This is a genomic window from Arthrobacter antibioticus, from assembly GCF_030063205.1.
Taxonomy (GTDB): domain Bacteria; phylum Actinomycetota; class Actinomycetes; order Actinomycetales; family Micrococcaceae; genus Specibacter.
In genome coordinates, this window is record NZ_JASISQ010000007.1 from 115,343 (window position 1) to 170,961 (window position 55,619).

Annotated in this window: 44 protein-coding genes and 2 pseudogenes (1 of these 46 cut by a window edge); 23 read left to right on the forward strand and 23 right to left on the reverse strand. The window is 56.6% G+C overall.

Annotated elements, in window-relative coordinates; translation table 11 throughout:
* The 7 genes in view from QMG40_RS14280 to QMG40_RS14310 are tightly spaced (at most 49 nt apart) and all read right to left on the reverse strand, a layout consistent with a single transcriptional unit that may run on beyond the window.
* Window positions 1–716: the start of a M81 family metallopeptidase gene (locus tag QMG40_RS14280; RefSeq protein ID WP_283531771.1), read on the reverse strand. It extends 859 nt beyond the left edge of the window; only the first 716 of its 1,575 coding nucleotides appear in the window; it begins with the start codon at window positions 714–716; its stop codon lies beyond the left edge, outside the window.
* Window positions 713–2,152 carry a sulfatase family protein gene (locus tag QMG40_RS14285; RefSeq protein WP_283531772.1) on the reverse strand — a complete coding sequence of 480 codons (1,440 nt, stop codon included), beginning with the start codon at window positions 2,150–2,152 and terminating at the stop codon, window positions 713–715. The genes QMG40_RS14280 and QMG40_RS14285 overlap by 4 nt, the downstream gene beginning before the upstream one ends.
* Before the next feature lie 17 nt (window positions 2,153–2,169).
* Entirely contained in the window at window positions 2,170–3,042 is an 873-nt protein-coding gene (locus QMG40_RS14290; RefSeq protein ID WP_283531773.1) for an ROK family protein, read from the reverse strand.
* Entirely contained in the window at window positions 3,039–4,382 is a 1,344-nt protein-coding gene (locus tag QMG40_RS14295; RefSeq protein ID WP_283531774.1) for an alpha-L-fucosidase, read from the reverse strand. Before QMG40_RS14295 ends, QMG40_RS14290 begins: the two co-directional genes overlap by 4 nt.
* A gap of 33 nt (window positions 4,383–4,415) precedes the next feature.
* The gene (locus tag QMG40_RS14300; protein ID WP_283531775.1) at window positions 4,416–5,321 is read right to left on the reverse strand and encodes a carbohydrate ABC transporter permease; all 906 of its coding nucleotides are present in this window, start codon (window positions 5,319–5,321) and stop codon (window positions 4,416–4,418) included.
* A complete protein-coding gene (locus tag QMG40_RS14305) occupies window positions 5,314–6,246 on the reverse strand; it encodes a carbohydrate ABC transporter permease (RefSeq protein ID WP_283531776.1) in 933 nt (310 codons plus the stop codon). Before QMG40_RS14305 ends, QMG40_RS14300 begins: the two co-directional genes overlap by 8 nt.
* Window positions 6,247–6,295: 49 nt before the next feature.
* Window positions 6,296–7,585, reverse strand: a complete 1,290-nt coding sequence (locus tag QMG40_RS14310; RefSeq protein WP_283531777.1) for an ABC transporter substrate-binding protein — start codon at window positions 7,583–7,585, stop codon at window positions 6,296–6,298.
* Window positions 7,586–7,780: 195 nt separating this feature from the next.
* Between QMG40_RS14310 and QMG40_RS17415 the strand changes: the two are divergent.
* Together QMG40_RS17415 and QMG40_RS14315 are read left to right on the forward strand one after the other, a co-directional pair.
* Window positions 7,781–7,897 (forward strand): annotated as a pseudogene (locus QMG40_RS17415) (winged helix-turn-helix transcriptional regulator); the annotation flags it as partial.
* Between the two features lie 126 nt (window positions 7,898–8,023).
* Entirely contained in the window at window positions 8,024–8,926 is a 903-nt protein-coding gene (locus QMG40_RS14315; protein ID WP_283531850.1) for an ROK family protein, read from the forward strand.
* A 341-nt stretch (window positions 8,927–9,267) separates the two neighbouring features.
* On the opposite strand, the gene QMG40_RS14320 is transcribed toward QMG40_RS14315, so the two are convergent.
* Entirely contained in the window at window positions 9,268–10,347 is a 1,080-nt protein-coding gene (locus QMG40_RS14320) for an IS110 family RNA-guided transposase (RefSeq protein ID WP_283531778.1), read from the reverse strand.
* A 465-nt stretch (window positions 10,348–10,812) separates the two neighbouring features.
* On the opposite strand from QMG40_RS14320, the pseudogene QMG40_RS14325 reads away from it, so the two are divergent.
* The 3 genes and pseudogenes from QMG40_RS14325 to QMG40_RS14335 all read left to right on the forward strand — a co-directional run bounded on the left by QMG40_RS14325 (window position 10,813) and on the right by QMG40_RS14335 (window position 15,356).
* A pseudogene (locus tag QMG40_RS14325) lies at window positions 10,813–12,013 on the forward strand (IS110 family RNA-guided transposase).
* Window positions 12,014–13,000: 987 nt separating this feature from the next.
* Window positions 13,001–14,227: an IS256 family transposase gene (locus tag QMG40_RS14330; RefSeq protein ID WP_283531851.1), complete on the forward strand. Its 1,227-nt coding sequence runs from the start codon at window positions 13,001–13,003 to the stop codon at window positions 14,225–14,227.
* 421 nt (window positions 14,228–14,648) lie between these two features.
* On the forward strand, window positions 14,649–15,356 hold the full coding sequence (locus QMG40_RS14335) for a hypothetical protein (RefSeq protein ID WP_283531779.1): 708 nt from the start codon (window positions 14,649–14,651) through the stop codon (window positions 15,354–15,356).
* A 435-nt stretch (window positions 15,357–15,791) separates the two neighbouring features.
* Here the strand turns inward: QMG40_RS14335 and QMG40_RS17420 are convergent, their stop codons facing one another.
* From QMG40_RS17420 to QMG40_RS14345, 3 genes are all read right to left on the reverse strand, one after another.
* Window positions 15,792–15,905 (reverse strand): alcohol dehydrogenase catalytic domain-containing protein, encoded by a 114-nt coding sequence (locus tag QMG40_RS17420; protein ID WP_459253018.1) that lies wholly within the window; start codon window positions 15,903–15,905, stop codon window positions 15,792–15,794.
* Window positions 15,906–16,168: 263 nt separating this feature from the next.
* Entirely contained in the window at window positions 16,169–16,366 is a 198-nt protein-coding gene (locus tag QMG40_RS14340) for a hypothetical protein (RefSeq protein WP_283531780.1), read from the reverse strand.
* A gap of 484 nt (window positions 16,367–16,850) precedes the next feature.
* Window positions 16,851–17,642: a hypothetical protein gene (locus tag QMG40_RS14345; protein ID WP_283531781.1), complete on the reverse strand. Its 792-nt coding sequence runs from the start codon at window positions 17,640–17,642 to the stop codon at window positions 16,851–16,853.
* Between the two features lie 346 nt (window positions 17,643–17,988).
* On the opposite strand from QMG40_RS14345, the gene QMG40_RS14350 reads away from it, so the two are divergent.
* Entirely contained in the window at window positions 17,989–18,585 is a 597-nt protein-coding gene (locus tag QMG40_RS14350; RefSeq protein ID WP_283531782.1) for a GNAT family N-acetyltransferase, read from the forward strand.
* Window positions 18,586–18,913: 328 nt separating this feature from the next.
* Here the strand turns inward: QMG40_RS14350 and QMG40_RS14355 are convergent, their stop codons facing one another.
* Window positions 18,914–20,731: a hypothetical protein gene (locus tag QMG40_RS14355; protein ID WP_283531783.1), complete on the reverse strand. Its 1,818-nt coding sequence runs from the start codon at window positions 20,729–20,731 to the stop codon at window positions 18,914–18,916.
* A 172-nt stretch (window positions 20,732–20,903) separates the two neighbouring features.
* Window positions 20,904–21,089, reverse strand: a complete 186-nt coding sequence (locus QMG40_RS14360) for a hypothetical protein (protein ID WP_283531784.1) — start codon at window positions 21,087–21,089, stop codon at window positions 20,904–20,906.
* Here QMG40_RS14360 and QMG40_RS14365 point away from each other — a divergent pair.
* A complete protein-coding gene (locus tag QMG40_RS14365; RefSeq protein ID WP_283531785.1) occupies window positions 21,088–21,636 on the forward strand; it encodes a GIY-YIG nuclease family protein in 549 nt (182 codons plus the stop codon). The two genes, QMG40_RS14360 and QMG40_RS14365, sit on opposite strands and share 2 nt — an antisense overlap.
* 44 nt (window positions 21,637–21,680) lie before the next feature.
* On the opposite strand, the gene QMG40_RS14370 is transcribed toward QMG40_RS14365, so the two are convergent.
* Window positions 21,681–22,442 (reverse strand): hypothetical protein, encoded by a 762-nt coding sequence (locus tag QMG40_RS14370; RefSeq protein ID WP_283531786.1) that lies wholly within the window; start codon window positions 22,440–22,442, stop codon window positions 21,681–21,683.
* Between the two features lie 220 nt (window positions 22,443–22,662).
* On the opposite strand from QMG40_RS14370, the gene QMG40_RS17425 reads away from it, so the two are divergent.
* Entirely contained in the window at window positions 22,663–22,806 is a 144-nt protein-coding gene (locus QMG40_RS17425; RefSeq protein ID WP_459253019.1) for a recombinase family protein, read from the forward strand.
* A 243-nt stretch (window positions 22,807–23,049) separates the two neighbouring features.
* Here QMG40_RS17425 and QMG40_RS14380 read toward each other — a convergent pair whose 3' ends face one another.
* Window positions 23,050–23,985, reverse strand: a complete 936-nt coding sequence (locus QMG40_RS14380; RefSeq protein ID WP_283531787.1) for a DUF4365 domain-containing protein — start codon at window positions 23,983–23,985, stop codon at window positions 23,050–23,052.
* A 488-nt stretch (window positions 23,986–24,473) separates the two neighbouring features.
* Here QMG40_RS14380 and QMG40_RS14385 point away from each other — a divergent pair, with 488 nt between their 5' ends.
* From QMG40_RS14385 to QMG40_RS14410, 6 genes are all read left to right on the forward strand, one after another.
* Complete coding sequence (locus tag QMG40_RS14385; protein ID WP_283531788.1) at window positions 24,474–26,111, forward strand: ATP-dependent nuclease; 1,638 nt, start codon at window positions 24,474–24,476, stop codon at window positions 26,109–26,111.
* Window positions 26,095–27,297, forward strand: coding sequence for a UvrD-helicase domain-containing protein (locus QMG40_RS14390; RefSeq protein ID WP_283531789.1), 1,203 nt, complete (start codon window positions 26,095–26,097; stop codon window positions 27,295–27,297). Before QMG40_RS14385 ends, QMG40_RS14390 begins: the two co-directional genes overlap by 17 nt.
* A gap of 102 nt (window positions 27,298–27,399) precedes the next feature.
* Window positions 27,400–27,903, forward strand: a complete 504-nt coding sequence (locus QMG40_RS14395; protein ID WP_283531790.1) for an SRPBCC family protein — start codon at window positions 27,400–27,402, stop codon at window positions 27,901–27,903.
* A gap of 196 nt (window positions 27,904–28,099) precedes the next feature.
* Entirely contained in the window at window positions 28,100–28,576 is a 477-nt protein-coding gene (locus QMG40_RS14400) for a hypothetical protein (RefSeq protein ID WP_283531791.1), read from the forward strand.
* Window positions 28,576–29,544, forward strand: a complete 969-nt coding sequence (locus tag QMG40_RS14405) for a hypothetical protein (RefSeq protein WP_283531792.1) — start codon at window positions 28,576–28,578, stop codon at window positions 29,542–29,544. The genes QMG40_RS14400 and QMG40_RS14405 overlap by 1 nt, the downstream gene beginning before the upstream one ends.
* Before the next feature lie 20 nt (window positions 29,545–29,564).
* Window positions 29,565–30,698, forward strand: coding sequence for a DUF4192 domain-containing protein (locus tag QMG40_RS14410; protein WP_283531794.1), 1,134 nt, complete (start codon window positions 29,565–29,567; stop codon window positions 30,696–30,698).
* A 25-nt stretch (window positions 30,699–30,723) separates the two neighbouring features.
* Here QMG40_RS14410 and QMG40_RS14415 read toward each other — a convergent pair whose 3' ends face one another.
* Both QMG40_RS14415 and QMG40_RS14420 read right to left on the reverse strand, forming a co-directional pair.
* Window positions 30,724–35,010, reverse strand: coding sequence for an NACHT domain-containing protein (locus QMG40_RS14415; protein WP_283531795.1), 4,287 nt, complete (start codon window positions 35,008–35,010; stop codon window positions 30,724–30,726).
* A gap of 768 nt (window positions 35,011–35,778) precedes the next feature.
* Window positions 35,779–36,705 carry an endonuclease NucS domain-containing protein gene (locus tag QMG40_RS14420; RefSeq protein ID WP_283531796.1) on the reverse strand — a complete coding sequence of 309 codons (927 nt, stop codon included), beginning with the start codon at window positions 36,703–36,705 and terminating at the stop codon, window positions 35,779–35,781.
* Window positions 36,706–37,093: 388 nt separating this feature from the next.
* On the opposite strand from QMG40_RS14420, the gene QMG40_RS14425 reads away from it, so the two are divergent.
* Both QMG40_RS14425 and QMG40_RS14430 read left to right on the forward strand, forming a co-directional pair.
* Complete coding sequence (locus QMG40_RS14425; protein ID WP_283531797.1) at window positions 37,094–37,309, forward strand: helix-turn-helix domain-containing protein; 216 nt, start codon at window positions 37,094–37,096, stop codon at window positions 37,307–37,309.
* A 24-nt stretch (window positions 37,310–37,333) separates the two neighbouring features.
* Window positions 37,334–38,548 (forward strand): tyrosine-type recombinase/integrase, encoded by a 1,215-nt coding sequence (locus tag QMG40_RS14430; protein ID WP_283531798.1) that lies wholly within the window; start codon window positions 37,334–37,336, stop codon window positions 38,546–38,548.
* A gap of 709 nt (window positions 38,549–39,257) precedes the next feature.
* On the opposite strand, the gene QMG40_RS14435 is transcribed toward QMG40_RS14430, so the two are convergent.
* The 3 genes from QMG40_RS14435 to QMG40_RS14445 form a co-directional block, all read right to left on the reverse strand.
* Complete coding sequence (locus QMG40_RS14435; RefSeq protein ID WP_283531799.1) at window positions 39,258–39,635, reverse strand: hypothetical protein; 378 nt, start codon at window positions 39,633–39,635, stop codon at window positions 39,258–39,260.
* Window positions 39,636–39,761: 126 nt separating this feature from the next.
* Window positions 39,762–40,415 (reverse strand): HNH endonuclease, encoded by a 654-nt coding sequence (locus QMG40_RS14440; protein ID WP_283531800.1) that lies wholly within the window; start codon window positions 40,413–40,415, stop codon window positions 39,762–39,764.
* On the reverse strand, window positions 40,412–41,890 hold the full coding sequence (locus QMG40_RS14445; protein WP_283531801.1) for an AAA family ATPase: 1,479 nt from the start codon (window positions 41,888–41,890) through the stop codon (window positions 40,412–40,414). Before QMG40_RS14445 ends, QMG40_RS14440 begins: the two co-directional genes overlap by 4 nt.
* 575 nt (window positions 41,891–42,465) lie before the next feature.
* Here QMG40_RS14445 and QMG40_RS14450 point away from each other — a divergent pair.
* Window positions 42,466–42,654 (forward strand): hypothetical protein, encoded by a 189-nt coding sequence (locus tag QMG40_RS14450; RefSeq protein ID WP_283531802.1) that lies wholly within the window; start codon window positions 42,466–42,468, stop codon window positions 42,652–42,654.
* Window positions 42,655–42,720: 66 nt separating this feature from the next.
* Here the strand turns inward: QMG40_RS14450 and QMG40_RS14455 are convergent, their stop codons facing one another.
* The gene (locus QMG40_RS14455; RefSeq protein WP_283531803.1) at window positions 42,721–45,015 is read right to left on the reverse strand and encodes a DUF262 domain-containing protein; all 2,295 of its coding nucleotides are present in this window, start codon (window positions 45,013–45,015) and stop codon (window positions 42,721–42,723) included.
* A 16-nt stretch (window positions 45,016–45,031) separates the two neighbouring features.
* Window positions 45,032–46,750, reverse strand: a complete 1,719-nt coding sequence (locus QMG40_RS14460; protein WP_283531804.1) for a DUF262 domain-containing protein — start codon at window positions 46,748–46,750, stop codon at window positions 45,032–45,034.
* A 430-nt stretch (window positions 46,751–47,180) separates the two neighbouring features.
* On the opposite strand from QMG40_RS14460, the gene QMG40_RS14465 reads away from it, so the two are divergent.
* The 4 genes from QMG40_RS14465 to QMG40_RS14480 all read left to right on the forward strand — a co-directional run bounded on the left by QMG40_RS14465 (window position 47,181) and on the right by QMG40_RS14480 (window position 50,666).
* Window positions 47,181–48,074, forward strand: a complete 894-nt coding sequence (locus QMG40_RS14465; protein ID WP_283531805.1) for an oxygenase MpaB family protein — start codon at window positions 47,181–47,183, stop codon at window positions 48,072–48,074.
* Window positions 48,061–48,540: an ImmA/IrrE family metallo-endopeptidase gene (locus tag QMG40_RS14470; protein WP_283531806.1), complete on the forward strand. Its 480-nt coding sequence runs from the start codon at window positions 48,061–48,063 to the stop codon at window positions 48,538–48,540. Before QMG40_RS14465 ends, QMG40_RS14470 begins: the two co-directional genes overlap by 14 nt.
* Entirely contained in the window at window positions 48,540–49,517 is a 978-nt protein-coding gene (locus tag QMG40_RS14475) for a hypothetical protein (protein ID WP_283531807.1), read from the forward strand. Before QMG40_RS14470 ends, QMG40_RS14475 begins: the two co-directional genes overlap by 1 nt.
* Before the next feature lie 75 nt (window positions 49,518–49,592).
* Window positions 49,593–50,666, forward strand: a complete 1,074-nt coding sequence (locus tag QMG40_RS14480) for a DUF4192 domain-containing protein (protein WP_283531808.1) — start codon at window positions 49,593–49,595, stop codon at window positions 50,664–50,666.
* 215 nt (window positions 50,667–50,881) lie between these two features.
* On the opposite strand, the gene QMG40_RS14485 is transcribed toward QMG40_RS14480, so the two are convergent.
* A complete protein-coding gene (locus tag QMG40_RS14485) occupies window positions 50,882–51,421 on the reverse strand; it encodes a Helicase associated domain protein (RefSeq protein ID WP_283531809.1) in 540 nt (179 codons plus the stop codon).
* Between the two features lie 464 nt (window positions 51,422–51,885).
* On the opposite strand from QMG40_RS14485, the gene QMG40_RS14490 reads away from it, so the two are divergent.
* Together QMG40_RS14490 and QMG40_RS14495 are read left to right on the forward strand one after the other, a co-directional pair.
* Window positions 51,886–52,206 (forward strand): hypothetical protein, encoded by a 321-nt coding sequence (locus QMG40_RS14490; protein WP_283531810.1) that lies wholly within the window; start codon window positions 51,886–51,888, stop codon window positions 52,204–52,206.
* A 421-nt stretch (window positions 52,207–52,627) separates the two neighbouring features.
* Window positions 52,628–55,619, forward strand: a 2,992-nt coding sequence (locus QMG40_RS14495; RefSeq protein ID WP_283531811.1) for an ATP-dependent helicase, incomplete at its 3' end; no start/stop codon positions are given.

Here is a 55,619-nt window from a genome sequence, read left to right on the forward strand (position 1 = left end):
GCAGGCTCCAGTCGCGTGCTGGACTTTTCACCGGGCAAGAGTACCGGCACGGGCACCCATGCCTTAAGCGGGCGGCGCTTTTGCACATCCGAGCCGTTGGATGCCCGCAGCCGACCCAGAAGGTTGTGGACAGCGCGCTCCTTCGTGTTCATTTCATCCTCGTGCGGCGCCATCCGGTAGCACGTGATGAGATCAACGCATTCGAGCAGTTTCCAGGAGACGTTTCCGTGGAGGTCCATCGAGGTTGAAATAAGCACGGCGTCACCTAGGGCAGCGCGCACGTGGTGTGCCAAATCTCCTTCGGCGTCCTGTCGCCCGATCACGCTCATGGCCCCGTGAATGTCAAAGAACAAGGCATCAAGGGGCCCTGCACTTTTGATGCGCTCCACAATTTCGTCCCGGAAAGCCACGTAGAGATCGGGGTCCACGGCACCGCCGGGCAGCGAGCGTGCATGCATCAACGGCACCCACTCGGCGGCCTCCTTGAGCTCGCTCCCGTCGTTCAAGAAGGGGTAATAGCCGGTCAGCTCTGCACCGCGCCGAACGGTGAACGCTTCGGCGCCGCTGATATGGGGTGAGAACGTGCTGGATTCAATCGATATCCCGGCAATTCCAATTCTGGGGCGGACCAATCCACCGTCCTGCACCGGTGACAGCGGCGGGCACCACACCTCAGACTGGTCTGGAAGGTCTAATAGTTTGTGCTGTGCTGTCATCGTGTGCCTCGCTTGAATCCGGTGGAGTGCTCAAAAGTTTCAATCATGTTCAATGCCTTGGAGGTATTCTCGGCCCAAAGATTCGTGGTCTCAGCGGGATCCTGCGCCAGGTCATAGAACTGCCCGGGGCCGTGCCCCGTGTCATCCGGGACACCCACAGGTTCCGAGAAGCCCCCGGATCCTGTGCCAAATATTGCCTTGCCTAAACCACTGCGCAAAACCAACGTCCCATCAAAAGCCTGGTGCCCCAGAACCCGAGCGGATACTGCATTCTTGTCCCTGGACTCCAGCAGCGGGGCAAAGGAAACGCCGTCATTGAGTGTGCCTGGCTCTTTGAATTCCCCCGGCCCCTCATGGGCGCCGGAGACCAGATCGGCCAAAGTAGCACGAATGTCCATGAGACTTACCAGCTCATCACGAATCTGATCCTGGGCAATGCCTGGGCCAGCCACAATCAACGGCACCCGATGACCAGCTTCCCAAGCATCAGCTTTTTGGCCTCGCCACGGCCCGTTGGGACGGTGCACCACCACGTCGCCGTCTTCCGGGAACATGGTGGGGGCGCCATTATCTGAGGTAAAAACGAAGACAGTGTTTTGATAGTCATCGCCCAAGGCCTTCATCAGTTCGCCAACCATCCAATCAACCAAGATCACGCCGTCTCCGCGCAATCCGGCGTTGGAACGCCCCTGAATGAATGCCGGTGGAACACACGGACGGTGGGGCGCGGCGGTGGCAACATACGCGAAGAAGGGCTCGGCACGGCCACGCTGCTCCAGTATCCAGTCCGCAGCTTTCGCCACGACGGTGGTGTCAACGGCATCGTCCTGCCACCCCGGGCTTTGCAGACCCGGACGCTGGGAGGAGACGAGATCGATCTTCTCTTCCAGCGGCAGCCCAACGGCCCCGTCCTGCTCCAAAAAGCAGTACGGCGGCATGTCCAATGATCCGGATATTCCAAAGTACGTATCAAAACCAAGCGCCACCGGACCGCCGGTAAACGGGGTCGCATAGTCAATCTCCCGACCGTGGCCTTGCATCTGGGATGCGAACCCGGGAGCGAAAGCGTTGCGCTTGGTACCGTCGTGGGCCGTCCAGTCCAAGCCCATGTGCCATTTGCCAAACGCAGCAGTGGCGTAACCTGCGTCTTTGAAGTCCCGTGCCAGGGTGGGAGCGTCGGCATCAATGATGGCCGGGTCAAGACCACCAAGGACTCCACTTTTCAAGGGGCTGCGCCACGGGTACGACCCGGTCATCAAACTGTACCGACTGGGCGTACACACAGCCGAGGACGCGTGCGAATCAGTGAAACGCACCCCATCGCGGGCCAGTCTGTCCAGGTTGGGGGTGTGTATCTGTTCCGCACCATAGCAGGACAGATCACCCCAGCCAAGATCGTCAGCTAGGACCACCACTACATTTGGTTGAGCTACCAAGGAGCTACCCTACTTTCCTATTTTAATAAACCCTGTGATATCGCCGGTGCCGGGGCAGTGGCAAGGTTGTCCGCCACATAGGCGGCGGCTCCAATAAATCCAGCATCTGGCCCCAGTTCCGCCGCACGGATCAGCGGCGCCGACGGACGTCCGTGTTCGGCAAGAAGTTCGGTCAATCTGGCTTGAGTTGGTTGTGTTAGTGCGTCACCGGCGGCACTGACACCTCCGCCCAGAATGAACAGGCCCGGGTCAAACAGCATCGCCACCTGGCTCAGTCCAAATCCCAACCAGTGGGCAATATCGGCAAAATCCTCAGCTGTCCGGGCCACGGTGGTCAGCGTGCTGCCGCTGGCGTAACGATCCAGGCAGCCACGGCTGCCACAACCGCAGGGCCGGCCATCAGGGTCAACCACCATGTGGCCGATCTCCCCGGCAAAACCATGAGCCCCCACCACTAGCTGGCCATTGACCAGCAGCGCGCCCCCGATGCCGGTGCCCACAGTGACCATGGCAACATCTTGTGCTTCCCGGGCAGCACCAAAGCGGTGCTCCGCCCAGAGGGCGGCGTTGGCATCATTGATGACAAGGCATCTGATGTCCAGCCGGGATTCCAGCAGGTCCGCCAACATGGTGTTTTCCAATTCCAGATTGGCTGCATAGAGCACCGATCGGTGATCTGTGGAGACATATCCGGGAACGGCCACGCCCACCAAAAGCCCGCTGGGTTCGGGCATCAGTTCAAGGATTACCGCCACCACCGTGTCGGCAATGGCAGACTCACCCTGCGGGGTCGGCTTTTGCACACGCGCCATCACCCGTCCGTGGGAATCAACCAGACCGGCAGCAATCTTTGTGCCGCCGATGTCCACGCCAATCCAGAGCTTGCTCATGCCGGATCTACGGTGGTACCTTGATGCGGGATACGCAGTACGGCCACAGGCTGGCTCCTCAGCGCCTCCGGCACCACGAGGGTTTGCGCTGAAACTGTGTCGGTGCCCAGCCATGAACCGCCACCAACAAGGAGCGGCGCAGTTGGCAACTGCTCATTCGGGGTCAGCACACACAAATAGCTTGCGTCCGCCGAGACCGTGACGGCGTAGTGGCAAAGTTGCTCATCGCTAAGCGTCCCTGACCAGGGGCGTGTGTGGTAGATGGCATCACCATTGGTCTCCAGCCACGCACCAAGCCCCAACAACCTCTCGCGGTAAATGTCCGGGACCGTGCCGTCGGCTGCCAGGCCGATGTTCAGCAGGAAGTTGCCGTTGCGCGAAACCACCGAAACCAGGTGGGCAACGAGTTCAGCGATGCTAAGCACTTCTGCTTCCGTTTCCTGCTGGTTCACACCAAAGGACCGGCCCAGCCCGCGGCAGCTCTCCCAATGCTTGTCGGCCAAACCACCAATGTCACTGTATTCGCGCGTCAGGTAGCCGTGGGAGGGAACCCCCCAGCGGTCATTGACGATCCCGCCGGGCACCGACTTCAGGTACTCGCCAAAAAGTGCTGCCACACCGAAGTCGGCATCTGACTTCCCGGCGTCCGGCCATTCAATGTCATTCCACAAGATGTCCGGTGAAAAACGGTGGATCAGTTCAGTTGCCTGTGCGTGTGCGTAGCGAGCAAAATGTTCGTCGTTACGGCGCAGACGGAATACGTCGGCGTCCGAATCAATCGCAGGGAAATCGCTGACGTGCCAATCTAGGGCCCCGGAAAAATAGCTGCCGAATTTCAGCCCGGCAGCACGGGTGGAATCAGCAAATTCCTGCATGAGATCCCGTTTGGGTCCGCGTGCTGCACTGTTGAAAGGAGTAGTTTCAGTGGCCCACAGACAAAATCCATCGTGATGTTTGGCGGTCGGCACAACGTACTTGGCACCGGCCTGGCGGAACAACGCAAGGCAGTCATCGGCGTCGAACTTCTCAGCTTTCCACTCATCAGCCAGGTCTTCGTAGCTGCTTCCGGCGCCAAAGGTCTCCCGCTGGTAGGCCTGGGCGCTGCTGCCCTCAACACGCACGGTGTTGCCATACCACTCTGCGTACTTGTGGTCGCGGTAGGCATCCTCCACTGCGGTGGGGGCGTCACCAACCTCTGCCCAGGCTGGCACGGAGTACAGACCCCAGTGCACAAAGATTCCGAATTTGGCGTCGGCCAACCAGGTGGGAAAGTCCCAGTCCGGGTAGCTGGGGTTGTGTTCGCCAAAGTCCGGCCCAACACGATCCTCAAAATTAATCATTTGATACCTTTTGTGTGAGTAAAAAAGTGGAGATCAGCGTCCGGCCAGGCCGACAGTCGCGATTCCCTTGACCAGGTGTTTCTGCAGGGCAATCACGATGATCAGTGTGGGCAAAATGGCGATCACTGATGCAGCCATCACCAGGTTCCAGGAACTTCCGTGCTCACCGAAAAACGTTTGAAGACCCAGTGAAACGTTACCCAGTTCATTGACGTCGTTGACCACGATCAGGGGCCATAGGAAGCTGTTCCAGAAGGTGATAAATGTCCACACACCCAGCACAGCCAACGACGGCTTGGCCAGGGGCAGGATGATCCGGGTAAAGGTGCGCCATTGGCTGCAACCGTCCATGCGGGAGGCTTCCACCAACTCGTAGGGAATACCCACAAAGAACTGTCGCAGCAAGAAAACACCGAACGCTCCGAAGGCCCACGGCAGGATCAGTGCCTGCCAGGTGTTGATCCAGCCAAGCTTTTGCATCAGCAAGAACATGGGGATTACTAGGACTTCCTGGGGAATCATCATCGTGGCCAGGTAAAGCAACATGAACTTGTCTCGCCCACGCCACCGCAGAATGCCGAAGCTATACGCTGCCAAGGAGGAAACAGCCACCACAATCAAAGTGCCCGCCACTGAGACGATCAGTCCGTTGATGATGAACCGGAAGAAAGGGGTGTAGTTGAATACCTCAACAAAGTTCTGCCAGCGGAACTCCGAGCCAATAAGCGAGGGCGGCTGAGAAAAGATTTCGCCGTTGGGCTTGAACGCTGAGAAGAAGGTGAAAATGATGGGGAAGAGAAATAGCAGCGCCGCGACGGCTAGCAGGATCTCACTGCCGAACTTCATAGGGCGGAATCGCGCTCGGGATTTCCTTGAGCCGTCCTTTGCCGGTGTTTCAACGCGGCGCGACGATCTGATCTGGACCTGGTTATTAGTCATAGTGAACCCATTTCTTCTGTCCCAGCCACTGCAGCATTGTGACAACAAGGATTAAGACAAAGAGGATGATGGCAGGCGCTGCAGCGGCACCTAGTTCGCCATCTTGGAATGCTGTTTGGTAAACGTTCATCACCACGGTCACCGTGGACGTTCCTGGCCCACCAGCTGTCATGACGAACGGTTCTGAGAAGATCTGGAACGCTGAAATCATGGTTACCGTGGAGGCGAAGAAAATTGCCGGGGTCAATAGCGGAATCTTGATGCGCAGCAACTGTGTGAAACCGTGCGCACCGTCCAACATTGAAGCATCGATGATGTCTTGGGGAAGCTGATCAATCGCCGCCGAGAAAATGAGCATATTGTAGCCAAAACCCTGCCACACAATAACAATCACCACAGCTAACAAGGCGGTACTACTGTCACCCAAAAGGTTGGGCATGTGGATGCCAAACCAGGATTGAAGCGTTGAGTCAACCAGTCCGTTGGGCTGGTAGATCAGTTTCCAAATCACGGCAGTTGCCACTGTGGGTGTAACTACCGGCAGAAAAAAGAGGACTCTGTAGAGGCGGCTGAAACGGCTGCTGGAAACCCAGAACGCTGTAGCGAGTGTCAGAACAAGGTTAAGCGGAACCACCACAATGGTGAAAATGAAGGTGTTCACCAGAGCTGCTGTGAACTGGTTGCCCGGGGCAAAAAGATTGCGGTAGTTATCTAGTCCGGCAAAAGTGACTTCCCCGAAGGTGGGCCAGTGGAAGAAGCTGGTGGTGATTGCCAAAATGGTGGGGAAGAGGATGAAAACGGTCATCCCCACGGCGCTGGGGGTGAGAAACCCCAGCGCCGAACGGGAATCAGGATTCTTCCGCTTCTTCAGTACAACAGGATTGGTCACCCTTGGTGGCACGCTTTTAGTAGTTACTGCCGTCACGGTGGCACCTTTCTGCGGCTGTCAGGATGAGCGGAAATGTTTGCAAGGGTTACTTCGCTCCACTTTGCTGCACGTTTTTCAACGCCTCTTCCGGGGTACTCTTGCCGCCAAAGGCGAGCTGGAACTGCTGGGCCATCAGCTTGGTGACTTTGTCCCAGTTGTTGGTGCTGATGAACGGCACAGCCATGTCTGACGATGTCTTGGTAACCGCGGCAACCTGATCGGAGTAGCCCGGGTTCTGCGGGTCAACGTCAGCTTTCAAACCTTCAATGAAAGCGGGAACGGCGGCCGTGCGTGCCGGAAGGTTACCTGCCTTGGCTGAAGCTTGCTGCGACTGGGCATTGGTCAACACACCAATGGCCTTGGCTGCCTCTGTCTTGTTCTTGCACGTGGAGGAGATACCGAAACCGGAGTTGGCCGAGAACGTGCCGCCACCATCTTTACCCTGCGGCAGGGAAACCACACCCACCTTGAAACCTGCAGCATCAGTGACATTGCTCTTCATATTCCATGATCCATCAACCGCCATGGCCACGTTGCCTGCCACGAACTGCTGCTCCCCCCACGGCACATCGGAGGAACTTGCCGGGATGCTGCTGATCTTCTTCTCGGTAGCTAACGATGTGTACCAGGAGAAGGCTGATTCGAAAGCTGGGTCGTTCATCTGCAACTGACCATCGGCGGAGACAGGCTTTGCACCGTTGTACGCCAATAGCTGCGCAGACATGTGCAGATCGGAGAATGTCTGGCCAAACGCGGGCTTGTTGGTTGCCTTGGTGATCTTCTCGGCCGTAGCGACAAACTCGTCGGTGGTCCAACCATCTTTGGGCTCATCCACACCGGCAGCCTTGAAGACATCCTTGTTGTAGTACATGACCATGGTGGAGAGACCGTACGGCAGGGCAAACTGCTTGCCGTCGTTCTGCAATGCCTTTAACGCCCCGGATTGCCACTCACTTTCAGTGAAGCCAGCAGCTTTTGCCAGATCGCCATCGATGGGGGTCATGGCTTTAGCGAAGGCTGGCAGCCTCAAGCTTTGCATACTGACAATGCAAGGAGCCGTACCTGATGCCAGCTGCGACTGCATTTTTGTGAAGTAGTCAGAGAAGGGTGCAGTGGTGAGGTTTACCTTGATGTTCGGATACTCCTGTGTGACCTGCGCAGCCAAATTTTTCCAAGTCTGGTTTCCTTCGTCGCCCTGGGACCAGAAGGTCCAGTCGAGCGTGACGTCTCCGCCAGCGTTGCCACTATCGGACGGAGTGGAGGAGCCACAGGCGCTGGCACCAAGTGCGAGTGCGCCACCGAGTGCGATTGCTGTTAGCTTCGTTGCTAATTTCATGTCATTCCTTTGTCAGAACCGTAGGCTCGATGGTCTTGTGCGTATAATTAATTCGGCGCCGAATTAATGGCGTGATGTTATACTAATCACTAATCTAGGTGGTAGTCAATAGCTATTCCATGAGGGGGAGAAATCTCAACTGCACACATTCGTCCCCACATCACAGCCACCCGTGATGCCGTCAGCCGCGCCGAAATATTGGGCCTACTAGGTCAGACAGGCCAGCTTAGCCGCAGTGAAATAGCCAAACACCTGGGACTTGGACCGGCAACTGTCACAGCCCAAATCCGCAAGCTCGTGACTGATGGTTATGTCCGAGAATTGCCCGCAGATACACGGGCAGGAGCTGGGCGTCCACGCGTTCCGGTGGAGTTAGTACCCGATGCAGCGTTTGTGATCGGCATCAGCGTGCGGCCCACTAGCCTACTGGTCGTGACCATGCTCATCGACGGGACCATTGCGAACGCCACGACCGTGGAATTTGACCCTTCCGACGCAGTGGTAGCTCAGCTCTACGCAGTGGTGGGCGAACAGCGCGCCGCGTTGGAACATCCCCAGCGTGTGGTTGCCATCGGAATTTCCGTGTCAGGTGCGGTGGACCAGGCACTGTCCACTATTCGCATCTCCGCTACGCTGAACTGGCAGGACTTCAATCTAGGTGGGGAGCTGCAACAGCAAGTCAACATTCCCGTCTTTGTCTCCAACGACCTTTTTGCGCTGGCCACCCGTGAGGTTAGCTTCGGGTTGGGCCATGACAAGGACGACTTCCTTTTGTTGGGGCTTGGCTATGGTGTAGGCCTAGGGATAGTCAATCACCGAAAGGTTTTTGGCGGCTCGGGCGGCACTTCCACGGAATTCGGCCACATGTCTGTGGATCCACAAGGCCCATTGTGCGTTTGTGGGAACCGTGGCTGCCTGCAGGTTTATGCGGGTCTGGCTGAACTGCTGCGCAACTCTCCCCTCGGCGATGGAGAAAGAACCATCTCCTCACTCAAAGCTGGTCTGGCCACAGACACCGAGGATCTCCACGCCTTCATGGCCGATATCGGCCACCGGCTGGGCCGGTCTGTGGGCGGCGTAGTGAACCTTCTGGGCATCGGAACCATCATGGTGACTGGAGAAACCACAGAACTGTGGGATGCATTAACTGGCGGATTCCAGCGTGGATTAAAGGAGTCAGTGTTGAGTTTTCTTCACCCCTTGGATATCACTATCAAGGCGTGGACAGACGCCGAAGGCGCAGTAGGTGCAGCAGGTCTGGCGCTACACAACGCCATCAGCCTCAATGTCCCCTTGCAGACGCGCCCAGCGCCCACCCCACCAGAAATCGAGGCGCAATAGGAGGCGTCGGAGATAGCAGTAGACGAGTCCTATTACAGCGGTTAGGGTGTTGGCAAGAGCCAGAGCTCAGCGCCAAAGGACCTGGTACGCCAAACAATGTGGCGGCCGCCATCACGGGGGCTGCCGTCAATGGCTTCTGCGTTGGTTCCGGAGCGGCAGGAAGCCAACAAATCTAAAATATTTCCAACGATGCCCTACCTGCCGACGCCACCGCGGTTTCCCTCGACGCCCCCGTTACCTTTTTAGTAGCCCCTTAAAGAGTAAGAATTGGGGTTGTTGGCCTGTCGGTCCCGGTATGGTTCTTGCCCCCAGTCATTGATGATCCGAATCTTCTATATCTGTCAAGCCGCGATCGTGGTCCTGTTGTCCGGGGCGTGGAGAGCATTCAGCAGACGATAGAGACGTCGGGATAGATAGCGTTTGAGGATGCGCCGTATTTCTTTGGGTGTTTTGCCCTCAGCTTTCCGTCGTTCGGCGTACTCGCGGGTTTTTGGATCATGTATCGTTCTCACAATCGTGGCCATGTGCAAGGCACTATTGAGGCGTCTGTCGCCTCCTCTGTTCAGCCGATGCCGGACTGTATTGCCCGAGGAGGCTGGGATGGGGCAGACTCCGGTAAGAGCGGCAAATGCTGCTTCGGAACGCACCCGGCCCAGATGAGACCACGCGGTGTAAACCACGGCAGCTGTCACTGGCCCGACACCAGTTACCTCAAGTAGCGGTGCCGCTGGGCTAGCCTCGATCAGCTCCGTGGTGCGCCCTTGATTCTCCTTGAGCTCACCATCGAGTGCGGTAATGCGTTTTGCAAGTCTGATAGCTTCAGAACGTGCCGTGGCAAGAGCCAATTCCTCATCGCGTTGACGCCAAAGAGCTGACGCCGCGATCTGCGCATCAGTCAGAGGCCGCCTGGCATCAATCCCCAAATCCACGGTCCTCAACAGGGCTGTGAGTGCGTTGACTTTGGCGGTCCGCTCAAGGGTCATTTGTTCTCTAGCGACCACCAACACACGCAGAGCGGCACGGATTCCATCGTCCTGTCGTGGATTGCGTAGATTCGACTCTTCAAGTGGCAGCGCCGCCGCGGCAATAGCGGCAGCATCCAACGGGTCGGACTTCCCCGCACCACGCCGGACAGGCGCGTAGCTCCGAGGAGCTTCCACGACACGGTAGCCGGCTCTTGAAACCGTGCCAGCTAGCAAAGCACCGTAGCTGCCAACGCCTTCAATGACCCAGAGAGTGTCCGCATCACCTTCGGTTCGGCGTGCTGCCCAGAGAATCGCCCGCTTTCGACCTGGGGCTGTATTAGGGAAAGCCTCAATGCCAAGTTGCTCGCCATTAGCGGCAGTCACGGCATAGGTATGGGTTCGGGCGTGGGTGTCTACACCAATAATGAATGGATATAGATGCGCAACAGTGGGCATTGATACTCATTCCTTTCTCATCGACAGTTCGGGTACCTGCCGGCCATTGAGCAGCCGGCAGCCTACCGTGGGGTCGCTCACGAGGCATTCCTGTAATGGGCCACAAAGACGAGCTCTGGGCAATCTTCTTATCAAGCCTTCGAAGCGGACAAGGTAGGTACAGGTCATCCTTACGATGGCGGGACAATTCGGATCCAAGGCCTACCAAAGGCCGAGGGGGTGTTGAGTCACCGTCATGAAAGAACAACCAGTACCTACCCTGCCAGCTAGTCACAGACCAGCCACTTCAAATACTTACAGGGGGGGTGTTGTCACCGGGATTCGATAGGCGCCAGGGGATCGCTAATGGGGACCGGACCAGCACAAGGAATGAGCGTGTAGGTCAGCCGTAACGTGGATGCCGAGCCTTGCCGCCGTAGGACATGCCAACGCTAGTTTCACAGGACTATTTCTGAGAGGTTTGCGGTGATCAAAGGACACGAGGACGTCGATATTTTTATTGGTGTTGACGTTGGCAAGAGCAATCATCATGCGGTCGCTATCGACCGCAACGGCAAGAAAGCTCTCGACCGGGCCCTACCCCAAGACGAGGCTAAACTCCGTGCCATCATCCAGGCTGTGGCTGGCAAGGGCACTGTGTTGCTGGTCGTGGATCAGCCCTCGACCATTGGTGCGCTGCCGGTTGCTGTGGCCCAGGCCGAGGGCATCATGGTCGGCTATCTGCCCGGTCTGGCGATGCGCCGCATTGCCGATTTACACCCGGGAGAAGCCAAAACGGATGCTAGAGACGCTGCGATCATTGCCGAGGCTGCACGGTCCCTGCCGCACACGCTGCGTTCGGTCGTCCTCGCCGATGAACAAGCCGCTGAACTCTCCATGCTGTGCGGTTTTGATGACGATCTGGCTAAGCAGGCCACCGCGACCTCGAACCGGACCCGGGGTCTACTCACTCAAGTTCACCCAGCCCTAGAACGTGTCATCGGCACGCACCTGAATCACCCTGCCATGGCCGAGTTACTGATCAGATACCCATACCCGGACAAGCTTCGCAAGGCAGGGCAAATCCGCGTGGCAACACTGCTATCGAAGTACGCGCCACGGGCAGGGAAGGGGTGGGCTGCCGATGTGTTTGCCGCTCTGGGCGAGCAGACCGTCGTCGTCGCCGGAACCGGTGCCGCAGGCATTGTTCTGCCCCAACTCGCCGCAATGCTCAAACAACTGCGCACCGCCCGCGATGAGCTCCTGACCCAAGTTGAAGCGCTCGTGGAGGCCCACCCTCAACACCAGCGTCCAGTCCTCAATGCCGGCGGTCGGTGTCAGGACGGAAGCGCGCATCCTCACCGAGGTTGTTGGCAAGGAATTCAAGACTGCCGGCCACCTCGCCTCCTACGCCGGACTGGCCCCGGTAACGTGGCGATCGGGCACCTCGATCCGTGGATACCACCCGTCAAAGAAGGGCAACAAGTCCCTGAAGCGGGCGTTCTTCCTCTCCGCGTTCGCGGCACTGAAAGACCCACTCTCCCGGGCCTACTATGACAGGAAACGAGCCGAGGGCAAACGACACAACCAAGCCCTAATCGCCCTCGCCCGGCGCCGCTGCGACGTGCTCTTCGCGATGCTCCGCGACGGTGCCCTCTACGACGCCCCGACCACCAAAACTACATAACCACTCAAAGAAAGCAGCTGCCAGACACGCCCCTGCAGCCACTACTCCCTGCCCAAAAATAGTTCAACAATATCTTTGAAGAAAAACGGCTAGTCCCCTTGACGAAGAACATAGGGACACCCCCCTTGCATATCAGGGTCCGTCGGGGTTGCCAACATCCCGTTTTGGCCTGTTCCTGCATGGCGTTATTGCAACGATGCAAGATACTAAATAGTGGTCAATGGGCGTTCAAAGCATGAGTTTGGTATGACGTGGCGGGAGCCCGCCCTCCACGCCCCGTCCAAAAATGAAGTTGGATGCACCCTATTCTTCAAGCCGCGTGCATAGTCAACAACCTTCAAGGGCCACCAATCCCAAGGTCAAGAAGTCACTCAAACCGCGACAACCCCTTGCGCGCCACCGGCGCTGGGCCATAAACGTTGGTGCGGGAAAGCGGCAATCCAGTCGTCGGGGAACCTTGGAATTCGAACCGATATTGCTTCATGGGATAGACGGCTGAAATCAAACTATGCAGTCCACGTGAAAAACTATCGCCGCTGGTCAGAGGCATGTTCGACACCTGAGACTTATCAATAGTTTTCAACGCTTATCAACCCCGCTTTAGAGAATCAGGGTTATTAGTGCTTGTCAACACCCTATTTAGTCCTTTGTTCTAGGCTGACAATCGGAACAATAGAAGGTACTAAGTAGTCTCTAGTTATCGTTCATTCTGGAGGGTTTGTGGCGCGTCGGTCGGAACTTCCACACCGGCCTTTGGTCCACTACTGGCTAGCCAGTCAGCCACCGTTCCCCATAGTTGGTGCCGATATTTCCTCTCGGGTCTGCCGGCTTTAGAACTTAGGGGTTACGTCCCGTGGAGTGGTGTTGTTCCCGGCGTCTGAGTATCGGATTTCCGACGTGAAGAGCCATCGTGCGATGGTCAGTGAGAACCGATCAAAGTTACTCACATAAGGACACAAACACACGATGGCTCTAGACTAGTCTGCCCTGCTCGATCTTCTGGGACAACTCAAACTCACCGATGTCTCCGACCGGATCCGTACCGCGACCGAAACCTTGTATCAACAACTCATCGAGGCTGAGGCCACCGTGTTCATCGGCGCCGGCACCTTCGAACGCTCCGAGGCGCGCACTACCCAGCGCAACGGCTCCCGAACCAAGACGTTGACGACCACGGCTGGGGATTTGAACCTGAAGATTCCCAAGCTGCGGAACGGATCGTTCTTCCCTGCGTTGCTCGAACGGCGCCGTCGTGTTGACCAGGCCCTCTACGCCGTGGTGATGGAGGCCTATCTGCACGGGGTTTCCACCCGCAAGGTCGACGATCTGGTCAAGGCACTCGGGGCTGACACCGGGATTTCCAAGTCCGAGGTCTCCCGGATCTGCGAGGACCTGGACCATGAAGTCGGTGCTTTCCGTGACCGTGACCTCTCCACCATGGACTACCCGTACGTGTTCCTCGATGCGACTTACTGCAAGGCCAGGGTCGGGCACCGGGTTGTCTCCCAAGCCGTCGTGGTCGCTATCGGGGTGGCGGAGGACGGGCGCCGGGAAGTCCTTGGCTTCGATGTTGGCGACAGCAAGAACGAAGGGTTCTGGACCGCGTTCCTGCGTTCCATGAAAACCCGTGGACTCGACGGGGTGAAGCTGACGATCTCCGATGCCCGCATAGGCTTGAAGAAGGCCATTGCCACGGTCTTCCAGGGTGCTTCCTGGCAGCGGTGCCGGGTGCATTTCATGCGAAACGTGCTCTCGATCGTGCCCAAGGAATCTCCGGACATGGTCGGCTCAATCATCCGCACCACCTTCGCCCGACCCGACGCCGAACACGTGAACACACAGTTCGATGAAGTCACCAGAATGCTGCAAAAATCCCACCCCAAAGTCGCCGCAATGCTCGGCGACGCCCGAGAAGACGTGCTCGCGTTCACCGGCTTCCCGACCCGACACTGGCGCCAGATATGGTCTGCCAACCCCATGGAACGGGTCAACAAGGAAATCAAACGGCGCACCGATGTCGTCGGGGTCTTCCCCAACCCCGCAGCCCTGCTCCGGCTCGCCGGCGCCGTCCTCGTCGAGCAACACGATGAATGGGAAGCCGGGGACCGCCGCTACCTCTCCGAAGCCTCCATGACCGAACTCAAGACCATGAACACCACAACACCCACCCCAGTAGAAGAAGGAATTTTGTTCCCAGAACTCACTGCAGCATAGTCAAAGCACTGACCCGCACGGTGTTGAGGAAAACTCCACCACTCCACGGGACGCAACCCACTGCTGCTTCAAGACGTTGCAAAGGAACTTGGGTTACGTGGCCGGTCCCCGAAGCCAGCTGTTGAAAGTATGGTCGTTGCGACAGACCAAAGATGCAGCTGAAATGGCCTGAAAGTGCTGCTTACGTGGTAGGAACCTTAGCGCTGTCACACAGCGTCCGGCAAGGGAGTCTCTGCTCCTAGATAACGTTCGGTGCTGACTGCTTGTCTAGCCCGCAGGTATTGGTCTCACCAGAAACGGTCGAATCACCCGCCACCCGGGCGCCACTTACTTGGTGTCCAAGTTCCAAGCTCGCGGAAAGAATGCCGACAATCGAAGTGGAAATTGATTCAGTCATGGAGTCTTGGTCTATACTTGCCGGATGCGAAAAGACATGGGGAAACGACTGCGTGACGGGATCACCGCGCGACTGGAGTACGACTTCGCCTGCGACCGAGGGCACTCCTTCGGTGAATATCATCTTCATGGCGTAATCAACGAGATAATCTCCGCAATTATCGATCCTGGGCTTTTCAAATTACATGGTGGATATCCTCACCCTGCGATTAACAATGCTACCGGCCTGGATGAACCAAAACGCTCAGGGCGGCGCCGCGAGGTCGATTTCTACATTGAACATCGCGACACAAACGTGGCCCGCACATGTATCGAAGCGAAATGGGGTGGCTCGAGTTATTGCACATGGGACAGAGTCCTTCTGGACCTCTATCGGTTGGCCTTGGTGAAGGAACACTGCCCTGACTCTGAGTGCTTGTTCGTGCTAGCTGGCCCCACTGCAGAAGTAGACGCCGTACTGGAGAGCATGCCCAGTGTGTGGCAAGCTAACTATTCGCGCCAAATGCGTGCACTGCAGTCTCCAGGGAAAAAGAATGGAGTGGCCACCTCGCGCCATTTTCGACCTAGCGGGTGGACAGTTCCGGATCTGATTCGAGAATCATTACCTCGCGTGCCCGTTGAGATCCATACCAAGTTGGCACACCACACCAACGTAAAAGACTCCAAGTGGAAGACGGTTGTTTGGCGCATTGAAGGACCTCCATCAACCGGCGGCGAAACTTCACGAACATGACGAGAACTTGCCTCTGAGAAACGATCCCTCGCGATCAGCTCCACCATCTGATCCTCGGGCTTCGATGACCTCATGACCAAAAGTATGTAAATTGCAACTTGGAACTGACTGGCCAGCCGCTCACGTGACATCCTGGTCCCATTCTTCGCCGACCAAGCGATGGGAACAGGCCAGTAGTGCCGTTTCTCAAATGACACGCGGCGAAGTGGGTGGGAATTGCTGCGCAGTCTTGATGGTGGGCTACGCTGCAGCCCACCATCCAGACTGCGTCACAATACTATGACCGGCTGATCATCTTGCCACTATTGGAGTCTTCGAGCCCCTGGTTAATGTCCTCAAGTTTGTAGTCGCTAATCAGCTTCTCGAAGGGAAATCGTCCCTCTCGCCAGAGCTGGATCAGCCGAGGGATGAAGACCTGCGGTACGGAGCTGACCCTTAATGCCCCAGAACAGCAGGAAGCGGTGTGGCGTAGAGGCCATCACGGGCCAGTACGTCGGTATAGCAAATCCCTGTTGCGACCAGATTAACGCGAACTTCATTCGACCTCAAAGCTGGTCGTGATATTTTATCGCGGGTCTGATGACCTCAGAACTTAGGATTAGCAATTGCCGCATTTCACCGCTTTTCGCCTACTTGCAGCAAAGCCTAGAATACGGGGGCAGCATGAGGGAAATTGACAGGAGTCATCAAACCAATGTGCACCAAATTGAACGGTTTTCGGTGGGTAAACGGTGGGCAGTACCAAGCGCATGGAGTCCATACCTCCGGTACTACCGACACTATTAACTCGCGTTTCAAACGCGACCTGCCCGTTACTGCCGGGATCGCGCTAACGATTCGGTCAGAGGCCCTGACCACGCGCTATTGGATGAAGCGTTGATGATGGTGCCCATGATGGCCACGGGGTCTATGTACTGCCACAGCGGTGAACCGTAGACGATGCAGATGGCGACGATGGACAGGACTGTTGTTACAGCGGCTTGGGCTGCGTTACTCTCGTGCTTGCTCATGCCCTTCTGTGTGCGGCTGCCCGCGCCAATGCGCGGGGCAATGGGCGCGTACTACATCACAGCACGCATTGGGCTGCCTAGGCACAGAAAAGCCCAGAGGGTGCGTTTGGAGATCGCATCCTCTGAGCTGTCGCGTGGTGCGGCGGTTAGCCGCGGGGTTGGCGGGCTTGGTAGTAGTCAATCGCAGACATGGGAATACGCCAAGGACTCGTCCGGCCACCCGTCTTGTACGCGCCCTTCAGCGCTTGGGTGCGGCAGTGGATCACGATGGTACGGACCGGCTCCTGCAGCATCTCCACAACCTAGGCAGGTGTATAGGCTCGGATGGCAATGGCCGGGGCTGCCTTCGCCGTGGTCATAATACAAACTATCTCTGTCCATTCCTCGACTTTTAGCGGGGCGGCGCCGCACGGTTTCCTGTCACGCTTATTGGTGCCACAAGCCCTGCTGCCGTCCACTGCCTGTATGGCGACGTTTTCCGCACTCAGCCACCAAACAGCCCGAATAGGATAGCGGCGGAAACTCCGGCCAATGTGGCGCCCAGAATCCACCAGTTCATTTTTCTCTGATGCCTGGCCATCTCCTCAGTGGCGGCTGCTTGATCGATGAGTGCCGTGGCCATTTTTTGGGTTACTTCGAGGTGATCGGCAGCGACCTTCCTGTCAGCTTCTTCACGATTGGCCCGATCATGGTTCGCTTGGTTGATACTGTCAGAAATTGCGGCATAGTCAGGAGTAGGTATGACGGCTGGGCGGTAGATCGGCATCATCGAGGGTGCGCCTACTACGGGATTCGATGCCCTCTTGGTTTTGTCCTGGCTGGGGTTTGGCTTGGAACTCGCTGCAAAGGACTTTTGTGTTTTTGTGTTCCGCAGTATGGTCTCGCCGATTTTATTGTTGATCTGCTCGAACTGCTTGCTGAACGCCTTGCCAGCATTCTGAAAAGTTTCCTGTATGTGTCGACCAGCTTCCTCATATTGCGTTTGCTCTACTTCGGATAGTTCTATTTCTTTTCCGGCTTTCTTTGCATCAAGGATCTCTTGGTATCGGAGCAGACTCATTTTCCCATCCGCTATGCGCTGCTGGTCTTTGCGTTCGGCTTCTGCCTTGATGTCGTCAATATGAACGACGTTTCTGGATTTGGAATCGTCCAAGCCAATACCGTCATCGACATTGGGGCCGACGACTTCGTCTGCGTGGTGTTTGTCGTCATCAAATTCGTCATCGGGCGACGTCATCAATATCAGCTCTTTCATGATGGTGGGGTTGTTGCCCATGATACCGATGCCTAGTGACACTGTCTGTGGCACTTGTGGATACCCTCCATCCCCGATCTTGGCCATGATGTCTTGGCCGGGTAGGAGGTGATGTTGGTTGCTCGTCGCCCGGTCGCTCGTTAGCCTGCAAACCCCCGCTCGGATCCGGGTTCAATCAGGCTAACCCCCGTGCAACAGACAACGTGAATGTTGCTGCTGGGTTCCAGAGAACCCTCCGCCCTCCCCACCAATCCGTCCACCACATCGCAACCGACACAGGGCAGGTAGGTGACGGTGAATGAGTGCCGGTAAGACCGGCCCAGCCCCATCATTGTTCATTGTCGAACGCTCGAAGTAGTGTTTGGACATGGCCATACCAGTGAGCGATGCAGAATGCGATGCACACGAGCCCGCCTTGTTCGACAGAGACCCCCGCTACGACGCATGGCTCGAGCAGCTGGCATCCCTTCCATCTGCTGAGGTGTTCATCCGCAAAGCGCAACTGACGCCCCCAGACGGCCGCCGGCTGAAGGATTTACAGTTCCAATGTGAACCGATCACCGTCCAATCTGTACGGAACAACGTCGCACAGATTGCCGAGCGTCGCGTCTTACTCGCAGAGATCCGTGGAGTTCACATCGGCTTCTGTGTCTCAGCCACGGGACCTGATCAATCCGACCCATTGTTCATCCAGCAAGTTGGAGTGGTTCCAGCTGCGCAGGGCCGGGGTATCGGTCTGGCATTGCTCACCGCCGCAGCGAAGCAGGATCCCCTGCGAAACATCGCCCTCGCCACACAGGACTCAAACATCGCAGCACGAGCGCTGAACGAGAATTTCGCTGAGGCGATTGGTGCCAGCATCAAGCGCATCAGGCTCGGCCTATACCCAGATCGCGACCTAGGTATCACGCGAGGACTCGGCTACCGTCTCTGGTTCATCCAGCGGCCTCCCGTCGAGTCATAACACCAGCACCCCAACCCTTCAAGTCAACGCACAAAGTCTCCCAACCAGCTCACCGACCCACCCGTCCTGAGGCCCTATGGGAAGGCTGCCTGCGTGTGTTGTGGTAAGAGCTGTTGCGATTGCCGGTCGGCGGCGGGATAGGAGCCCTTAAAGCTCGACGTAGCGGCGTGAGTGATGGCGTTTGAGAAAATGTCCTGGCTAGCATCTTGTTAGGGCGCCGACTCACAATGACGGCAGTCCAGAGCCTGCTGGTTTGCATTTGTTGCTTTCAAATTGTCAGCACGCAGAAAACCGGTTTGAAGATGCCACGGCCAGACCACATACCGGATCATTGGCCCGCTCGTTGCCCGTCCGTGGCGGCGTAGGCCGTGTTGTGCAAATCCCAAATGGGCCAGTCCTGAAACTCGAGGCGTTGCGCTTCATCCAGGCGCTCTAGACAATATGCGACCTCTTCCTCGTCGCCAAGCAGAATGGCACAGGCCGTCTCCACAAAGTGTGGTTGGCCAATTTCGCGCCGGCTCGCTTGGCCTTTCAACGAGCGGATCGCGGGTCTATCCTCGTGCGTCAGTTGACCGTTCCGAGCAGCAATCTGCCAATGGTTGATCTGGTGAATCGGCAGATTACCCTCCTTCGTTATCAACCAGTCGTTGAGGCCGACGGCCGCGTCCAAGAACTCAGACTTTCGGATTGCAACGACATCAGCGGCACGAACTAGATTGAGCACGGTCGTGTTGGCACGGGCCGCAACATCGGGATACTCAAAGATGTTGTTGTACGCGCTGACCAAGTTATCCAGGTGCAAATTTAGTGTGAATGGCAGTCTTTCGCGTTCCACCACCTCGTAAGGAGTCACCCTGCTAAATTGGGGCACGCCCGCATCGTCTTCTCCACTCAGGACGAACTGCTGCCCGAGTTCTGGATGGAAAAGGTCAAGACACAGCCACTTGCCTTCGGCCTTGTCTTCCGTGACAAGCAATTGAAGGCTCCATGGGCCCATAGGTTGCAAGATTCGGCCTGGTTCATGATGTGCGTCACTGATCTCTTCGCCCCCAACCATGACGTCATGCAAGCCAAGGAGTTGCAATCCCCTCTTTCCCTCCAACGGCTCTAGCTCGACAAGACTTGAGTCAACTCCCAAGTGGGCGCACAAGGACATCAGCGTCTTCAGGTACTGAAAGTGTTCACGTAGGTCATTTTGGTCGTTGACTGAGGCAACATCAACCTTAATTTTGAGGCCGTCAATACTGAAAACTTGCTTGCTTATACACGTGAGGTAGAAGCCAATGTCGTTGAATCGCTCCCTCAGAGTCTTGCGCATCGTCAGTGATACAGAGCCGGTGGAAGTCTCCCCTGTGTCAGACCTTTGCATATTCAGACCTTCACTGAGTTCAAGCTCGACAGTGTGCTTGTCTACTCGTCGTCTTGTTGGGTTGCGAAATACAAAGTCTCCACTGGCAACAGCAAGCTCCGTCACCTCCCCAACATATTCAGACGGAGTGATGACCAGTTCCTCATCAACGGACAGAGTCATGCCTCCAGAGGTTTCGAAGACCAGGGTGAAATCGTAGTCATCGCGCGTCAGTTTTACCGGAGCGTCCAAATTCAAGCTCCCATCGGTAAACAGGGTAATGCGAGTCAAGTCCTTCAGTTGATTTAGATCAATCCGCATGGAGGGTTTTTCGTCGGCCGACTGCAACGCCAATTTGACTATCCCTTCGATTTTTGAAGGGTCCGAGGGAAACGGCCTTAGGTCTACGCCGATCGATTTCTGACCGCCCATTTTCTTGATCAGGTACTGAATCTTGAATGGGTTTAGCAGTGCGTAGGTTGGCATTCGCCCTCCGGTTTTAGGGTCAAGGAACACGACAAAATAGAGGACGCCATGATTCTTGAGGTAGCCAGCGAGATCCGTCTTCGTAATCCGAATTGTGCGCGGGGGCTTCTTGGCTCCTGTCAGGCTTCTTCCTTTGACTTGGACGCTTACACGACCCTGATAGTTCGCCTTGCTATGCGGTTGTGATGAATGAACATCGATGTGTCCGTCAGTTAGTAGTGTCTTGTCGTTTGAGTCAATGACCGGTTCCAAATGTGGGCACTTCGAGACCATTTGGCCTATTTTATAGACGGCTTGCAACTCAACATTCATAAGAACCATTGTCGTCCATGGGTGTCCGCAGCTTCGTTGTGTGACCCATGAAAGTAATCTGCCCTCACTCGTAGGTCTCTGATAGGTAATTCGGGAATTATCCTTCGAAGTGTTTATGCGCAGAGAACCCCGTGACTCAAAAGCCAGCCCTTTCCTTTGCTGGCATGGCTCGTCACGAAGCACCAGCCAACGATTCGTTCTCCAAACCGATCTGCAGCGCGTCCAACGTTTCCATCTGTCGGCTCTGACGCTGGGCGTCCGCCCTCCCCACCAATCCGCTCACCACATCGCAACCGATACAGTGCCTGTAGGTGTCGGTGAAAGCAGGCTGGGCAGGGGCCAATAGTATCGGTTCCATGGAATGGAACGAAGTACAACTTGCACTTTTGACTGCAACTCCGACGTCCCCTCTCGAGCTCTTCAACGTCGGGATGCCAGGTGTTTATGCATGGTGGGATCTGCAAGGGGCTCTCTCACCGTTCTGGCCAGAAGGCTTTCCCGAAGTGAACGTGGCCAAGCCGCTGTATGTCGGCATTGCAAAAAAGACTCTCGCATTGCGTGGCGGTGAAATGCACCTAAAGCGCACTAGCCACTGGTCTACTATTCGTCGTTCTCTTGCGGCATTGCTTGTCGACGACCTCGATATTTTGCCAGGTTTTGTTGTCGACCAGCGCCAACGGGCCAAGTTCGACCTTGCCCCAGAAACCGAGCATCGCGTCACAGATTGGATGGTGGGCAACTTACAGGTGACGTGGGTTCTCCATCCGACGCCAGCCGACGTCGAGAAGGACATCATCAAGAAGCTCACCCCGCCGCTCAACTATGACCATGCGACAAAAGGGCCTTATGCAAGGCCTCTTAAGGTTCATCGTGGTCGGTTGCTCCTACGCGCGGCCAGCAGCTAGTCGCTGGCGACAGGGTCGAGACTAGGTCTGTGAGTTGGGGCTTTTCATTTGGCAGCCGTTTCCTTCAGCCGGATTCCGAGGTCTTGGACTCTCTCTGCGTGAGTTTCGCCTAGCCCAACCAGCTCCACGTAGGCCTCGATCGCGATCAACAAATAAGCGCAGATTTGTTTGATGTCTCGGACAGCGTTCACGTTCTTCGGGCTGTCACGCAACACGACTTTCCCTGCGTCCGATATCGAGTAGTAGATCTCTGCGGTGTCCAGTGTCGGATGGCTCCTGGCAGTTTCCCAAAGCCAGCCTTGGCGGGTGGCGCCATAAAGGGAAGGGTCCGAGTTGAAGACGTGACCGATGTGCGCCAGTTGCGAATCCTCCGCGTACCGATCACTTTGTTCTTGTTCGCGAAAACTGAGCCAGGCCAATTGATCATCGTCGAGACTGAACCCGTCTTTGGCAGCTATTTGGTATCTCGCATCAGACGCCGCCCGCACCTTTAGAAGCAGTTCCATCAGGCGGTCACCACCGATACCCACCGCCCAGTTCAATCTAGTCGCGTGCTCCATGATTGATCGCCTGAGCGGCGCTGCTTCATGGGTATACCCGCTACGGCCGAGTATGTGCACTGCCTCCGACGTGCGAACAACCCTCTGCATCCAACCCCAAGCCACAGCGACCGTTTCCACGATATTGCTCTGGGTCCGATCGGCGTCCGCGACGCAGCGCCGGGGCGGGCTTGGCAGCTCGCGGGCAAAGTTGGACAGGTCCTCGAACATCCGATCCCAGATGTCATCGCTTTTGTTCTGCTGCATGCCTCATCTTCTCATCGCGGTAATTCTTTCCTAGGACACCAAGGCTGACAACAAACGGCCTCGTCCGCACACAGTGTCCCTATTCGCGAAGATGAGGGGTATGAGTTGCAGCGACAGAGTGACGGGTTTTGGAGCGCCAATTCCCCAAATCCAGCCCAGGAGAAGTATCTGCCCCACAAAAGACCGTTTTCGGGCCGCACAAAATCAAGGAGAAAATCAGATGCTTGTAGGCTACGCACGAGTATCAAAGTCAGAGGGCAGCCAGTCAACTGATTTGCAGAGGGACGCGCTTTTAGCCGCCGGATGCTCCCCCGAGCACACCTATGAGGATCGGGCATCGGGTTCGCGGGATGACCGCGGCTAAAGTTCGGTTGGCAGCTGCTTCGATGGGAAAGCCTGGGACGGTCGTGGGCGAACTTTGTGCTGAGCTTGGTGTAAGCCGTCAAACTTTGTACCGGCATGTCTCCGACAGGTGAGCTTCGGGCAGACGGGGAGAAGGTTCTAGCTGGGAAGTAGGCGGCCTACCGGGAAGGCCTGTCAGTAGTAGCCGCCCGTGGGCGACGGTCTCGCGCTGGCGGTTCTGCTACTGCAGAGAGTTTCTCGGCGGTTACTCCCCTCCTTCACCCGGCACGATGATCAAACCGTCGCCGCTGGCAAACTCATCAAGCAGGAGAAAGCCGCGGCCGAGGTCATTTAGCTCCATCTCCAGCCGCCAGAAATCAACCTCCCCAGCAACATTTGAATATGGCCGCAGTGGCGTTTCGTCGAACTTTGAATGCCACTCGGAGTATGACTGGCGCTCAACCCTACAGTCTTCATCGTAAAACACGCATTCGGCCTCCCACTCGTCATGATCAGCCTCATCGTAAGTCTCCTCATGCAACCCCACGTCGGCCCATGGGGCGAGCTTCGGCAAGACAGAGTCGTAGGACTCAAGTCCAGCTAACAACCCCCATTCACCCAGAAGCTGGCGATCCTCATTGGCGTCATCTACCGAGACTAGAGTGAGCGAGCCGCGCCCAGAAGTCTTATTGATCCACTCTTCGGCTTCGAGAAGGACGCGTCGGCCGCTGTCGAGGAGCCTCATCCAGGGCAGAGCAAGGCGAAGCTGCCGAACTCGCAAGTCGTAGGGGTTGCCGTCGGCTAGCTTCGAAAGCTCCACGCACGAATCAGCGCCTAGCTCTTTCGATTCAGGGATGAGAAGCTTCCGTCCACCTTTTCTAGTGGGAAGTATTTTTGCGGGTTCTACAGACTCCCAGTACGCCTTTCTGGTCTCAGCATTGTAGAAGACCACGATGACAGGTAGTGCATGGGCAAGCCAGTAGTCCAGGTTTCTCGCCTTGGGGTAAAACCACCAACCACCAGATGTCGCCTTGAAATAGCTTTTCCCCGATTTGATCTGGGCTGCAATGAGCTTCCCCGACAGTGCTCTACCGTCCACCACTTCAATTTGAACGTCGATTCCAAAATCTGAAGTGGGTTGTTCTCGCAATATCCACTTGAGATCTCCATGCACAATCAATGACACCCCGGCGATTCCCATTCGATCAGTGTGCGCAGATTCTTCTACATTCTGTACCATGCTCTGAGTCTACGAGAATGAGGAACTTGAAGGCACACTGGCCAAGCAGTTTCCCTTTTTGAGCTCGCCAAACCCTATTCAACGTTCCCAACTTGGTTCCCCAGCGGCGGCCAACGCCAACACCGAACCTTAGTCGGTGATTGTTAAGTGCCGCGATCAACCCATTGAGCGGTGGCTGGCACTCCCCTTGCCCCCGAAGACAGACACTCGCCACCTCACATCAGCTTAGAACGGCGCGCTGAATTGTCGGCTTGCAGACACAGGTGCGACACCAAGCGATCAAATCCGCCCCCTTTCGGATCGACGGCACATTGAGTCCTAGAAGTCGTCTCACCATCTAAAGTGACCATCCGTGCTTTACTGGGCTCACAGATGGGCCTTCCGGACTCAATTTCATACCTGGACCGTACGAAGAGGGCCCCACTTCAAAATGTGAATGGGAGAGACTCTTGATCGAAGAGATCCGAATCTTAGGGTATCGGAAGTACCGAGAACTTAGGATGCACCCCAACCCTGGGCTGAACGTTCTTGTCGGTGGCAATGAAAGCGGAAAATCAACCCTTCTCGAAGCAATTGGACTGGCGCTGACGCAGCGAGTAAACGGCCGGAGCGCTCAGGAAGAACTCAGTCCCCATTGGTTCAACGAGTCACTGGTCAATGAGTACTTCGCCCATCGTGCCGCTGGGATGCGGCCTGCGCCACCAGAAATATTCATTGAACTTTATCTGAAGGACGTCCCTGAGCTTCAAAAGCTAGCTGGTCCACACAATTTGATCTCCGAGAAGGACGGTGTCACTACGACCAGACCGGGTGTGCGGATCCATGTCCTGCCCAACCGGGAGTATGCCGCGGAGTTCGAAGCGTTTATGACAGCTCCAGACTTTTCCAAAACAAGACTACTGCCTGTCGAGTACTACAAAGTGGAGTGGCGTGATTTCGCTTGGAACATCCTGACTCATCGTCCGCGCGAGCTCACCTGCGCCCTCATAGATTCCCGAACAGTCCGGTCTACCTCGGGCATGGACTTCCACATGCGTCAAATTCTGAGTGACTATTTGGACTCCACCGAAAAAGCCCATGTATCTCTAGCATTCAGGGAAATGAAACGAGAGATGACGGCGGGACCCTTGGAACACGTCAATACCAAAATGGCTACGCTGGGAGGGGCACTCGATGATTCGCCGGTTAGGCTCGCGATGGACCAAACGTCACGAACGTCGTGGGAAACAACTATCGCGCCACACGTCGGAACCGTCCCATTCAGCATGTCAGGGCAAGGACAACAAGCGTCCGTAAAAATCGCTTTGGCGATGAAGCGAACGGGTGATGCCACTAATGTCGTGATGATCGAAGAGCCAGAAAACCATTTGTCCCATACCAGCCTTGCCAAACTTGTCGGGCGAATCAACGAGCTGTCGCAGGAGCATCAGCAAATTTTTATCACCACTCATAGTTCCTATGTGTTGAACCGGATGGGCCTGGATACCCTGATCCTGCTCTCCGACGGACGGCAAGCCAATTTCGGTCAGCTGTCTGCTGGCACCACTGCTTATTTCAAAAAACTGCCGGGATACGACACGCTTCGCATGGTCCTTGCCGAAAAGATCGTACTCGTAGAAGGCCCCTCTGACGAGATTGTCTTTGAACGATTTTATCGAGATCTCCACGAAGGGCGTTCGCCAATGCAGGACGGTATTGACGTGATCAGTATGCGGGGATTGGCGCTACAGAGATGCTTGGAACTCACCTCGGCCCTTGACAAACGCGTCGCTGCCACAAGAGATAATGACAACGAGGAAATCGGAGACTTACGTGACCCCATCGGTGAGTTCCTAGATGGGGGAAAGCGAGAAGTTTTCATCGGGGATAAGTCTTTGGGCGCAACCCTAGAACCCCAAATTGTTGCCCACAATAGTGAAGAATCGGTACGAAAAATATTGGGAATTCGCCGTGACGCAACGCTGAGCACGTGGATGGAGCGCGAAAAAACCGAAGGAGCAATGCGCATCGCCGAGGCTGATTCCACGCTCAATCCACCAAAGTACATGAAAGCCGCAGCGGAATTCTTCGATGTCAAACAGCAATAATCACTTGACTCTCGCTGTCGCAGGATCACGAAAAACTCAAGGAATCGTCGACAACTGCGAAGCGGCACCGCATGGAACGAAAATCCTGGTGTTGACTTTCACGACCGCCAATCAGGCACAGATCGTGAGCCGACTGCGGTCGGTAATGGGGGATACTTCTGAAGTGGAGGTCTTGGGCTGGTTTACCTTTCTCCTCAGACATTGGGCGCGCCCTTTCATTCCATACATGTTTTTAGGAAAGCATGTTGAGGGATTCAACTACGAAGGTAGGCCAACCCAATACGCTTCAGGCTACACACGATATTTTGATTCTTCAGGCGCCGCCTATGGCTGTGAACTTGCGAAACTGGCAACGGAAATAGAAGACGTTAGTGAAGGAGCTCTCATGCATCGGCTCGAATGCATGTATGACCGCATCTACGTTGATGAAGTACAAGATCTCAGCGGTCATGATTGGGAGATTATCGACAAGCTTTTGGACAGCAAGATTGAAATCCATATGGTCGGTGATATTCGCCAGGCAATAATTTCTACAAATCCTAGAACACCGAAGAACAAGCAATTCAGACGAGCCAATATTCTCCCCTGGTTCCAACAACGAGAAAGGGCGGGACGTCTCAAGATCACGCAAAACCACGAAACATGGCGTTGCCATCCCGATGTCGCGGCTTTTGCGGACAAGATCTTTGGCCCTGAGTGGGAATTTCCGGCCACGATCTCATTGAATACCACGACTAGCGATCATGATGGCATGTTCATTGTGGCACCCGCGGACGTTGATGCGTACGTGGCAAGGTTTAAGCCATTGTGCCTTCGAATATCCAGGGCCTCGGGCAAGGGATACGACCTCGACTTCATGAATTTTGGGGTCTCCAAGGGCTTGACGCGGGAGCGCATCTTAATCGTGCCAACCGGACCGATCAAGGCCTTCATGAAAACAGGCAAAACGCTTGAGGACGGACAGGCGGCACCGTTCTACGTTGCCGTGACCAGAGCCCAACAAAGTGTCGCAATCGTCTACAGCGGAAAAGACAGCCATCTGTTGCCACATTGGCGTCACCACAACTCGTTGATGCCAAAATTGGCTGTAACGCCTCGAATTGGACCACAAGAAGCACTTCCATTTGCAGATTTTGATTGGACGACCGGCACCCACCGCACTGAACCTGATATTTCGACTCGATGATTACCCTGGAGGATGTACCGCGGAACGTCTCACCCGTGACGTAGGCAAAACTACTACAGCAGCGCGGCCCGAATCCGCGAACCGGCGTGCAACAATATCCCCATGACAGCCCGACTATACGACCTCTCTTCCTCATGGACGTTCCCAAACAGTAAACAAGAAGTCTGGGACGTCATTGCCGATCCAAATATGGCTTGGCCGGATTGGTGGCCAGGCTGCACGTTAGCAAAACCGCTGGAAAGGTCACCCCACACTGGCGCGTCGGCCGCAGATACCCTTCTCGCAACGACCGCCACCCTGAACTTCAAGGCGTCACTCGGCTACACACTGTCCGTCTCTTACCACCCCACCCTCGTCGACCGCCCAAATGAAATCACTTTCGATGCCGGTGGCGACTTGGAAGGCGAAGGCCGTGTCATCCTCTCATCGATCAACAGCGGCCAAACGCAAATGGACATTGAATGGCGTGTGCGGCCAACAAGCCGCTGGATGGCAATCCTCAGCCCGATAGCAAGTCCGGCTTTCACCTACGCCCATGCTGCCCTGATGCGGCGCGGCGAGGATGGCCTCAAAGACTACTTAGCACGCCGGGACGCCAAGGAATAGTCAGCAATGTCGGAAATAGCTATGGTCACCCGCAGAGGACAGACTTAGCATGGATTACACGGCGAATCACCGCAACCGCTGAAGCAAGCCGATGGGGCCCAGCCATGAAAGTCCGCCAGCACCACCAAAAGAGCTACCTCACCACGGTTTGCAATCTGGCCGCAGAGCAGGCCGGCGGCAGGGCAACGGCCACGTCGTGAATGACCGGAAGATCCGCCACGAAGCCCGAGACGCCAACCGTCAGCTCGAACTGGGTGATCGACCTGACCTTCACAGCATCCAGGCCTGGCTCGAAGCAAAAACCGGCCGGCCCATCACCATCATGGAATTACCCGCCATGCGTGGGGATGACCTCTGCGGAATGTACGTTTCGTACAAGGATTTTGACGTCGTCGTGCATTCTCCTCCACGCTCAGCCTGGCAGCGGCAACAAATCATCCTGCACGAGTTTTCCCATATGATCCTGAACCATCAGCTCACCGCCACGTCCCTAGAACTTGCACGCCTCCCTGGGTTCCCAGAAACTCCGTTGAAAGTACTCGGCCGAACCAGTTTCGACGACGATGACGAAGCCACGGCAGAATACTTGGCCGACCTCCTGACCGCACGTATCCACGCCCGCGATCAGGATCCTCCCGATGACCAATCGGGCTTCAAAAAGGTCTTTGGATAATGGAATACGTGCCGGCCGCAATTTTGTGGCTGCTCACCTTCATCAGGATTCCCACGGCTACAGATACGGAACGGGCCTCCGTCCTGCGCGCCACATTCTTCGCCGCCCTCGCCTGCACCCTATTCATTCCCGCCGTCTACAACACAGTAGATCCCCTCCTCGGCGGGCACAACCACGTCGGTCTACTTCTGGTCCTGACAATCATTGTCGGCTTCTGGCAATTCCATACCGCCACGATCCTTGCCGTCTTTACCGATCAAGCACGACGGCGCCACCACCTCGTGCTTGGACGGCTGGGTTCCGCCGTGGCCAGCACCTGCGTCATCGTCGGCTTCTTCGCCAGTCGCGTGGAGGAGACCAACCAAAACTTACCCATCGCATACGGCGACCAGCCAGGCATGCAACTATTCCTCTGGGTAGGATCGGCATTCATCATCTGGGTCTGCGCCGACATCGCACTAAACTGCCTGAGATTCCTGCCCAAAATGCTGGGCAAATCTGTCAAGTCCGGAGTCATCTGCTTCGCGGCCGGATGTACTCTGATGGCCTTGGCACTGGGCAACCGACTCGCGCTGGGGCTCATCGAAGAATCGCCCACCCATACCAGCCCCTTCATTGGTGGACTCAACTGGTCCTTTACAGTTCTCGAAAGTTTGGCCGTGCTCTTGGTCAGTGTCGGCCTGATGCTGCCCCGCTTGCGCGAATCCACACGCAATCTGCAACGTAACCTCCGATCCCGCTGGCTCATGGTGCTCTTGACTCCGGTCTGGCGCCGAAGCAGTACCGAACGAAAATACCTCCTCCGAAACCGCTGGACGCCACTCCTTGACCCAGTCGCTGGCCACACCACGGCCCACCTTCACCGTCGTGTCATCGAGATCCGCGATTGTCAGCTGCGCGGCATGAGCCTGCTCCCCCGCGACCGCATCCTCGTCAACCAAGCCGAGCAACTCCTCCAAGGACATTAGATCTGCAGCAAAGCGCGGTCATGGAGTTTTCACCCCCGCGAACCATGAAGGTGTGTAACTGGCATCTGCCGGCGGCACCTGCACGCGGAGGCATCATGGAAAAGCTCAGCATCAAAACCCCGGACGACTTCATTGCCCTCATGGGCCACAGTCTGGGATTCTGGCCCACCGAAAGCCTGGTCTGCGTCATCCTGGATGACAAGCGGATCGGCGCCACGCTCAGGGTCAACCTTCCGGGCCCCCGCACAGACACCAAACATTTCATCGACCAGGTAGTGCATCATGTCGGCACAGACCATCAGGCCACCGGCGTCGTCTTCGGCATGTTCACCAACAAGGTCTGGTCCCCCAACGAATCGCGCCCACACGAGGGCGTAATGGAGGAACTGACGGGCCAGCTCAGCCAACGGGGAGTGATCGTCCGTGATGGCTGGCTAATTGGAGAAGCCACCTTCACCAACTACCTCCGCATGGGTACCGCCGACAGCACCAACTACCCACTGGACGGAGTGCTGTCCAGTGAGCTCAACGCAGAATTGGTCTTTCGCGGCTCCAGCATCGAGGCCTCCCCCGGGTTCCGCATCCCAGTGCTTGCTCGCCCGGCACTCAGCACCGAAATCATGCGGCATTGCTTCCGCATCGAAGCAATGAACCCACAAGCTGCCATCACCCGCGCGCGAATGCTCTGGAACACAATGCTCGACGGCGGCGGCGAACCTACCGACGACGAAGCCGCGGAACTCATCGCAAACCTCAAATTCATCAGCGTCCGAGATCGGCTCCTCGCCGACATCCCAGGCATCGACGACAGCATGCGCGACTTACTCTTGGGACAAACCAAACAGAGTCCACACTGGAACCGCGTCGACCGTGCCTCCGAACTGCTATTCCAGCTCTACATGCGCACAGACGGCACCGATGCCGCGCCCGTACTCACGAGTCTGGGCGTCATCCAATGGTGGGAAGGCCACGGCAGCAAAGCGCACGAGTGCTTTCAGCGTGCCCTCGAAGCAGACCCCGAATACCGACTCGCCCAACTCACCGACCACCTCGTCCGAGACGGCATCCTCTCCGACTGGGCCACCGACAAACAAACGGCCTACCAACCACCTCACGTCCGCGGACCAGAAATTGGTGGGCTGGGGATGGTGTAGAAAACTAACCGCCCAGCATGGAAAGTTATCCTGACTCTTCGGTGGTGTATTTGGCGATGAGATCAAGGTATGGACTAGGCAGCTGTTCTGGGTTCGGCGCCTCGTTCCCAGCGCTTTCCTCCGGCCCTGATCGAACCCTCAGTATGGGACCTACTTCATCGCAGGCGGCAGCTTCGGCTGTTACCAGTCGCAGGTAGTGAACGTCCGAGAATGCCATGGATTCCGAATCAGATGCCTCACTCGCGATCGCATGCCGTTCACTGAGAGTGCCAATGACCATGTCCATTTCCATGTCACGCAGTCGAGACGTGAGCCAAGCGGCGTCGACCAAGAGCATGTCCTGTCCATTCTGGTAATCCGGATAGTTAACTGCCCGCGCAATTACTTGCCCATCTGCTGACCATTCTGCCTTGTGTCCCACCCAACGAGCTGACCCAAGGAGAGCAGGACTCGGCGCGTAGCAGTCAACCGACTGGTCGATCGAACAGTCAAGATTTCCACCCTCCCACAAGTAATTTTCAACGGCGGGACGTGGTTGAATGCCCAGTTCTAGCAACTCTTCAGGAAAGTCGTAATCGTCGAAATCAGCTTCCACAGCGGCGACTATAGGTGCAGGCCAAGTCTCCCCTAAGTACTGCTGATGCGGACGGCTCGTGTCCGGCATCCAACGACCTGCTAGTCCTTCTCGTTTAATGAAATCAAACAGTGGTTTTCCTTGTGCAGTCGGAACAAGCCAAGAGAATTGAAGGAAGAAGACATCGCGTTCACGTTTGGATATTCCAATTCGTTTCGAGTTGTCGCGATCCCAGCTCGAGTGTCGCTGTATGGCGACCCATTCACGGCCTTCGGGATCGATACATGAAAACATGTCACGAACTTTGGGGAGGTCTGCTGTCATGGCCGTCCAGACATCGGGTGACGCCTCGCCGTCCATGTCCGGGGAATGCAGCGCTCCCCATACAGCTTGGCGATCTTCGGTGATCCGGCAAACTTGAGAGCCATCGGTTGTGGCGCTTGGGGGCAAGGTTGGGTCAAAGTCACGCCCATACCACACCCACGGCCCTTCGTACACGGGAGATTTAGCGCTCCAAGCGTTGCGTGCGGGATGAAAGTTATCGGCCAGCTTCGCAAGTAATTCACGGTGGGCTATCCACTGGTACTTTTTGCCAATTCGTTCTCCTTTGTGGCCCTCTCTCCCCCGTCTGAGGTCGTGGTGTTGTTCGAAGTCTTCAAACCTCTCCACTGTCCATCCGAGGGCAATGGCCCGATGGGCAATCCATCGACCAGCCCAGTCAGCCTCTACCTGTGCGAGTGGATTATTATGATTCTTTGATGGAGGCACGGGGCCAGACATTGGGTACCAGCTGAAGAAGCCTACGTCGCTCTTGACGACGTATTTATTGAAATCTCCCATCCAGTCAAGGCATGAGCTGAGTATCGAGTAGGCCCGCCATTCTGAATAGTTACCCTCATTATCTTGAACTACACCATGGGCAGCTTCGAGGACTTCTCGTGTCGGTGGTTCCTCAGGAGGCGTTGAATCGTAGGGAGGCGAGAAAATCGGCAGCGCAGCTTCTTCTAGCAGGCCTCGGTGGGCACACCACGTGGCGATGCCTCTAACTGAATCACGTGCAATTACGTCGATGGGGAGTCCTGATTGTTGCCAGTAAGACACTGCCTCCATGACTGCCCGCGCCCCGCTCTGGTCATTTTCTCCCCCTACCAGAACGGCTCCGTAAGCACAGGTGAGCACGCGCTCCTGTACATAAGGGTCATCGACCTCTCTTGCCATCCCAATCAGGACCGCAGCAATGCTCAAATGCGAAGACATCAGCATTGCGAGTGTTTTAGAAGCTCCATCCCTCAGGAATCTGTTGGAAGAGGTGAGAAGCCACATGAGTGCGACTGACGCGAGTCGCACTCCTTCGTCACCAGCCGCCGGCCCTAGTCGTTCTGCCCAGTTCGTCAGCCGCCGATACGCGTCCGAGTCCTGGTCGCATGAGAACGTACTGATGGACCAAGTTGCATCTCTATCTGCCATCAGCAACCCTGACAAATGGTTATGAAGCCAATCAGCGTTCCCAGGGTGCCCTTCTCTTGCGGCAAGAGAGAGGGCTAACTCAACCCCATCCTCTGCGTCTGCAGGATCCGAGGCGAAGCTCTTATGAAGCAATTCAAGGGCTCGTGGGCCGAAGGCAGAGGCGTCACGATCTTTAAGGCTCTCATGCATGGCCTCCGACAGCAGAAAATCACCCGTTTTGCTTGGCAGGAGATCGACAAGCTCAATTTCTTGGTTTTCCGGAAGCATGATGGCCAATGATCGCCATGACCAGGGCGCCGCGGCCACACGGCTAGCAATCAGCCCGGTATTCTCTGGCAATCGCAAGTCATCGTTCAAAGTCCTGCTCTGATGTTTCAACTCTTGCTCAACAGAAGCGAGGAGCCTACTGGCGAGGAGGTACTCCGAATAAGCTTGGAAGGGAAACCCAACAGTCTCTACTTCTCGGCTTAAAGGCAAGAGCTCGATTAGGCCTTCACTAGCGAGCTGCTGAAAGAGCGTATTGGGCCAAGTACGGCCAGGCAGGAGGTTATCTACCTCCTGCTCAACCTCTGCACGAGGAATGGGCCTTCCGTCATTTCGAAGGATGTAATCTGCAATCAGTGCGAGAGCGTCGGAAATAGTCTTGCTCGTTGGTGAAAGTCCAAGCTTCTTGGCAGCTTCCTTGCCAACTGCCTTGACAAACCGCTGAAACAAGTTGGATCTCGTCGGCGTCTCGAAGTCTGAATGTCGCTCTGTGGCCACGACCTTGCAGTACATGCGAAGAAATAGTGGACTGCTGAAAGCTGGGTCAAAAAGGTCCTTCGAAGGCATCGTGATGCCGAACATGTTGCAGTAGGCCTCCACCGCTGAAACCTCATGCCCGGTGAAGCCCGGGTGGCTGATTTTCAGTAGCGATTTTGGAGCGCCCACCACGTCTCGGTAGTCGGTCCGGTATGAAACTATGAGAGCCAGGTGGGGATATCTCTGAAACTGCGCTAGGAGGGCTGGTAATTCATTCCGCCACCGTTGGGGTGACTGTGATTCGTTGAGCGCATCGATGACGATGAGGGCACGGCAGTTGCGTGCTTCAGCCAATGAATCCAGCGCTTGTAAGAATACGTCGCTGGTGGCCCGCATTCCATCAAGAGTCTCAGCGATGGCGGGCCACCAGTTTCTATCGCTGAGTCTCTGTCCAAGAATCGCGAGAGCTGGTACTCCTCGTTTCAGGCATCCCTCGACGGCAGCGATGAGCGAGTGGGTCTTGCCTTGTCCGGCTGGGCCAACCAACGCGAACCGTTGACTCATCGTGGCTTCGGCCGCTCTACTAGTTGCGAAGGCCTGGAGTGCTACAAGCTCGGAGCCAGCTTTCTCTAAATTGCGGCGTTCATAGTCCGCCAAATGGGATGAAGCATGCTCAACGAAGTCCAGCAGCTCCAAGGCAATTGCCGCTATTCGGGCGAGGTCTGGAGTTACCGTTGGAACCGTGATGCCTAAACTGTCAAGCGACACTCTCCGGATCCGTTCGAGCTCCTCCACGAGTACAGAAACTTTTGCAGTGTTTTCACCCCACATTCCAGGGTCGCGTTTACAGGCTAGTCCGGCTCGTATGACGAGAGATTCTAGTTCACTGATAAAGATTGGGCCCTGCATAACAGCATCGATGCTGATGTTGACAGCTGTAGTGGTGTCAGCCTCCGGCGTGTAACGCTGGCCCGCAACTTCTTTTGCCTCGGCGAACCGTTGGCTGAGCCAGTCATCCGTAATGTCGAGCCCTCCGAACCAGTACTCCCGTCGGCCCGCATGCTCCCCAAGAGTTAGTTTTGAAGTGATGTCACCAGCACGAATGGTGCAGAACTCTATGTGCTCGGCACTTGGGAAGTCGGTTTTCCATCGAGCAACTGCGCTATCCCAACGGTCTTGATCGGTCGTCGCACTCGAAGTTCCGGAGTCCGTGAAGTCGTAAGGAACAACGAACGTCAGCCTCGTCAGTTGTGGGCGCTTGGCGCAAACTGCTTGGACAGATTCGCGCATGCCACCCAGAGCGTCTTGGAGGCTGACATGAAATTTGGCTTGAAATCCCTCTTGGTGTCCATCCGCGTAGATCTCGTACCACTCGACACCTGCGTCCGGGGCACGCGTCTTACGAGTTTCGATGTGACCGTAGCTTACGGCAGGACGCAGTTGATAGACGAGCTCTTCCCAGGCGCGCGCTTGGCTTCCCTCATGCGCCCGAATCGATCGCAATTGAACTTCGGCCGAGCCAGGACTCATCGTTACGAACACCCCTCATACGCAATCATTGGAACTACCAAGCGTAACGTAGAGCCGTTGCTCAACAGTGTTGCCCAACAGTAGGGATCGAAACGAAATGTCCGCAGAAGCATCCAGCGGCGTCTTCGTACATATTGATGTACCGAATCTCAGCACATGCTGCGGCAACAGAACGACCGCTGCACAGTAAACAGCAGTCATGCCACAACTTGTCTCGCCATCCGCTATCCTGATGCGCCGCTGCCTCAAATCCTTACACTTCTGGCACCGAGTTGGACTGGCGTCACGTGCGAGTGACGTCTGGTCTTGCGGCTCACGAGCCGAACCATGATAGGCGATACGCTCATGCATGCCCCAGCTTGGACTCACATCTGTATCGACGCTTGGATATAGCTCAGGCGCGGCGCGCTCAGCTCTCATGCAGCTGGATAATTTCCCCCAAGGAATCTTGTCCACCATTGCAGAAAGGGCGTCCGAAGTACCTTTCCATCTCCCGGGACCTAACGAATACTGACTGACATGAGTGTGTTAAATACGTGGCCGTCGCCCAAATCGGAGATTCCGCATGGACATACGGTGGACGTCGCGCCTTCATTTTGAACGACCGGTTGAAAATCAGTCGCAACTCAATGCAGTTTGGTCATAGGAGACTGCCCGGAAGAATGGGAGCGCATGGATCAGCGCCAGCGGCACGGTTATAGCACCGTCACGCCTTGGTAAAGCTCTCCTGCCAGTACTCGCCTTGCACTCCAGCATTGGGAGCAGAGGTCAGGCCTCTAGATGGAATTCAACTCGGTACCTCATAAACCGGATGTCTCTGGCAATGGACAGTGCCCGACGGATTCTCAGGTCGTCTTCCTGGGCTATAACTACGCCCTCAACAGTCTGACCAGGTTCAAGCAGTGCTTCTTGAACAAACCCCATGTAGCGCTGGATCTGGCCAACTACAGCATCACTGGCCCTGCCCCGCTTCAGCTCAACTACCAGAAGCCGTGTGCGGTCTTTGCTGATCGCGAGTATGTCCATGGGTCCGGTGTCAGAGGGGTACTGTTGGCCGACCAGGTGGCCGTCTTCTTCGTAAATGTCGTATTCGCGGCCAAGGGCGGTGCTACGCCAGTTATGGACCAAAAAATCTTCAAGCTGCTTCTCCATCTGAAAAGCGAGCTGATCTTCGACTTGGGAGGAGATTGCTTGGGCGATTGGCTGAGTCTGGTCTGCCAACTGCGTGAGGGCGGCCAACTCTGCGACGTGCGCGGACAGTTGGAAGACCGTCATCAATGACCCTGCCGAGGAAGCCAGGACGGGGCTCATATCATCCTTGTTCAATGCCCCCTTCCATTCAACCCGACGCCGGTGTGGCAGTTCAGTGCCAGAATGAAATTCGTATCCCCCTGTGACGATCCCGAACTGGTACGTACGGCCCGGTTTAGGTGCAAGCACCATATCGCCTTCGCTGATGCCCTCACACGCTGCCCACAGGTTGCCCATGGCCAGCCCCGCAGCGATGCGCGACTTGTCCGGGTACATCTCCAAGTACACAGTGTTCATCGCCGCTCGGAAGGCCGCTGCTCCACTGCCAAGGTGAGGCTTAATGTCGTAGTCGCGGATGAAGCCAACACCCAGGTATCCAGCGTTGATCATCTCTTCGGCGTTTTTGCCACCCGAGCCCTGTCGGACCACCCATGCTGTCGTCATTACTCTCCCTACATTGTGGTCCCCAGACAGGCCGATCTTTCTTCTCGCCTCGAACCTACCCCACAGCGCCCACACAATTACCAGTCACAGTGGTGATCATCCTAGACGCAGTCCACTAGCTAGGACGACCGCCAGACCCAAGACAGAACCTGCCACCCAACCCTAGTGGATGGGTCTGAGGACATCTAACGGCAACTATTCAGGAATTGCCACGGAGTAAGGCACACATCAGGAATTCATCTATTTACGCACGGTCGTGTTCCTTTCGCTGCCTCGTCCCCGTGCTCGGCTTTTGTCTCCGAATCACCTGGCCGCTAACTCAAGTCATGCAACTTCGATGGGTATATGTCATGGACTGATGAATACCGCACAATTAAGGAGACCCCCAATGACCGATCAGCCAGCCAACTCAACAACCACCCAAGGCCTCGCTGAAGAGTGGTTGTCCCCCACGGAGATCTGCCGGGAGCTGCAGATCCCGCTGCCAACCTTTTACCAGTGGCGTTCGAAGGGAATCGGTCCCCATGCCTACAAGATCGGCAGGCACGTTCGCGTCAGCCGTTCGGACCTTGATGCATGGATCTCCCTCCAGTCCGAGACCTGACGGCTAAGGCTAGGAGCCCTTCAAATGAGCAGACAACCCCTCCCCCTCGGTGCTTGGGGATCCATTCACACCAAACGCTCATCGGCCAAGTCTTGGCTGGCGGAGACCCGCTACCGGGACATGGACGGAATAGTCCGGAGAGTGGAGGCGCGCGGTCCATCCGCTGCTGCCGCCCGCCGAGAATTGCAACAAAAGCTTGCCAACCGCAAGACCCCACGATTCGGTTTGGTCACCAGTACCGACAAGATTGACCGCCTCATTGAGATATTTCGCGTTGATCTGGAGGCATCCGACAGGGCAGCGCGTACCAAAGACAAATACGCCTACATGGTAAAGAAACACATCTCCCCCAGGATTGGCTCGGTCAGAGTAGGTGAGGCGACCTCAGGCCTGATTGATCATTTCATTCGCTCGATTGTCGAGGATTCGGGGCCGTCCACCGCAAGGACTTGCGGCGCCGTGCTCTCTTGGATGTTCAAAGTTGCCCTCCGCCACGACGCCGTGATCGTCAACCCAGTCCTCGGGGTGCAAATCCCCCGGCTTCGTACGAAGAAACCTCAAGCCCTAGACGCAGGGGAATATCAGGACCTGCGGAAGAAGCTCATTGCTTGGGAAAGATCTTCGACGCTCGGTCGGCCGCGTTCACAGGAACTCCACGAAATAGCGGACGGTCTGGTCGCATTGGGAGTCCGGCCAGGGGAGCTGTTCTCACTGCTATGGGAAGACCTTGATATGGAAGCCAACCCGCCCACCATCTTCATCCACACCACGGTCATCCGAACCACCGCTGGCGGAGTGAGAATCCAAGACCATCCGAAAACTAGACATGGCATCCGCCAACTCACCGTCCCCGACTTCCTGGTCCAGCAACTTCGCGAACGCCACATACGCCAAACTAGATCCGCGATGCCCAACTCACTGGGCCTCATCTACCCATCTTCCACCGGCACTGTGATGGATGCGAACAACGTCGGCAAGATCTGGCGGCTAGCTTCGGACGCGATTGGCTACGACTGGGTGACACTGAAGACCTTCAGAAAAACCAACGCGACCATCATCGCCAGAACCATGGGGCCTGAGGCTGCCGCCTACCAGGCCGGCCATTCAAAGGTGTCCATGACTCAGGAGCACTACATTGAAGAACGCCGCGGGGCTTTAGACACCAGGGCGATCGTTGACGCCTTCAGCCCGCCACGCAAGACACTACCCACGCATGAACAGTCCCTAGCAAGGGACTGAGCGCCTCCACCCAAGGAGCCACAGCTGGGAAGTCGGCAGCACCAAGTGCTCCGCCGGAGGCTGACAAGTCCCCACTTTCGGAGGATCATGAGCCTTATGAAGACCCTCCAAAAACAGCGGAACCTAGCGGCAAATAACCAAAGTGGAGAGTTAATCTGGAGAGTTTGTGGAGAGTTAAGGACGAATGGCCCCTTTTGGGGCCATTCTCACTTCCAAAATCCCTGTAAATCCGGACTTTTTGGGCCCCCTATCAGATTCGAACTGATGACCCCCGCTTGCTGATCAGGGGTCAATACAAACCTGCCAATAGGCCATTTTAGCCTTTTCCTGCATGGCGCACTTGCAACAATGCAAGCTACTAAATAGCCGTCGTTGTGTCTTCAAAAGTATGAGTTTTGTATGACGTGGTGGGAACTCCCGGCTGACTGCTGCACGACCTCGAGCATGGCCAAGGAAGCGACACCTTGCGCTTTTCATTTTACTCTTGGTTTATCCGAGCTGGCCTCAATGCTCGGGAGGGTCTCGCAACTCATGGGATTCGAGACACTTAGATTATGAGACACCTCAAGGCCATTTTTGCTCCATCCGAGCGGCAATTGGCTAAGGGGTGAGACTTTGCTGTTCAAATCCGCAGGCAAGACTCACGGCGGCCTGATTCACCGGCGATAGGCGCCCGTAAGGGGAACCTCTATCTATCGGGCACCGTGGACTATGCGGGACGCGCTATTGTAGCGAGGGCTCCGGTGACTTCATATTCACCGAGGCGACCTCTTGTCAACATAGCAACCACTGCAGCGGCCAAGATGACGCCAAGTCCCCACCAGTTCGTAGTTTCGACGAGCGATCCGGAAAATGCGACCACCAGGACGCCGAGGGAGCCATTGGTGGATGACTGGGCCAAGACCACAGCAAGGGTACCGGCGCTGCCATTGCGCGCCTGAGCCATGATCATTGAAAGCCCAATGACAACAACCACGTACAACAGAACCCAGGCAATAGTGCTGCGGGGTGTATCCCACGTTTGAGTCAAGAACAGGGCCGCATGCCATGCGTCGCAAATGATCGTGTATCGGGCATGTGTGCACATCGCCGCCTCGAACGTCGAGGCCCGAGCAGGCGTCCTGACCACTGGTTGGCGGCCACCAATTTCAGCAGCAACTGAGTGAGTTGCTGGCTTTCGTCGGGCGTAAAGCCTGATTCAGACGGGTCTAAGTCAGCTTGCGAGGTGGTCGTCAGAATCCGCCGCAGCGTCGGTGGGAACAGAGAGCCGGATGTGGTTGGCGATCTGTTGCAGGGTCGAACCGCCAGCGAGGAGACTTCGCACCAGGTCTTCGTAGCGACTGTCCGAGATCGCATACCGAAGCCCGATTACTCGCTCGTTGAAGCGGTTGAGCCTGCATTTCTCGATCGTCCATTTCCCCTTATCTGTGAACGAAGCGTACGTGAGATGGTCACGCAGGATGTGATCGGTCCACTCGTCAAAGTGCGGATGGACGACAAGAAATGCATCCGACGTCGATGGATATGCGGTGACCGAGGGATCTACGAGAGTTTCTTTGTTGCTCTTACTTCCGTTGCATTCTTTGCAGGCGACTCCGAGGTTCACCTGCGTGAACAAGAACTCCGGGCGCCGCTTCTTCGGCACAACGTGTTCGGCATCCCAATCGAGCCCGTGCGTTGCCGGGTCTGGGATCCCGCAGTAGCAACAAAGATGCTGTTGCTCTTTGATGTAGTGCGTCTTGATCTCCAGGCGGACGGGGGTCACCTCTGGATCACTCCAATAGGTTGGGACCTTGTCTGAGTCCGCGTCGTACCGCGCCACGAGTGCGGCGGATGTTTCGCAGTACACGATTGGGTTCAAGATCACGAGACGGTCTTCTCCGCGAGTTGAGTTCGGATGCGGACAAGGCTGTCGATGAGTTCGCCAGCCGGATCGTCCGAGGGCAGTTCGGGTCGGGCTGCTTGCAGTGCCGCCATTTCTTGGTCGTACTTGGCCAGGGCGAGTTCGCCGTCCTCGGCACCCCGCAACGCCGCTACTAGGAGGTCTCGGAGGTGCAGACTATTTTTCGTTACGACCCCAAGAATGCTGAAAAGCACTTCATCGACCGATCGACCGGACGAGGGTTCGCTCGTAGCTGCGGCCGGCCTTTCAAGATTGACAATATTTGTCAGCTCATGACTCGCGCCAGCCACGAGTGTTGGAGAGTGCGTCGCGATTATGAAATGGCAGCCACCAAAATCTGAGAATGCTTCCGTTAGTCGACCGAGGTACTCAGATTGCCATTGAGGATGGAGGCTGATCTCAGGCTCGTCGATGAGAATCAGGCTGCCATCCTCGATCGATGAAGCGATGCCGAGTAGCGTTACGACCAAGGAAAGTTCGCCGGAGCTGGCGTCGGTGATCTCAACGCGAAGACCTGAAGTTTCTCGCCACAAAGTCACCTCCGTCATCTGGATGATTCCTGCGCGCGTGAGCTGCCTCGCCATTCTCAGCTGGTCTTCGCCCCCGGAGTTCAGCTGCCTATAGTCGGCCACCAATCGCACTTCGCGACCATTACTGAACCCCAGCAATAAGTCAACAGATGCTGCGAGTTCCCGAGCAACCCGCGCGCCCTCAAAGAAATATTTCGGGATAGCGGCTCGGGCCGCACCGATCCCTCGACTTTTCGCATTCTCAAGATACCGCTCGACCGCACGCGTCGAATCGGTCCCGGATTCCTTCGCGAGGTCCTTTCCGCGAATCGTCCAGGTGTAGGTGACCTCCACGGTTGGTCTGTAGCCGAGATATCGGAAGACGTCAGCGACGCGTTGGCGACGGTATTGGTTCTCGTCGCTGACGTCGAACAGTTGCTCTAGTGCCCTGAAGATGCCTGCACGTGCGGACACACGCCCTCGCCCATCTTTCAAACCCAGGTATCGATAGCTCGACTCGGTTAAGTTGGGATCAAGAAATCGAGCCTCTCGAGGCAAGTGGAACTTGTCGAAAGCGCTTGCCGTCGCGGCGACCACAGCGCCCGGGCGCGGCAACTCCTCCGCCTCCACCTTCCTTCCATCGAGGTACGCAATAACTTTTGTCCCATCTATTCGGAAGGCGCACTCCCGCTCACCGAGTCGATACTCCACGACGATCGGCTGCCTGTTACGAATATGTCTGCCGTCTAGCGCATCGAAAGCCCCGGCGATCGCTGAAAGAAGGCGTGACTTCCCCGATCCGTTCCGACCCGTGACCAACGTTGTCCATGACCCTTTTCCTGCCAGCGGTGCGACGTCGACGTCGACCTCGACTTCCTCTTGATCCCACAACTCGGCGCGGAGTAGTCGAAAAGGTTGCGTTGAGGTCATTGGAGCTACTCCCTAGCGTGAAAAAGATCGGATCGAAACTAACCCTATGCGATCCGTGAGCTACTTAATCAGCTGCGCGCCCCACGCGCTGACTTACCGCGCTCCGAGGCTATCGCGGCCGCGACGGCGCGTGCTTCCGGACTCTCCTTGCGACCGATGGCGGATGCCCGCAAGCCGGTCCGCGACCGGAGCGTGCCGAAACGACTTCTGAAACTTTCGAAACAACGTTGTTTCGCGGGCGATTGATTCCCGTATACCCCGCGCGAGAAAATGCCCGGTAACCGCGTGCGAAATGCATCACCGTTTGCGTCTCGTATCCCTACGGATCTGAGACGTCTCGCTGGTTGGGTAGCCGTCGGTGTGGTAACTCAGCGACTTGGCCTGAGTTGGGCAAGCTTGTCTGCGCTTGGCAATTCTCCTGACTGTGTCTCAAAACTACTTACTCGGGCCAAGGTACCCTGAACCGTCCCGGAAACCATGGCGCCGTTTTGTGGGCGGAATGATTTCCGGGATGTTTCAGTTCTACCGATCATCTTTGATGAGGCTGGGTCTGTTAGCGGCCTAGACTCAGATACATGGCTACATATGAACCTGCCGACCTTGCTCGGGAGCTTGGCTACACCAACGAGTATCGCCCGGGGAAAATCGTCCGGGATTACCTCCGCAAGAAATACCCGGACCATCCGAAGTACCAGCGGTGGGTTCTGGATGAAACCCAGGCCGATGACGTACGAGCCAACGTAGCAAGTGCGCGAACCAAATGAGGCCATCACCGGACAGTGCGGCGGACAGGCTTGCGCCACCACCGACGTCGTAGGTGACTGCGGCTCTCAGAGCCCCCTATTTATGAGGGTCCGCACAAGTTCTGCCCCGACCTCGATTCGATCTTCGGTGTCAACATGGCGGTCGCCAAATTCACTCTGCGCAACAGTAAACACGCCATCATCACCGATGCCGAGCTCCAAGAGTGCGTCCCTAAAAACTCGCCCGTATTCGCCCTCCGTGGGCGCCGAAAGCCGGTATCCATCGGCTAAGCATTGAATTCCCGCGCCGCTGGCTCTGAACGTTAAGAACCGTGGGTTCGACTCGTAACCGAAGAACCAAGGGTCCTCGAGTTCTGTTGGCTCACCTAGTCGACGCCAAATCGACAAGAGGTAAGGGTCACGGTATCGACTGTTCATCTGGGTCCTGCCGCCTCGAAGATTGCAGAGAGAGTATCCCATTTTGCCACCTTCAGCGAAATAGATTCCTGACCCTCCTGACCGCATGTCCGAATATTTCACCATGTAGTAGCGCCAGTCAAATTCCGCCGTTGCTTCCCGCTCAGCCAACCATTCGCTCTGCATATCTCGCAAAGTCTCGCCCAAGATTGACGGGCGAAGCCCAATGTTGTCCAGAAAATCAGCAAGCACCCGACTTGTTGGCTCAAGTCCTTTCCGTGTCGCCCCGGTAAGGAGTACACGCCACACGTCCCGGTACGCCTTGTCGGGCGTTACAAATTGGAACGACCGCGTGTTTTGCGGGTCGCGGCCTCGCGCCCGCTCGTACTCACCGATGGTCAGCAAAGCGCCTGCCACGTCACTCCATAGCTCGTCCGACCGAATAACCTCGCGGAATGCTTCTGCGCGCCGTTCAAGTTTCGCCGCGTCGAGCTCGAACCCGTTCAGTGATCCTCGCAGGAGTTGGTGATCCTCCAATTCGTTCAACACTTTCTCTATTTCCGGACTAGCTGCGAGAAAAAGTTGTTTGGCTCGCTCGTCATCGATCTGAGGCAAGCTGAAGCCGTTGCCCGGCTCGGGCATGACGCCGTCAAGGATAAGGCGCTTTGTGTCTGCGATCAGGCGAGGCATTCGTAATGCGCGCATCTCGACCGTGGAGCCTTCGATGAGATTGCGAAGCACTCTCATGCGACGAGGAAAGTCCTCTGTGGTGTGGGTGGCGTGAAGCAGAACCGCCAGGAGGACCAGAGTCTGCCCAAAGGTGAACTGTCGACCGCCGCCACTGCGCAATCCGTAAGACTTGCAGCAGGATTCGAAGAGGTTGACATCGGTATCGCGAAAAAAGAGAGGAAGTTTGCTCTCACCTGCATTTGGCTCAGAACTCCGCCCAAACAGCTGATTGAAGGTCGCAGGAATGTCGCGATCCACCCAGGCGTCGAATGCGGAGAATAGGAACTCAAGGTGCTCGTCACTGCTCGGGTTCGCATCTCCGAATATGCGTTCGGCCCTTTTGACGAGCGGCAGCCCTGATGCCGACTGGAAGACGGGGTCGCTCCATTCACAGACTTCGGTGACGAACTCAAGGTATCGGAGAAATTCGTCATCGACGAGATCGTCTTCGCCCCGAAACTGCCAAAAGACGTCGATCCAATCGACGTCCACCTTTCGCGCGAAATCTGACGCACGCGGTGATGACTCTATTATCTTTTCAAAGTGAGCTTTGAAGTTTTCAAAGTCAGTGAGGGGTTTTCCACGCGAGTTCATCTTGATGTAGAGGTCCTCGGCCGAACCCATGTCGGGCAACGGGAGAAGATGGAACGACACGGCTGGCTCTTCAGTGTTCGCGAGGCGCTGCCACGCAATGACGGCGTCCACTTCAGCAAACTGCTGGTGGATCGCATCGAGCATCACGAGCATCGCCTGGATCGTGGGATCGTGACGCCAAACGAAAAGGTACCAGGACTGGTCGATGATCCACTGGGATATCTCCTTGACGTCGGAAGGCGGTACCGCAGCGACTAGACGTTCACAAAATCGTCGGGCGCTTTGCCTCGTGGCATAGGAGAAGCGAGTCCATGGTGCAGTGCTATCAAGTACTCCTGCACGCCCAGCGATGTACCAGTGGAGAAGGAAAAGAGTCGTAAGTCGCTGCTGTCCGTCGAGGGGTTGGAGCGTTCCATGGTCGATCTCACCGTAGATGAAGTCGAGGCTGACACGATGCGGGTTCGGCCCAGCGAGTGCGTCATGGAGTACGTCTAGGAACGTTTCGCGAATCTCATCCACTTTCATCCCTCGACGACCTTGAGCGTAGTCACGTTGAATGAGTGGGATTTCGATTTTTTGGACCAGATCTCCGGCCTCGACGTCCGTACTAAATGCGCTGATGAATGATTCGATCCGGCTCAATGGTTCCCTTTCAGTTTCAAGCGCCGTCGGCGGAATCGCCCAGCAAGTAGGGGCCGATCTCTCGCTCGATGGCTGTGAAATATGCCTCTCGATCCTGCATGCTCCAGTAGTGCACCTGCTGGGCACGCTCACCGGTATAGTACTTCAGGAACACGTTTCTCGTGCACACTGGAATGTATGATCCCTCGCGGTCTCGATTGAGAATTTCAAGTCTCTTGACCTCGAACCACGAGTTGCTGAGTGCGCTGTTGTCGCGGCTGTCGAGAAGGGCTAGATTCGCGATCGAGTGGACATCGCCCTCCGTGACGCCACCGCCCTCCGGAACAAAGTACTGACCCAGTTCAAGCTCAAGCTCGCGAAACTTTTCTTCGGTGAGGTCCGGCAGTGCGTCCTCGATGCGCTCCTCGAGGACCAGCCGGTCGGCCTGCTGTAAGTTCGGCAGGCTCGATAACGCATCACGGTGGAGCCGCAACCATTCGCGCCACTGCTGGACGGTCCGGAGCTCCTCTGCGTTTTGCGCGTGAATGTGTTCAAGGGACCACTGGCCGGCCGCATGCGCACGGAACGAGTATCGTTCGGTGGAGTTCGTTAGCTTCCGGACGGTCTCGACGTTCATAAGAAGCAGCGCAGCTGATAGCCGCTGCCGGTCATAAGTCAACTCATAGGACAGTTCGCGAAGGGTCTCCACGGATAACCGCAGTCGATTCCGGATCTGAATACTCAACTTTGTCTCGAATTCTGACTTCTTGGCGCCCTGGGCAAGATCCAGAATGTCCTCGAACCGGCTGTTCGTTGCTACAAGATACCCGATCTTGTGGAACAAATTTCGATCCTCGAACCAGCCGACAACAAGTGAGTGGAGATTCACCACCTTGTCCCAAAACTTGTCTGCATCGTCCATTATTTGTTCACGCAATGTTTCGAATGTGTGGAACGGCGGCCGTTCACGGCCCCTCGGACCGCCAGCTAGGGTGTCCAGCAGGAGGCTGATGTGGGTTGCCTCTGGTCGAGGGCTTCCGGTCAAGAAGGCCCACATCTCTGGGGCTCGCAAATCGCGCTCGATGACGTCCCACTCGGCAGCCATCGCTTGGGCACGATCGGTTTGAGCCACTAGATCTTGGCTGCGGGAAAGTACAAGCGCTTTGACCAATTCAGCATCCGCTAGCGGGATCTTACCCACGTTGAGACGAGTAAAGAGATCTGTCGAGCTAACGTAGTCGGGAGCTTCGTACCAGATCACCTTCACCCGTTCAGAGAGTGCTTTGTAAAGGTTGATGGCAGCCAGCGTCCTACCGGCACCCTGCCCATCGAACCATTCCTCGACACATTTCCAGGCCTGGAAGATGTGGAAAAAGTCGATGTTCTTCGCCGCGCCCTCGGCACTTGGCCCTCGAAGGAACTCGGCGCTTCGGAGCCGAGTTTCATATTCAAGCGTGTACGGTACTTCGGCGGATGGCAGAGCAGTCTGCTTAATGAATTGGAGGATAAGGAAGAGGGTCGTGAGTCGCTGCTGCCCATCTACTAGCTCCCATCGGTCCTCCCCTAGTCGCTTGACCACGATCGGCTGGAGGTAATAGGTCGCCCCCTCGCTCGCCTGAATGTCTTCGAGTAGACGTTGAACTTCCGGTCGGCCCCAGCGGTAACCTCGCTGATAGCTAGGAACTACGAAATCGCCCGAAATGAGGCCAACGACGCGGCCCTCGAATGCCCCTTTGAGAGCCGAAGTCTGTGACATGTCCTCATACTATCGGCCATGCCGAAATTCTTGGCGAATTGTGAGATCAGACCTTCGGGTTTACGAGACACAACGACAAGACGGTGGATATTACCTAGTTGCCGGGAAAGATCTGATTGTCCCAATCGCCGCAAATGATTGCTGTCCTGGGGCTAGTGGTAGTTTCGTTGTCACCAGGGTCCTAGTGATGATCTGCAACCGTACTTGGGCTGCTTTCGATAGGCCACCCCAAGCGTTCTTTGGCCGTTTGCGTCACAACTTGCGACGTACAAAGTTGACGAGATTCATCGTTTCCGTTCAGGATAATGTCTTTGGAAAAGTCAAGTAGCTCTGGCCGCACACACGCATCGGTTCTACGATGAAATGGAGCCTCTTTCCCAGGTCCGCGAGCGGCACATAGATATTAGATACAGCGACAGGAGGTCCCCCAATGCGCACGAACCCATCCCTTACCTCGTCCGCCCGCCGCCAAACAGAAGCGGCCCCCGAGAGATGGGAAGCCACCTACCGCCAGATGGTCCTCTTCGATCTTGCCGCCGACATCGAGCTCGGCTTCTTCCTCGCCTACTACCGCAACTTCGCCGTCCCCAGCATTGCTGCAACATTGCAACGTAACGGCGAAATCACCCAACGCCCCATTAAGCGCTCATACGACACGGCCATCGTGACCTACGAGCTTATCTGCAACGGACTGAACAGCGACCGCGGCCGCTACATGATCCGCCTGCTCAACCACGTCCACCGCCACGTCCCCGGCAACAACGACGATTTCCTCTATGTCCTACTCACCCTCCTTGTCGTCCCCATCCGCTGGGCCCGCGCATACGGTTGGCGAGCTCCAACGTCCTCGGAGGAATCGGCAGCAACACGTTTCTACCAAGAACTCGGCGCCCGCATGAACATAGGAACCATCCCCTCGACATTCGCCGAGGCGGAACAGTTCTTCGACGACTACGAGCGCACGAACATCGCGCACTCCCCCGGTGGTGCCGAGCTGATGGCCAGCACCGTCCAAATCCTCAAATCTAGACTGCCCGCGCCCTCCCGGCCACTTGCCAAGACCATGCTCACGGCAATGTTCGACGACGACCGCCTCACCGACGCACTCGGCCTACCCCGCACCACACAGCTGAGCAAAGCAACACTCAACGCCGTGTTGACGGCACGCAACGCAATCCAGCGCCGGCGCCCGCTAGCAACGCAGCCACATTTCATCCCAGGCGAGGCAGGCTCCAGCCTCTACCCCAACGGCTACCGCCTCGATGACATCGGCCCGGAAAACATCATGACCCCAGCCAGCGAGCCGAATCATGAGCCATCGTGACGCCCGCCGCGCCGCCGCCCGCGCCAACAAGGCCCTAATTCTTGATGGCGAAGCCTCCCTGGAATCGATCCAGAAGGCCGTCGAGGCGTTGCGGGGCATCACCATCGTCATCTCGGCATTGGACATCGAGCAGCACGATCTGTCTGCTCTGACTGCCGACTACGACGACAACTTGAAGGTAATCTACTACGCGCCGCAACTGTCCCTATGGCACCGACAGCACAGCATCCTCCACGAAATCAGCCACTTGCTTCTGGGACACGAGCACACTGCGCCGGGCATCAATATCGGCGAATTCAGCAGATCCTTCCCCAACCAACCGCGGAAACTCCTGGGCCGGAAGAGCTTCCCTGACGATGAAGAGAAAACTGCCGAAATTCTGGCCGATCTCCTCGCCGACCGTATCAGTGGCAACGGCCGGAAGGGCCCTGACGAACCCGGCGGACTCCAGGAAGCCTTCGGCTGATGCTCCTTGTGCCAGCGCTGACACTGTGGGCCATGGCCATTGTCCGGCTCTCGGCCGTCGTCGATCCCCGCCGCGCCCATCTATTCCGGGCCACGGTCTTTGCGGCAGCGGCCTGCACACTTCACATAGCCCCGGTCTACTACGCGGTGGATCCTGTGCTTGGCGGGCACAACACCGTCGGACTCGTCCTGCTGCTGTTTCTGTTGACCGGGTTTTGGCAGTTCCGCGCGGCTATTGTGCTGGCTGTCTCTGCTGACAATGTACGACGGCGGCACCGCCTTGCGCTGGGAAACGCAGCAATAGCGGTGGCCGGGACGGCAGTCACCGTCGGCTTCCTCGTAAGCCATACGGACCGCACCGACCAGAACTTGCCGATCACCTACGGTGACCAGTTCGGCATGCAGTTATTTCTCTGGAGCGGTTCCTTGTTCATCCTTTGGGTGTGCCTCGACATCATGCTTATCTTGCGCCGTCGCACCGCTTCCCTGCACGCATTGACTTTTCGCATGGGATTCCGCCTGATCAGCCTAGGGATCGCAGCATTTTGCCTCATGCTCGCGGATCGGCTACTTTCTGGGGTGGTCATGGCCGCGCACGACGGCAGCAACAGCACCCTACTCTTCTTGAACACGCTCAATGGCGTGACAGAGACGTCCGCCGTCGTGCTGGTTGGCATTGGCGTCGTCCTCCCGCGATTGCTCGGTCCTATCAAGCATCTTCAGCGAGATTTACAAGCCCGGTTGCTCTTGATCAAGATTCACATCACCTGGCGGCAGGTAACCGCCGGGACCCACGATGTCATCCTCAACCCCAACGAGATTTCACTGCTCGACTTCCTGGCAGTCAAGCCTGTGAGGCGGCTGCACCGCAGAGTGATCGAAGTGAGAGACTGTGAATTCAAGCGGCCAGAACACCCACTCGGAACTAAATCATTGGCGTTGGTCAGTCACATTGAAGATGCGCTGATCGGAGGCTGAACTCGGCTAACCGACGTCGTTTTAAATCCTCCGGCCCATGAACTGGTGACAGGAGCTTCAGCTCATGATCCGCGCATGGTCGGAGGAACTGTGGAACGGCTCAGCATTAAGACACCGGACGATTTCATTAGCCTGATGGGACATACTCTGGGCTATTGGCCCAAGGAAAGCCTAGTCTGTATTACTCTCGACGATCGCCGCATAGGTTCGACCCTTCGGGTAGGACTTCCCAAAGCGGAAGCGGACACCAATAGGTATGTGCAGGACGTCGTCAAGTTCATCGCTACGGATCGTGAGGCAACCGGCGTCGTATTCGGCATCTTCACACCTGCGCAGTGGGAACCGCTGGACGACCGGCCCTACGAGGACGTGATGGAATCCCTGACCGAGGAACTATCTCGGCACAACATCAACGTGCGTGACGGTTGGCTCATCGGGGAGACGTCGTTCACCAGCTACTTCCAGTTGATTCCCGACCCGCTGGCCCGCACTCCGCTTGATGAAATCAAGACGAGCCAACTCAACGCGGAGCTTGTATTTCGCGGTTCCATCATTGAGCCCGACCCAGGATTTCGCATTCCCATCCTCGCCCGGCGGGACCTGAGCGAAGAAGTATTCAAACACTGCATCCGAATCGAGTCCATGACCCCACCCGTCGCCACTGCCAAGGCACGAACCTTGTGGGGCGGCTTTCTCGAAGGTGCCGACCTACCAACTGATGCACAGTCGGCCGAACTGCTGGCCGACTTCAAGTTCATCTCCGTACGAGACCGGCTCTTGGCTGACATTCCAGGACTGGAAGACAGTCTGGGCGACTTGCTGCTGGGCCAAACTAAGCGGCCGCCTCATTGGCAGCGCGTCGACCGCGCCCAGGAACTCCTGCTCCACCTCTACACTCGCGCCGACGGACCCGATGCAGCGCCCGTTCTCACCAGCCTCGGCATCATCCAGTGGTGGGAAGGCAAAGGATCTCGCGCCCACCAGTGTTTCCAACACGCGCTCGAAGCCGACCCCCACTATCGGCTTGCCCAACTCAGCGACCAAATGGTCGGCGCCGGCATCCTTGCGCCTTGGGCCATGGACAAGAACTCGGCGTACCAGCCGCCCATGAGCCGCGGGCCCCGGATCGAGGGAATGGGGATGGCGTAGGCGAAATTTATGGCTAACTTGCCGCATGAACCTGCGTGATTAATATTCCACGAAACACTTACTAACAAAGTCTCGTGCCCCAAGGCTGTTACCGAGACCAGACAACAGGTGCGCTTTAGCGGCACCAGCTACTCTCGACTGCGCCAGCCGGAGAAGGACGCGTCGAGTGCCACGAGACGCCACGACAATAGCCGTCCCTCGGCGCGGGCTTGGCGTTAGGTGTGAAGCCAAACTCCCAAGACATGCTCATGCTCCCCGCTGAACTTCTTATAGCGGGGCATCTGTCCCGTCTCGGCGACGAACACCACCAGCTCACAGAGGCGATCTTGCCAGTGGTCATCAAGGGATGTCCGTGGCGGAGTCACATCCCAGTCCGGGATCATGTCCATCAGCGTGATTCTAATTGCCGACAAAGCTCCGCGGCGATGTAAGGTGCGCTGACTCCGGACCCAATTAACTAGATCGCGCTCGATTTCATCGCCGTCGACGGTGGGGAGCCTCCCATTCGACTTGCAGAAGTCTTGCACTTCCTTGTACCTATGCTGCCAGCGCGTGGGTGGCCAGTCGGGGCCGAGGGCCTTCCTGGCAGCATCATGCGCAGCACGGAGGCCCTCGCTACTCCTCTCGCGGAGCCGCAGGTGCCGGTGCACGGTGGAGCGGGCCCGGCCGGTGAAGTCCGCGATTTCCTGCACCGTCATTCCGGACGAGTACATCCGGTCCCACGCTGGGTGAAGCGAGAAAGATTGGGGAGACATGCACTCACACTAGGGGACAGTTGCGGACTTTGTCAGCGGCCGCACCAGTCTTCACACTCCACCGGCTCTATAAGTCCGCCGAGCATCTTCGACGGGATCTGGTCAGCGATGGCTTGCCGTGTGCGGCGGCATCGTTCCGGCTGCCGGCCTTCAATCACCACGAAGCCTGGCCCCGGTGCAGGCCACCGTTGCGTCCGTAGCCAACCGAATCGCGAGCAGGCCTCTACGCCCGTTGGCAGTTCGAGGCGCTAGCACGGCGGGATTCCTGATCAACCTAACCTGTGCCACAGACCACCACAGGGCATCCACGCCTCACCGGTTGTCAGATTCGGTTCGGGAGCTCCCGTCCCCGACCAGTAAAGTGCTCCCCACACGATCGATACCAGGCGCCGGAGACGAAGCGCAGAGTGATATTTGCCTATGGGCCCCTATTGCCACCGTCAACGAAGTAGCGTGGTTAAACTATGAGCGATGCACTATTTGACTTTGGATCCACAGACGAGCCCCAAACTGGACCAGTCCATCAGCGAGATATCCCTGTCAAGGACCACCAAGTCCAGCAGATCCGCGAAGGGCTCGACGCAGCTGAAGTCATGGACCAAGACGAACGGCAACGGACTATTCAAAGCTACGTAGCCCGTCAAGTATCGTCGTTGCGCGACCTGCATGCCCACGAGGCACACGCAATCATTCAACGTCTGAAGCAATTGCGGACTGCAGGGCCTACCAAAACTGGATCGGTATGGGACCAGCGTGACGAAGACACATGGATCGACAAGCTCTAAAGCACGCTAGGCAATCCGTTGCTGAAGTACAGAGCGATGTGAAGGATCGTCGGGAATCATGTCCCCTTTTTTGGTGGCATGGTTGGACAACGATCTGACGTTTTCATCACCATAAGTCAGTTCGAATTCATGCTGATTTTGAGTCTCCACTTGGGCACTCAAACGAGTGGCTCGACAAGTTTCCGTGCCAGCTACGGCTGAGACCGGTCGGAAGGAAAGTTGCTAAATCACCCCGGTGGTCATAGATCTGGCATTATGAAGTTAGCCGGGGCATTCGCTGTCTCAGCCTAACTTGGGGAGCGCTATGAAATTCAAGTGGATATCGCCGGCAATGACACCGGAGACACAAGTGCCGAGGCCGTTCGCCGCGAAGCAACCAGCATCCCAAGTGTCACCAGACTTCGTTATCTCAACCGTACCCGTGACATTTGGGCCAGTCGTCGGCCCCGTCACTCAAGGACCGACGGAAACCACAGCCGACATCCCACAGCTCAAAGGCGACGCAGCGAATGCCGTCGCGCATCGCGGTAGCCACATTCAGATCATCGCCGCGGCCGGGTCCGGGAAGACCGAAGTTGTCTCGCAACGAGTTGCAGCATTACTGGCCGAGGGTGAAGCGCCCGATTCAATCGTGGCGTTCACTTTCACTGAAAAAGCAGCGTCAGAGTTGAAGGAGCGCATCAGCGAGCGTGTGACGGCGCGCATGGGCGCAGCAGCAACGGATCAGCTGGGGCAGCTTTTTGTCGGCACAATTCATGCCTACTGCTTCCGCATGTTGCAAATATATGTGCCGCGATACGAAACCTACACACCGCTCGACACGAACCAGCTGACAAACCTTGTCTACAAGGAAAGCGGCCTCCTCGGGATCAAAGATCTACCACCCGCCGACGGTACGTTCAAGAGCATCGCGAAGTTTCAGCGCGGCATCGACGTGATCGAGAACGAACTAATCGGAATCGAAACACTGCCAGCAGGCAAATTCAAGGCCGCCGTGGCGGCATATTACGACACACTGGATCGCTATCAATTCATGTCGTTCGGCACACAGATAGTGCGCGCGGTCGAAGCACTGGGCAACCCAGCTGTGCACGCTGCGGTCACCGCTCCGCTGCGTCATCTCATCGTCGACGAGTACCAGGATGTGAACCCCGCGCAGGAGAGGCTCATCGAACTCCTCGCTAAGCCACACGGCACGGCCGACCTCGTAGTCGTGGGTGACGACGACCAAGCGATCTACCAATGGCGTGGTTCGTCCGTAAAGAATATCGTGACTTTCGCCGACCGGTACAGAAATGTCGCGCAGTTCAAGCTGCTCACAAACCGGCGTTCTCGCCCTGGCATCGTTGAAGTCGCAAACCAGTTCGCCCAGTCGATCCCAGATCGAATCGAAAAGCAGATGTTGCCATTCCGACAAGTCGACGGACCGAGTGTTGCGCTCTCCCGCGACCCGGGAAATGAACATGATTCAGCTGACGATATCGCAAGTCAGATCCTCGATCTTCAGGCAAAAGGACTAGCCTACCGTGACATCGCGATCCTTGTGCGCGGACGTTCTGCATACCCGTCATTAATGGAAGCGTTAGAAAAGGCCAAGATCCCTGTACAAGCAGGCGGACGTTCTGGTCTGTTTACGCAGGTCGAACCGCAGGTGTTCGGCTCGACCTACGCATGGATAAGCGCAATCGACTGGAAGGAAGCGCAGTACACTCGTGGCCACAAGGTCACTCTTGAGCAACTCCTCGACGATTACACAGCCACCTTCAGTCTCTCGGTTGAGACGCGACCGAAGTTGTCGGCACATCTCGAGTCTTGGAAGGAGAAGGCCCTCGATAGCAAGTTCAATGAGAGTCTCGTAGGCGACTTCTACGCGCTGATCGAATTGCTCGGCGTCAAGCTCTGGGACTTATCAGACGATCTGGTTCGCAACCGGCTGGGAACAATTGCGCGGTTCACGAAGGTGCTCGCCGATTACGAGGGAGTAAGTTGGCGATCGCGCAAGGACCCAGATGTGCCGGGTGAGCAGGTTGGCGGCCGCAGCGGAGGTGAATGGTTTTACAAAAACCTGGCCATCCTCCTTTCCAATTATGCCGTCAGCAACTACGACGACTTCGCCGGCGAGGACGGGCACTTAGACGAAGGCGTCGCGCTTGGCACCATTCACGGTTCCAAGGGACTCGAATGGCCGGTCGTTTTCCTGCCCTCATTAGTTAAAACGCGTTTCCCCTCGAGTATGAACGGCCGCGCCCAGGACTGGCCTGAGGACTTGCATAATCGTTTCGAAAAGCAGCGCTACGAAGGCACCGATGCCGATGAGCGCCGTTTATTCTACGTTGCCATCACGCGCGCCCGTGACGCGGTGCTGTTGTCAAGCTTCTCCCGGCAAAACGGAGGAAACCACCGCGCCGCCTCACCTTACTTCGACGAGGTTGTGAGCGCCTTTACGAATGTGGGAACCCCTACATCGGCGACGAGTAAAGGGTCCGCATCAGCGTCCGAATTGGCGATCACGTACAGCGAATTGGCGGGGTTCGAGACATGCCCGCGCAGCTACTTGTTGAAGAACGAGCTAGGGTTCATGCCGACGATCCAACAGGAACTCGGCTATGGCAACGCAGTGCACCACACGATGAGAGTACTTGCCGAGCTCACCCAGGCGACGGGTTCTGTGCCCACAGCCCTGCAAGTCAGCCAGCTTTTTGAAGCCGAATTCTTCCTGCCGTATGCAAACAAGGCTGGTCACAAGGAAATGAGGGAGAAAGCCCGCAAGCTAGTTCTGCGATACGTAAACGAGAATTCAACCGACTTGTTGAATACCTGGGCAACAGAGCGGCCATTTGAATTGCATCTGGACGGTGCGGTAATCGCAGGCCGAGCCGACGTAATTTACGATACCCAGGACGGCCAAATTGGTCGCCTCGCTATTGTCGACTACAAGACATCAACGGGCGGTCAAATCGACCCTCTGCAGCTGCAAGTCTACGCCGAGGCCGGCCGCCGTGAGGGCCTGAATGTCGGTGCCGCGTTCATCCACGATCTCGGCGCGGAGCAACGCTATGACGTCGATATCGGCGTCAATGCGATCGCAACGGCCGAGAAACAAATCATCGCTACGATCGACAGCCTTCGCCGCCGCGATTTCGATCCGAAGCCCGGTCGCCGCAAGTGCCGCGAGTGCGACGTGCGGCGTATCTGCTCGGCAGCACCAAAGTCGTGGGGGGGCCGGCGTTCCCCCACCGGACGCCGAGAAAGTAACCATAATAGTAGGCCGCCAAATCACAGAGGTAAAAATAAAATGCCAGGGTGTGACAGTCGTTCCATGACAGTCAGGCACCGCGGCAAATCAATTGAAGTAACCCCAAACCAGAACCCCCCCAAGCGGCCGACCCAAAAACGGTTAAATCACACCCCCA

Bases quoted from the DNA above. Each gene is read 5' to 3' on its own strand.
- QMG40_RS14480 (WP_283531808.1), top strand. From the start codon at position 49,593: ATGGTCGGAGGAACTGTGGAACGGCTCAGCATTAAGACACCGGACGAT.
- QMG40_RS14365 (WP_283531785.1), top strand. From the start codon at position 21,088: ATGGAATGGAACGAAGTACAACTTGCACTTTTGACTGCAACTCCGACG.
- QMG40_RS14435 (WP_283531799.1), bottom strand. From the start codon at position 39,635: ATGTGCACACATGCCCGATACACGATCATTTGCGACGCATGGCATGCG.
- QMG40_RS14310 (WP_283531777.1), bottom strand. From the start codon at position 7,585: ATGAAATTAGCAACGAAGCTAACAGCAATCGCACTCGGTGGCGCACTC.
- QMG40_RS14445 (WP_283531801.1), bottom strand. From the start codon at position 41,890: ATGACCTCAACGCAACCTTTTCGACTACTCCGCGCCGAGTTGTGGGAT.
- QMG40_RS14430 (WP_283531798.1), top strand. From the start codon at position 37,334: ATGAGCAGACAACCCCTCCCCCTCGGTGCTTGGGGATCCATTCACACC.
- QMG40_RS14475 (WP_283531807.1), top strand. From the start codon at position 48,540: ATGCTCCTTGTGCCAGCGCTGACACTGTGGGCCATGGCCATTGTCCGG.
- QMG40_RS14340 (WP_283531780.1), bottom strand. From the start codon at position 16,366: ATGAGCAAGCACGAGAGTAACGCAGCCCAAGCCGCTGTAACAACAGTC.
- QMG40_RS14335 (WP_283531779.1), top strand. From the start codon at position 14,649: ATGCGAAAAGACATGGGGAAACGACTGCGTGACGGGATCACCGCGCGA.
- QMG40_RS14360 (WP_283531784.1), bottom strand. From the start codon at position 21,089: ATGGAACCGATACTATTGGCCCCTGCCCAGCCTGCTTTCACCGACACC.
- QMG40_RS14395 (WP_283531790.1), top strand. From the start codon at position 27,400: ATGACAGCCCGACTATACGACCTCTCTTCCTCATGGACGTTCCCAAAC.
- QMG40_RS14465 (WP_283531805.1), top strand. From the start codon at position 47,181: ATGCGCACGAACCCATCCCTTACCTCGTCCGCCCGCCGCCAAACAGAA.
- QMG40_RS14490 (WP_283531810.1), top strand. From the start codon at position 51,886: ATGAGCGATGCACTATTTGACTTTGGATCCACAGACGAGCCCCAAACT.
- QMG40_RS14405 (WP_283531792.1), top strand. From the start codon at position 28,576: ATGGAATACGTGCCGGCCGCAATTTTGTGGCTGCTCACCTTCATCAGG.
- QMG40_RS14420 (WP_283531796.1), bottom strand. From the start codon at position 36,705: ATGACGACAGCATGGGTGGTCCGACAGGGCTCGGGTGGCAAAAACGCC.
- QMG40_RS14345 (WP_283531781.1), bottom strand. From the start codon at position 17,642: ATGGGCAACAACCCCACCATCATGAAAGAGCTGATATTGATGACGTCG.
- QMG40_RS14300 (WP_283531775.1), bottom strand. From the start codon at position 5,321: ATGACTAATAACCAGGTCCAGATCAGATCGTCGCGCCGCGTTGAAACA.
- QMG40_RS14450 (WP_283531802.1), top strand. From the start codon at position 42,466: ATGGCTACATATGAACCTGCCGACCTTGCTCGGGAGCTTGGCTACACC.
- QMG40_RS14290 (WP_283531773.1), bottom strand. From the start codon at position 3,042: ATGAGCAAGCTCTGGATTGGCGTGGACATCGGCGGCACAAAGATTGCT.
- QMG40_RS14295 (WP_283531774.1), bottom strand. From the start codon at position 4,382: ATGATTAATTTTGAGGATCGTGTTGGGCCGGACTTTGGCGAACACAAC.
- QMG40_RS14380 (WP_283531787.1), bottom strand. From the start codon at position 23,985: ATGGGAATCGCCGGGGTGTCATTGATTGTGCATGGAGATCTCAAGTGG.
- QMG40_RS14425 (WP_283531797.1), top strand. From the start codon at position 37,094: ATGACCGATCAGCCAGCCAACTCAACAACCACCCAAGGCCTCGCTGAA.
- QMG40_RS14350 (WP_283531782.1), top strand. From the start codon at position 17,989: ATGGCCATACCAGTGAGCGATGCAGAATGCGATGCACACGAGCCCGCC.
- QMG40_RS14320 (WP_283531778.1), bottom strand. From the start codon at position 10,347: ATGCCCACTGTTGCGCATCTATATCCATTCATTATTGGTGTAGACACC.
- QMG40_RS14390 (WP_283531789.1), top strand. From the start codon at position 26,095: ATGTCAAACAGCAATAATCACTTGACTCTCGCTGTCGCAGGATCACGA.
- QMG40_RS14355 (WP_283531783.1), bottom strand. From the start codon at position 20,731: ATGAATGTTGAGTTGCAAGCCGTCTATAAAATAGGCCAAATGGTCTCG.
- QMG40_RS17425 (WP_459253019.1), top strand. From the start codon at position 22,663: ATGCTTGTAGGCTACGCACGAGTATCAAAGTCAGAGGGCAGCCAGTCA.
- QMG40_RS14410 (WP_283531794.1), top strand. From the start codon at position 29,565: ATGGAGTTTTCACCCCCGCGAACCATGAAGGTGTGTAACTGGCATCTG.
- QMG40_RS14460 (WP_283531804.1), bottom strand. From the start codon at position 46,750: ATGTCACAGACTTCGGCTCTCAAAGGGGCATTCGAGGGCCGCGTCGTT.
- QMG40_RS14485 (WP_283531809.1), bottom strand. From the start codon at position 51,421: ATGTCTCCCCAATCTTTCTCGCTTCACCCAGCGTGGGACCGGATGTAC.
- QMG40_RS14470 (WP_283531806.1), top strand. From the start codon at position 48,061: ATGAGCCATCGTGACGCCCGCCGCGCCGCCGCCCGCGCCAACAAGGCC.
- QMG40_RS14370 (WP_283531786.1), bottom strand. From the start codon at position 22,442: ATGCAGCAGAACAAAAGCGATGACATCTGGGATCGGATGTTCGAGGAC.
- QMG40_RS14415 (WP_283531795.1), bottom strand. From the start codon at position 35,010: ATGAGTCCTGGCTCGGCCGAAGTTCAATTGCGATCGATTCGGGCGCAT.
- QMG40_RS14315 (WP_283531850.1), top strand. From the start codon at position 8,024: ATGCTCATCGACGGGACCATTGCGAACGCCACGACCGTGGAATTTGAC.